Origin of the sequence: Streptomyces sp. NPDC058880 (assembly GCF_042742535.1) — a bacterium.
Lineage (GTDB): Bacteria > Actinomycetota > Actinomycetes > Streptomycetales > Streptomycetaceae > Streptomyces.
The window spans coordinates 1-44,776 of record NZ_JBHYMC010000061.1; the positions used below are offsets into that span (position 1 = coordinate 1).

General features: G+C 71.0%; 46 protein-coding genes. 39 read left to right on the top strand and 7 right to left on the bottom strand.

The window, feature by feature from the left end:
- Positions 1 to 60 precede the first annotated feature (60 nt).
- Positions 61 to 561 (bottom strand): transcriptional regulator BldD, encoded by a 501-nt coding sequence (gene bldD, locus ACFW2G_RS26790; RefSeq protein ID WP_030841550.1) that lies wholly within the window; start codon positions 559 to 561, stop codon positions 61 to 63.
- A gap of 287 nt (positions 562 to 848) precedes the next feature.
- Between bldD and pyrR the strand changes: the two genes are divergently transcribed.
- From pyrR to ACFW2G_RS26860, 14 genes are all read left to right on the top strand, one after another.
- Positions 849 to 1,424 (top strand): bifunctional pyr operon transcriptional regulator/uracil phosphoribosyltransferase PyrR, encoded by a 576-nt coding sequence (pyrR, locus tag ACFW2G_RS26795; protein WP_037926123.1) that lies wholly within the window; start codon positions 849 to 851, stop codon positions 1,422 to 1,424.
- A gap of 129 nt (positions 1,425 to 1,553) precedes the next feature.
- The gene (locus ACFW2G_RS26800) at positions 1,554 to 2,549 is read left to right on the top strand and encodes an aspartate carbamoyltransferase catalytic subunit (protein WP_037926124.1); all 996 of its coding nucleotides are present in this window, start codon (positions 1,554 to 1,556) and stop codon (positions 2,547 to 2,549) included.
- A 2-nt stretch (positions 2,550 to 2,551) separates the two neighbouring features.
- Positions 2,552 to 3,838, top strand: coding sequence for a dihydroorotase (locus ACFW2G_RS26805; protein WP_037926126.1), 1,287 nt, complete (start codon positions 2,552 to 2,554; stop codon positions 3,836 to 3,838).
- Entirely contained in the window at positions 3,835 to 4,416 is a 582-nt protein-coding gene (locus tag ACFW2G_RS26810) for a hypothetical protein (RefSeq protein WP_037926128.1), read from the top strand. The genes ACFW2G_RS26805 and ACFW2G_RS26810 overlap by 4 nt, the downstream gene beginning before the upstream one ends.
- Positions 4,413 to 5,561, top strand: coding sequence for a glutamine-hydrolyzing carbamoyl-phosphate synthase small subunit (gene carA / locus ACFW2G_RS26815; RefSeq protein ID WP_037926129.1), 1,149 nt, complete (start codon positions 4,413 to 4,415; stop codon positions 5,559 to 5,561). Before ACFW2G_RS26810 ends, carA begins: the two co-directional genes overlap by 4 nt.
- A complete protein-coding gene (carB, locus tag ACFW2G_RS26820) occupies positions 5,554 to 8,862 on the top strand; it encodes a carbamoyl-phosphate synthase large subunit (RefSeq protein ID WP_037926132.1) in 3,309 nt (1,102 codons plus the stop codon). The genes carA and carB overlap by 8 nt, the downstream gene beginning before the upstream one ends.
- Positions 8,863 to 8,951: 89 nt before the next feature.
- Positions 8,952 to 10,061, top strand: a complete 1,110-nt coding sequence (locus ACFW2G_RS26825; protein WP_037926135.1) for a quinone-dependent dihydroorotate dehydrogenase — start codon at positions 8,952 to 8,954, stop codon at positions 10,059 to 10,061.
- A complete protein-coding gene (pyrF, locus tag ACFW2G_RS26830) occupies positions 10,058 to 10,897 on the top strand; it encodes an orotidine-5'-phosphate decarboxylase (protein ID WP_037926138.1) in 840 nt (279 codons plus the stop codon). Before ACFW2G_RS26825 ends, pyrF begins: the two co-directional genes overlap by 4 nt.
- A 346-nt stretch (positions 10,898 to 11,243) precedes the next feature.
- A complete protein-coding gene (locus ACFW2G_RS26835) occupies positions 11,244 to 11,567 on the top strand; it encodes an integration host factor (RefSeq protein WP_037926146.1) in 324 nt (107 codons plus the stop codon).
- Between the two features lie 61 nt (positions 11,568 to 11,628).
- Positions 11,629 to 12,192, top strand: coding sequence for a guanylate kinase (gmk, locus tag ACFW2G_RS26840; RefSeq protein ID WP_078556873.1), 564 nt, complete (start codon positions 11,629 to 11,631; stop codon positions 12,190 to 12,192).
- Positions 12,193 to 12,266: 74 nt separating this feature from the next.
- The gene (gene rpoZ, locus ACFW2G_RS26845; RefSeq protein ID WP_004948662.1) at positions 12,267 to 12,539 is read left to right on the top strand and encodes a DNA-directed RNA polymerase subunit omega; all 273 of its coding nucleotides are present in this window, start codon (positions 12,267 to 12,269) and stop codon (positions 12,537 to 12,539) included.
- A gap of 130 nt (positions 12,540 to 12,669) precedes the next feature.
- On the top strand, positions 12,670 to 13,884 hold the full coding sequence (coaBC, locus tag ACFW2G_RS26850) for a bifunctional phosphopantothenoylcysteine decarboxylase/phosphopantothenate--cysteine ligase CoaBC (protein ID WP_384453652.1): 1,215 nt from the start codon (positions 12,670 to 12,672) through the stop codon (positions 13,882 to 13,884).
- Between the two features lie 197 nt (positions 13,885 to 14,081).
- Positions 14,082 to 15,290 (top strand): methionine adenosyltransferase, encoded by a 1,209-nt coding sequence (metK, locus tag ACFW2G_RS26855; RefSeq protein WP_037926156.1) that lies wholly within the window; start codon positions 14,082 to 14,084, stop codon positions 15,288 to 15,290.
- A gap of 164 nt (positions 15,291 to 15,454) precedes the next feature.
- Positions 15,455 to 17,554, top strand: coding sequence for a primosomal protein N' (locus tag ACFW2G_RS26860; protein ID WP_384453656.1), 2,100 nt, complete (start codon positions 15,455 to 15,457; stop codon positions 17,552 to 17,554).
- A gap of 180 nt (positions 17,555 to 17,734) precedes the next feature.
- Here ACFW2G_RS26860 and ACFW2G_RS26865 read toward each other — a convergent pair whose 3' ends face one another.
- The gene (locus ACFW2G_RS26865; protein ID WP_384584605.1) at positions 17,735 to 18,280 is read right to left on the bottom strand and encodes a hypothetical protein; all 546 of its coding nucleotides are present in this window, start codon (positions 18,278 to 18,280) and stop codon (positions 17,735 to 17,737) included.
- A gap of 251 nt (positions 18,281 to 18,531) precedes the next feature.
- On the opposite strand from ACFW2G_RS26865, the gene fmt reads away from it, so the two are divergent.
- The 7 genes from fmt (at position 18,532) to ACFW2G_RS26900 (ending at position 24,595) form a co-directional block, all read left to right on the top strand.
- On the top strand, positions 18,532 to 19,476 hold the full coding sequence (fmt, locus tag ACFW2G_RS26870) for a methionyl-tRNA formyltransferase (RefSeq protein ID WP_037926165.1): 945 nt from the start codon (positions 18,532 to 18,534) through the stop codon (positions 19,474 to 19,476).
- A gap of 109 nt (positions 19,477 to 19,585) precedes the next feature.
- Positions 19,586 to 21,061 (top strand): RsmB/NOP family class I SAM-dependent RNA methyltransferase, encoded by a 1,476-nt coding sequence (locus ACFW2G_RS26875; protein ID WP_037926167.1) that lies wholly within the window; start codon positions 19,586 to 19,588, stop codon positions 21,059 to 21,061.
- A gap of 408 nt (positions 21,062 to 21,469) precedes the next feature.
- Positions 21,470 to 22,156 (top strand): ribulose-phosphate 3-epimerase, encoded by a 687-nt coding sequence (gene rpe / locus ACFW2G_RS26880; protein WP_030036653.1) that lies wholly within the window; start codon positions 21,470 to 21,472, stop codon positions 22,154 to 22,156.
- A 91-nt stretch (positions 22,157 to 22,247) separates the two neighbouring features.
- Complete coding sequence (locus ACFW2G_RS26885; protein ID WP_172671380.1) at positions 22,248 to 23,297, top strand: sugar-binding transcriptional regulator; 1,050 nt, start codon at positions 22,248 to 22,250, stop codon at positions 23,295 to 23,297.
- Positions 23,298 to 23,413: 116 nt separating this feature from the next.
- Complete coding sequence (locus ACFW2G_RS26890; RefSeq protein ID WP_384453664.1) at positions 23,414 to 23,635, top strand: CarD family transcriptional regulator; 222 nt, start codon at positions 23,414 to 23,416, stop codon at positions 23,633 to 23,635.
- A gap of 49 nt (positions 23,636 to 23,684) precedes the next feature.
- On the top strand, positions 23,685 to 24,146 hold the full coding sequence (locus ACFW2G_RS26895; protein WP_384453667.1) for a ribonuclease domain-containing protein: 462 nt from the start codon (positions 23,685 to 23,687) through the stop codon (positions 24,144 to 24,146).
- Entirely contained in the window at positions 24,143 to 24,595 is a 453-nt protein-coding gene (locus ACFW2G_RS26900; protein WP_384453670.1) for a barstar family protein, read from the top strand. The genes ACFW2G_RS26895 and ACFW2G_RS26900 overlap by 4 nt, the downstream gene beginning before the upstream one ends.
- A gap of 63 nt (positions 24,596 to 24,658) precedes the next feature.
- Here the strand turns inward: ACFW2G_RS26900 and ACFW2G_RS26905 are convergent, their stop codons facing one another.
- The 5 genes from ACFW2G_RS26905 to ACFW2G_RS26925 form a co-directional block, all read right to left on the bottom strand.
- Positions 24,659 to 25,129 (bottom strand): group II truncated hemoglobin, encoded by a 471-nt coding sequence (locus ACFW2G_RS26905; RefSeq protein ID WP_037926178.1) that lies wholly within the window; start codon positions 25,127 to 25,129, stop codon positions 24,659 to 24,661.
- Entirely contained in the window at positions 25,126 to 25,455 is a 330-nt protein-coding gene (locus tag ACFW2G_RS26910; protein ID WP_037926179.1) for an antibiotic biosynthesis monooxygenase family protein, read from the bottom strand. Before ACFW2G_RS26910 ends, ACFW2G_RS26905 begins: the two co-directional genes overlap by 4 nt.
- 72 nt (positions 25,456 to 25,527) lie before the next feature.
- A complete protein-coding gene (locus ACFW2G_RS26915; RefSeq protein ID WP_384453677.1) occupies positions 25,528 to 26,037 on the bottom strand; it encodes a hypothetical protein in 510 nt (169 codons plus the stop codon).
- Between the two features lie 73 nt (positions 26,038 to 26,110).
- Positions 26,111 to 27,847, bottom strand: coding sequence for an FAD-dependent oxidoreductase (locus ACFW2G_RS26920; RefSeq protein WP_384584602.1), 1,737 nt, complete (start codon positions 27,845 to 27,847; stop codon positions 26,111 to 26,113).
- The gene (locus ACFW2G_RS26925; protein ID WP_370466598.1) at positions 27,844 to 28,143 is read right to left on the bottom strand and encodes a UBP-type zinc finger domain-containing protein; all 300 of its coding nucleotides are present in this window, start codon (positions 28,141 to 28,143) and stop codon (positions 27,844 to 27,846) included. Before ACFW2G_RS26925 ends, ACFW2G_RS26920 begins: the two co-directional genes overlap by 4 nt.
- A 262-nt stretch (positions 28,144 to 28,405) precedes the next feature.
- Here ACFW2G_RS26925 and ACFW2G_RS26930 point away from each other — a divergent pair, with 262 nt between their 5' ends.
- The 18 genes from ACFW2G_RS26930 to ACFW2G_RS27015 form a co-directional block, all read left to right on the top strand.
- Positions 28,406 to 29,230, top strand: a complete 825-nt coding sequence (locus ACFW2G_RS26930) for a type 1 glutamine amidotransferase domain-containing protein (RefSeq protein ID WP_037926515.1) — start codon at positions 28,406 to 28,408, stop codon at positions 29,228 to 29,230.
- A 42-nt stretch (positions 29,231 to 29,272) separates the two neighbouring features.
- On the top strand, positions 29,273 to 30,913 hold the full coding sequence (locus ACFW2G_RS26935; RefSeq protein ID WP_384453683.1) for a thiamine pyrophosphate-binding protein: 1,641 nt from the start codon (positions 29,273 to 29,275) through the stop codon (positions 30,911 to 30,913).
- A gap of 72 nt (positions 30,914 to 30,985) precedes the next feature.
- Positions 30,986 to 31,420: a nuclear transport factor 2 family protein gene (locus ACFW2G_RS26940; RefSeq protein ID WP_037926183.1), complete on the top strand. Its 435-nt coding sequence runs from the start codon at positions 30,986 to 30,988 to the stop codon at positions 31,418 to 31,420.
- A gap of 22 nt (positions 31,421 to 31,442) precedes the next feature.
- Positions 31,443 to 31,898: a nuclear transport factor 2 family protein gene (locus tag ACFW2G_RS26945; protein WP_037926185.1), complete on the top strand. Its 456-nt coding sequence runs from the start codon at positions 31,443 to 31,445 to the stop codon at positions 31,896 to 31,898.
- Between the two features lie 13 nt (positions 31,899 to 31,911).
- Complete coding sequence (locus ACFW2G_RS26950; protein ID WP_384453688.1) at positions 31,912 to 32,283, top strand: nuclear transport factor 2 family protein; 372 nt, start codon at positions 31,912 to 31,914, stop codon at positions 32,281 to 32,283.
- Between the two features lie 10 nt (positions 32,284 to 32,293).
- Positions 32,294 to 33,898 carry a GMC family oxidoreductase gene (locus ACFW2G_RS26955; RefSeq protein WP_037926189.1) on the top strand — a complete coding sequence of 535 codons (1,605 nt, stop codon included), beginning with the start codon at positions 32,294 to 32,296 and terminating at the stop codon, positions 33,896 to 33,898.
- A complete protein-coding gene (locus ACFW2G_RS26960; protein WP_384453691.1) occupies positions 33,891 to 34,529 on the top strand; it encodes a DJ-1/PfpI family protein in 639 nt (212 codons plus the stop codon). The genes ACFW2G_RS26955 and ACFW2G_RS26960 overlap by 8 nt, the downstream gene beginning before the upstream one ends.
- Positions 34,529 to 34,999 carry a VOC family protein gene (locus ACFW2G_RS26965; RefSeq protein WP_384453694.1) on the top strand — a complete coding sequence of 157 codons (471 nt, stop codon included), beginning with the start codon at positions 34,529 to 34,531 and terminating at the stop codon, positions 34,997 to 34,999. Before ACFW2G_RS26960 ends, ACFW2G_RS26965 begins: the two co-directional genes overlap by 1 nt.
- Position 35,000: 1 nt before the next feature.
- Positions 35,001 to 36,824 carry an AGE family epimerase/isomerase gene (locus tag ACFW2G_RS26970; protein ID WP_037926192.1) on the top strand — a complete coding sequence of 608 codons (1,824 nt, stop codon included), beginning with the start codon at positions 35,001 to 35,003 and terminating at the stop codon, positions 36,822 to 36,824.
- Between the two features lie 37 nt (positions 36,825 to 36,861).
- Positions 36,862 to 37,206, top strand: a complete 345-nt coding sequence (locus ACFW2G_RS26975; RefSeq protein ID WP_037926195.1) for an STAS domain-containing protein — start codon at positions 36,862 to 36,864, stop codon at positions 37,204 to 37,206.
- Complete coding sequence (gene glgX / locus ACFW2G_RS26980; protein WP_384584599.1) at positions 37,203 to 39,350, top strand: glycogen debranching protein GlgX; 2,148 nt, start codon at positions 37,203 to 37,205, stop codon at positions 39,348 to 39,350. Before ACFW2G_RS26975 ends, glgX begins: the two co-directional genes overlap by 4 nt.
- A 16-nt stretch (positions 39,351 to 39,366) precedes the next feature.
- The gene (locus tag ACFW2G_RS26985; RefSeq protein WP_030964503.1) at positions 39,367 to 39,678 is read left to right on the top strand and encodes an STAS domain-containing protein; all 312 of its coding nucleotides are present in this window, start codon (positions 39,367 to 39,369) and stop codon (positions 39,676 to 39,678) included.
- Between the two features lie 14 nt (positions 39,679 to 39,692).
- Positions 39,693 to 40,148 (top strand): anti-sigma regulatory factor, encoded by a 456-nt coding sequence (locus tag ACFW2G_RS26990; RefSeq protein WP_037926199.1) that lies wholly within the window; start codon positions 39,693 to 39,695, stop codon positions 40,146 to 40,148.
- Positions 40,130 to 41,389: a PP2C family protein-serine/threonine phosphatase gene (locus ACFW2G_RS26995; RefSeq protein ID WP_052031160.1), complete on the top strand. Its 1,260-nt coding sequence runs from the start codon at positions 40,130 to 40,132 to the stop codon at positions 41,387 to 41,389. The genes ACFW2G_RS26990 and ACFW2G_RS26995 overlap by 19 nt, the downstream gene beginning before the upstream one ends.
- A 2-nt stretch (positions 41,390 to 41,391) precedes the next feature.
- On the top strand, positions 41,392 to 42,135 hold the full coding sequence (locus tag ACFW2G_RS27000) for a MinD/ParA family protein (protein WP_037926202.1): 744 nt from the start codon (positions 41,392 to 41,394) through the stop codon (positions 42,133 to 42,135).
- A 69-nt stretch (positions 42,136 to 42,204) separates the two neighbouring features.
- Positions 42,205 to 42,945, top strand: a complete 741-nt coding sequence (locus ACFW2G_RS27005; RefSeq protein WP_052031161.1) for a type 1 glutamine amidotransferase domain-containing protein — start codon at positions 42,205 to 42,207, stop codon at positions 42,943 to 42,945.
- An 82-nt stretch (positions 42,946 to 43,027) separates the two neighbouring features.
- The gene (locus ACFW2G_RS27010) at positions 43,028 to 44,512 is read left to right on the top strand and encodes an aldehyde dehydrogenase (RefSeq protein WP_037926205.1); all 1,485 of its coding nucleotides are present in this window, start codon (positions 43,028 to 43,030) and stop codon (positions 44,510 to 44,512) included.
- 46 nt (positions 44,513 to 44,558) lie between these two features.
- On the top strand, positions 44,559 to 44,776 hold a 218-nt coding region (locus ACFW2G_RS27015; protein WP_384681072.1), incomplete at its 3' end, for an NAD(P)-binding domain-containing protein.

Below are 44,776 nucleotides of genomic sequence, written 5' to 3' on the forward strand. Positions count from 1 at the left end.
GGACCCCTGTGGGGGTCCGGCGGCCACCGGTAACGTTTCTGCTGGTGGGGGGCTTGAGGATCAGGCGTCCTCGTGCGCCACCGCGCGACGGGCGTCCGCGTCCAGCACGCCCCAGCTGATCAGCTGCTCGGTCAGGACCGAGGGCGACTGGTCGTAGATGACGGCCAGGGTGCGCAGGTCGTCCTGGCGGATCGACAGCACCTTGCCGTTGTAGTCGCCGCGCTGGCTCTGGATCGTCGCCGCGTAACGCTGCAGCGGACCGGCCTTCTCGGCGGGGACGCCCGCCAGGCGCTCCAGGTCGAGGCGCAGCTTCGGCGGCGGCTCGGCCGCTCCGCCGGGAGTCGTGCCCGGCAGCAGTTCCTGCACCGGCACCCCGTAGAAGTCCGCCAGCTCGGCAAGGCGCTGGACGGTCACGGCGCGGTCCCCGCGCTCGTACGACCCGACCACCACGGCCTTCCACCGGCCCTGCGACTTCTCCTCGACACCGTGGAGGGAAAGGCCCTGCTGGGTGCGGATGGCGCGGAGCTTGGCCCCGAGCTGTTTGGCGTATTCGCTGGACATAACGCTCCCGGACGCTGTGACGCTGTGACTGCATGGACACTGCGACTACGTAACTACGTGCGGCTCCGCCGCGCGGCTGGTAACTCACTGTGAGGTTACGCAGCGTTACTTGGATGCGTCAAGCCGAATGGTCCCCGTCCCCCCGCCGGGGCGGCGCCGACAGCCCCGTGCGCGCCCCCGCGCCACCCCCGGGTGCCGACCCGCCACCGCCTCCCTGGTACCGTGTGAGACGTACATCAGACGTCCTTTAAGGTCCGTCCCGTGAGGCGGAGAAGGAGGTCCTTTTCATGGACGCCCAGCAGAACTCCGATTCCGCGCGCCCCGTACTGGAGGCGCAGGACATCGCCCGGGTCCTGACCCGCATCGCCCACGAGATCGTCGAACGCGCCAAGGGCGCCGACGACGTGGTGCTCCTCGGCATCCCCACCCGCGGCGTGCACCTGGCCCGCCGTCTGGCCGCCAAGCTCGAAGAGATCACCGGCACGAAGATCCCGGTCGGTTCCCTCGACATCACCATGTACCGCGACGACCTGCGGATGAAGCCCGCCCGTGCGATCGGTCGCACCGAGATCCCCGGCGACGACCTCGACGGCCGCCTCGTCGTCCTCGTCGACGACGTCCTCTTCTCCGGCCGCACCATCCGCGCCGCGCTCGACGCCCTCGGCGACCTCGGCCGCCCCCGCGCCGTGCAGCTCGCCGTCCTCGTCGACCGCGGCCACCGCGAACTGCCGATCCGTGCCGACTACGTCGGCAAGAACCTCCCCACGTCGCTGCGGGAGACCGTCAAGGTCCAGCTCCAGGAGGAGGACGGCCGTGACGCCGTGCTGCTCGGCCAGCGGACCGCCCGGGCGGCGGGACAGTAGCCCACCTCGACGACGGACCCCTGCGGGGTCCGCGCCGGGCCCCGCCCTGCCCGCTCGCACCCCTGCACGTCAGTCCGCTGCACGTCAGTCCGCCTGCACCACGCCCTCCCGACCTACGGAGCCATCCAGATGAAGCGCCACCTCATCTCGGCCGCCGATCTCACGCGCGACGACGCCGTCCTGATCCTCGACACCGCCGAGGAGATGGCCCGTGTCGCGGACCGGCCGATCAAGAAGCTGCCCACGCTGCGCGGCCTCACCGTCGTCAACCTCTTCTTCGAGGACTCCACCCGCACCCGGATCTCCTTCGAGGCGGCCGCCAAGCGGCTCTCCGCCGACGTCATCAACTTCTCCGCCAAGGGCTCCTCGGTTTCCAAGGGCGAATCCCTCAAGGACACCGCGCTCACCCTGGAGGCGATGGGCGCCGACGCCGTCGTCATCCGCCACCACGCCTCCGGCGCCCCCTACCGGCTCGCGACCTCCGGCTGGATCGACTCCGCCGTCGTCAACGCCGGCGACGGCACCCATGAACACCCCACCCAGGCCCTGCTGGACGCCTTCACCATGCGCAGGCGCCTCGTCGGCCGCGACGCCGGCCTCGGCAAGGACCTCTCCGGCCGCCGCATCACCATCGTCGGAGACGTCCTGCACAGCCGCGTGGCGCGCTCCAACGTCCACCTGCTGCACACCCTCGGCGCCGAGGTCACCCTGGTGGCCCCGCCCACGCTGGTCCCGATCGGTGTCGAGACCTGGCCGTGCGAGGTCTCGTACAGCCTCGACGACGTGCTGCCGAAGTCCGATGCGGTGATGATGCTGCGTGTGCAGCGCGAACGCATGAACGCCGCCTTCTTCCCGACCGAGCGCGAGTACTCCCGCCGGTACGGCCTGGACGGCGACCGCATGGCCAAGATGCCCGAGCACGCCATCGTGATGCACCCCGGCCCGATGAACCGCGGCATGGAGATCACCGCCCAGGTCGCCGACTCCGAGCGCTGCACGGCCGTCGAACAGGTCGCCAACGGCGTCTCCACCCGCATGGCCGTCCTCTACCTGCTGCTCGGCGGCTCCGAGCCGGCCGTCACGACCACCCCCGCCGCCCCCGCCCGTACCGAGGAGAGCAAGTAACCATGAGCAAGATCCTTATCCGTGGCGCGAAGGTACTCGGCGGCGAGGCGCAGGACGTCCTGATCGACGGCGAAACCATCGCCGAGGTCGGCCGGAACCTCTCCGCCGAGGGCGCGACCGTCATCGAGGCCGAGGGCCAGATCCTCCTCCCCGGTCTCGTCGACCTGCACACCCACCTGCGCGAGCCCGGCCGCGAGGACTCCGAGACCGTCCTGACCGGCACCCGTGCCGCCGCCTCCGGCGGCTACACCGCCGTCTTCGCCATGGCGAACACCTTCCCCGTCGCCGACACCGCCGGCGTCGTCGAGCAGGTCTGGCGCCTGGGCAAGGAGTCCGGCTACTGCGACGTGCAGCCCATCGGCGCCGTCACCGTCGGCCTGGAGGGCAAGCAGCTCTCCGAGCTGGGTGCCATGCACGAGTCCGCCGCCCGCGTGACCGTCTTCTCCGACGACGGCAAGTGCGTCGACGACGCCGTGATCATGCGGCGCGCGCTGGAGTACGTGAAGGCCTTCGGCGGCGTCGTCGCCCAGCACGCCCAGGAACCCCGCCTCACCGAGGGCGCCCAGATGAACGAGGGCGTCGTCTCCGCCGAGCTCGGCCTCGGCGGCTGGCCCGCCGTCGCCGAGGAGTCGATCATCGCCCGCGACGTGCTCCTCGCCGAGCACGTCGGCTCCCGCGTGCACATCTGCCACCTCTCCACCGCAGGCTCCGTCGAGATCGTCCGCTGGGCCAAGTCCCGCGGCATCGACGTCACCGCCGAGGTCACCCCGCACCATCTGCTCCTCACCGACGAGCTCGTCCGCTCCTACAACGCGGTCTACAAGGTCAACCCGCCGCTGCGCACCGAGCGCGACGTCATGGCTTTGCGCGAGGCCCTCGCCGACGGCACGATCGACATCGTCGCCACCGACCACGCCCCGCACCCGCACGAGGACAAGGACTGCGAGTGGGCCGCCGCCGCCATGGGCATGGTGGGCCTGGAGACCGCGCTGTCCGTCGTCCAGCAGACGATGGTGGAGACCGGTCTGATCGACTGGGCCGGCGTCGCCGAGCGCATGAGCTTCGCCCCGGCCCGCATCGGCGGCCTGGACCACCACGGCCGTCCCGTCTCGGCTGGTGAACCCGCGAACCTGACCTTGGTCGATACCTCGTACCGTGGTGTCGTGGACCCCGCACACTTCGCCTCCCGCAGCCGCAACACGCCCTACGAGGGCCGTGAGCTGCCGGGGCGCGTCACCTACACCTTCCTGCGGGGCCGGGCAACGGTCGTGGACGGGAAACTGGCGTGACACCTGCAGTGATCCAACTGGCCGCCGAGGCCGCCGAACGACAGTCGGCGGAGGTGACCGATCTGGGCGCCCGCATCGCATGGGTGATCGGCCTGGTCGTCTTCATCGCGTTCGTGTACTGGCTGATGCGCCAGGGCTGGAAATGGCGAGGAGCCCTGCAGAACGATCTGCCGGAGCTCCCCGCTGCCCCGGACGGCCTTCCCGAGCACCGGCTGGCGCTCACCGGCCGGTACCACGGCTCCACCACCGCCGGGCAGTGGCTCGACCGGATCGTCGCCCACGGCCTGGGCGTCCGCAGCCGGGTCGAGCTCACCCTCACCGACGCGGGCCTCGACGTGGTCCGACCGGGTGCAGGCGACTTCTTCGTACCGGCCGCGCAGCTGCGCGGCGCCCGCCTCGACAAGGGAATCGCGGGCAAGGTACTCACCGAGGGCGGTCTGCTCGTCGTCACCTGGGCGCACGGCGACAAGCTGATCGACTCCGGATTCCGCTCCGACCGCGCGGCCGAACACGCCGCATGGGTCGAAGCGATCAACCTCATGAACACATCCATCACGACGGAAGGCGCCGAACGATGACGACCTCCACCAGGGGAGCAGCCAAAGCTCCCGCCGTACTCGTCCTGGAGGACGGCCGCATCTTCCGCGGCCGTGCCTACGGCGCAGTGGGGGAGACCTTCGGCGAGGCCGTGTTCTCCACCGGCATGACCGGCTACCAGGAGACCCTCACCGACCCGTCGTACCACCGGCAGGTCGTCGTGATGACCGCCCCCCACGTGGGCAACACCGGCGTCAACGACGAGGACCCCGAGTCCTCCCGCATCTGGGTCTCCGGCTACGTCGTGCGCGACCCCGCCCGCATCCCCTCCAACTGGCGCTCCCGGCGAACCCTGGACGAGGAGCTCGTCCGGCAGGGGGTCGTCGGCATCTCCGGCGTCGACACCCGCGCCCTGACCCGTCACCTGCGCGAGCGCGGTGCGATGCGCGTCGGCATCTTCTCCGGTGAGGCCTGGGTCGGCATCCGTGACGAGGCCCTGCTGGCCAAGGTCCGCTCCCAGCCCGAGATGAAGGGCGCGAACCTCTCCGCCGAGGTCGCCACCAAGGAGACCTACGTCGTCCCCGCGATCGGGGAGAAGCGCTTCACCGTCGCGGCCGTCGACCTGGGCATCAAGGGCATGACCCCGCACCGCATGGCCGAGCGCGGCATCGAGGTGCACGTGCTGCCCGCCACCGCCACCGTCGAGGACGTCTACGCGGTCGCCCCCGACGGCGTGTTCTTCTCCAACGGCCCGGGCGACCCGGCCACCGCCGACGGCCCCGTCGCCGTCATGCGGGGCGTCCTGGAGCGCAAGACCCCGCTCTTCGGCATCTGCTTCGGCAACCAGATCCTCGGCCGTGCCCTCGGCTTCGGCACCTACAAGCTGAAGTACGGCCACCGGGGCATCAACCAGCCCGTCCAGGACCGCACCACGGGCAAGGTCGAGGTCACCGCCCACAACCACGGATTCGCCGTCGACGCGCCCCTGGACAAGGTCTCCGAGACCCCCTACGGCCGCGCCGAGGTCTCCCACGTCTGCCTGAACGACCAGGTCGTCGAAGGCCTCCAGCTGCTCGACCAGCCGGCCTTCTCCGTCCAGTACCACCCCGAAGCGGCCGCGGGCCCGCACGACGCCGCGTACCTCTTCGACCGCTTCGTATCCCTGATGGAGGCCGAGCGTGCCTAAGCGCACCGATATCCAGTCCGTCCTGGTCATCGGCTCCGGCCCGATCGTGATCGGTCAGGCCGCAGAGTTCGACTACTCCGGCACCCAGGCCTGCCGCGTCCTCAAGGCCGAGGGCCTGCGCGTCATCCTGGTCAACTCGAACCCCGCGACGATCATGACCGACCCGGAGATCGCCGACGCCACGTACGTCGAGCCGATCACCCCCGAGTTCGTCGAGAAGATCATCGCGAAGGAGCGCCCCGACGCGCTGCTTCCCACCCTCGGCGGCCAGACCGCACTGAACACCGCCATCTCCATGCACGAGCAGGGGGTGCTGGAGAAGTACGGCGTCGAGCTCATCGGCGCCAACGTCGAGGCCATCAACAAGGGCGAGGACCGCGACCTCTTCAAGGGCGTCGTCGAGGCCGTCAAGGCCAAGATCGGCTACGGCGAATCCGCCCGCTCGGTCATCTGCCACTCGATGGACGACGTCCTCAAGGGCGTCGAGACCCTCGGCGGCTACCCCGTCGTCGTCCGTCCCTCCTTCACCATGGGCGGCGCAGGCTCCGGCTTCGCCCACGACGAGGACGAACTGCGCCGCATCGCCGGCCAGGGCCTCACGCTCTCCCCGACCACCGAGGTGCTCCTGGAGGAGTCCATCCTCGGCTGGAAGGAGTACGAGCTGGAGCTGATGCGCGATCGCCACGACAACGTGGTCGTCGTCTGCTCCATCGAGAACTTCGACCCGATGGGCGTCCACACCGGTGACTCGATCACCGTCGCCCCGGCCATGACGCTCACCGACCGCGAGTACCAGCGGCTGCGCGACATCGGCATCGCGATCATCCGCGAGGTCGGCGTCGACACCGGCGGCTGCAACATCCAGTTCGCGATCGACCCGGTCGACGGCCGCGTCATCGTCATCGAGATGAACCCGCGCGTCTCGCGCTCCTCGGCGCTCGCGTCGAAGGCCACCGGCTTCCCGATCGCCAAGATCGCCGCCAAGCTGGCCATCGGCTACACGCTCGACGAGGTCCCCAACGACATCACCGAGAAGACCCCGGCCTCCTTCGAGCCGACCCTCGACTACGTCGTCGTCAAGGCCCCGCGCTTCGCCTTCGAGAAGTTCCCGCTCGCCGACGCCACCCTCACCACGACCATGAAGTCGGTCGGCGAGGCCATGGCCATCGGCCGCAACTTCACCGAGGCCCTCCAGAAGGCCCTGCGCTCGCTGGAGAAGAAGGGCTCGCAGTTCACCTTCGTCGGCGACCCCGGTGACAAGGACGAGCTCCTGGCCACCGCCGTCCGCCCCACCGACGGCCGCATCAACACCGTCATGCAGGCCATCCGCGCCGGCGCCACCCAGGAGGAGGTCTTCGATTCCACGAAGATCGACCCCTGGTTCGTGGACCAGCTCTTCCTGATCAAGGAGATCGCCGACGAGCTCGCCGGTGCCGAGAAGCTCGAACCCGGGCTGCTCGCCGAGGCCAAGCGTCACGGTTTCTCCGACGCCCAGATCGCCGAGATCCGCGGCCTGCGCGAGGACGTCGTCCGCGAGGTTCGCCACGCCCTCGGCGTCCGCCCGGTCTACAAGACGGTCGACACCTGCGCCGCCGAGTTCGCCGCGAAGACCCCGTACTTCTACTCCTCGTACGACGAGGAGTCCGAGGTCGCCCCGCGCACCAAGCCCGCGGTCATCATCCTGGGCTCCGGGCCCAACCGCATCGGCCAGGGCATCGAGTTCGACTACTCCTGCGTCCACGCCTCCTTCGCCCTCAGCGACGCCGGCTACGAGACCGTGATGGTCAACTGCAACCCGGAGACCGTCTCCACCGACTACGACACCTCCGACCGCCTGTACTTCGAGCCGCTGACGCTTGAGGACGTGCTGGAGATCGTCCACGCCGAGTCCCTGGCAGGCCCCATCGCCGGCGTCGTCGTCCAGCTCGGCGGCCAGACGCCGCTGGGCCTCGCCCAGGCCCTCAAGGACAACGGCGTCCCCGTGGTCGGCACCTCGCCGGAGGCCATCCACGCGGCCGAGGACCGCGGCGCCTTCGGCCAGGTCCTCGCGGAGGCGGGCCTGCCCGCTCCCAAGCACGGCACCGCCACCACCTTCGCCGGTGCGAAGGCGATCGCCGACGAGATCGGCTACCCGGTCCTCGTCCGGCCGTCGTACGTCCTCGGCGGCCGCGGCATGGAGATCGTCTACGACGAGGCGCGCCTGGAGTCGTACATCGCGGAGTCCACCGAGATCTCCCCGACCCGCCCGGTGCTGGTCGACCGCTTCCTCGACGACGCCATCGAGATCGACGTGGATGCCCTCTACGACGGTCAGGAGCTCTACCTCGGCGGCGTCATGGAGCACATCGAGGAAGCCGGCATCCACTCCGGCGACTCGGCCTGCGCCCTGCCCCCGATCACCCTCGGCGGCTACGACATCAAGCGGCTGCGCGCCTCCACCGAGGGCATCGCCAAGGGCGTCGGCGTCCGCGGCCTGATCAACATCCAGTTCGCGATGGCGGGCGACATCCTCTACGTCCTGGAGGCCAACCCGCGTGCCTCCCGGACCGTGCCCTTCACCTCGAAGGCCACCGCCGTCCCGCTGGCGAAGGCCGCCGCCCGCATCTCGCTCGGCGCCACCATCGCCGAGCTGCGCGAGGAGGGCCTGCTTCCGAAGACCGGTGACGGCGGCACCCTGCCGATCGACGCGCCGATCTCCGTCAAGGAAGCCGTCATGCCGTGGTCGCGCTTCCGCGACATCCACGGCCGCGGCGTGGACACCGTCCTCGGCCCGGAGATGCGCTCCACCGGCGAGGTCATGGGCATCGATGCCGTCTTCGGCACCGCCTACGCGAAGTCGCAGGCCGGCGCCTACGGCCCGCTGCCCACCAAGGGCCGCGCGTTCATCTCCGTCGCCAACCGCGACAAGCGCTCGATGATCTTCCCGGCCCGCGAGCTCGTCGCCCATGGCTTCGAGCTGATGGCCACCTCCGGCACCGCCGAGGTCCTGCGCCGCAACGGCATCAACGCCACCGTCGTGCGCAAGCTCAGCGAGGGCGAAGGCCCCGGCGGCGAGAAGACGATCGTCCAGCTCATCCACGACGGCCAGGTCGACCTGATCGTCAACACCCCGTACGGCACCGGCGGCCGCCTCGACGGCTACGAGATCCGCACGGCGGCCGTGGCCCGCGGCGTCCCGTGCCTGACCACGGTCCAGGCGCTCGCCGCGGCCGTGCAGGGCATCGACGCGCTCAACCGCGGCGACGTGGGCGTCCGCTCCCTCCAGGAGCACGCGGAGCACCTGACCGCGGCCCGCGACTGAACACCCGTACAGCCCGGAAAGGGGGAGGGGGACACCGGTTTCACGACGGGTGTCCCCCTCTTCACGAGCGCAGAGGGATCCTCTCGACGATGTACAAGATCTTCTTCAACCTGGTCTTCAAGCGCATGGACCCGGAAGCCGCCCACCACATGGCCTTCCGCTGGATCCGCCTCACAGCCCGCATCCCGGTGCTGCGCACCTTCGTGGCGGCCACCCTGGCCCCGCGGTACGCGGAACTGCGCACCGAGGCGCTCGGCCTGCGCATGCACGGCCCCTTCGGCCTCGCGGCCGGCTTCGACAAGAACGCCGTCGCCATCGACGGGATGTCGATGCTGGGCTTCGACCACATCGAGGTCGGCACGGTGACCGCCGAGCCGCAGCCCGGCAACCCCAGGAAGCGGCTTTTCCGGCTCGTGCCGGACCGTGCGCTGATCAACCGGATGGGCTTCAACAACGAGGGCTCGGCAGCCGTCGCCGACCGTCTGGCGGCCCGTGAGGCCGTCTTCAGGACGGTCGTGGGCGTCAACATCGGCAAGACCAAGGTCGTGCCCGAGGAGGAGGCCGTGGGCGACTACGTCACCTCCACCGAGCGCCTCGCCCGCCACGCCGACTACCTCGTCGTGAACGTCTCCTCGCCCAACACCCCCGGCCTGCGCAACCTCCAGGCCACCGAGTCGCTGCGCCCGCTGCTGACGGCCGTGCGCGAGGCCGCGGACCGCACCGTGACCGACCGCCGGGTCCCCCTGCTGGTCAAGATCGCACCCGACCTGGCGGACGAGGACGTCGACGCCGTCGCCGACCTGGCCCTGGAGCTCGGCCTCGACGGCATCATCGCCACGAACACCACCATCGCGCGGGAGGGCCTCGGCCTGAAGTCCGCCCCCTCCTTGGTCAAGGAGACCGGCGGGCTCTCCGGCGCACCCGTCAAGGAGCGCTCCCTGGAGGTGCTGCGCCGCCTGTACGCCCGCGTGGGCGACCGGCTGGTGCTGGTGGGGGTCGGCGGCATCGAGAACGCCGAGGACGCCTGGCAGCGCATCCTGGCCGGCGCCACGCTGATCCAGGGCTACAGCGCCTTCATCTACGAGGGCCCGCTCTACGCCCGTGCCATCCACAAGGGCCTGGCCGCCCGCCTGGCCGCCAGCCCGTACGCGACGCTCGCCGACGCGGTGGGCGCCGAGACCCGAAAGGCCGCACCGTGACCCTGCCCCCCTTCGGCACCCGCCTCCGCGCTGCGATGGACTCCCGCGGCCCGCTGTGCGTGGGCATCGACCCGCACGCCGCCCTGCTGGCCCAGTGGGGCCTCCAGGACGACATCGCGGGCCTGGAGCGCTTCTCCCGCACGGTGGTGGAGGCGCTCGCGGAGTCCGTGGCCGTCTTCAAGCCGCAGGCCGCCTTCTTCGAGCGGTTCGGCTCCCGGGGCGTCGCCGTCCTGGAGCGGACCGTCGCGGACGCCCGGGCGGCCGGGACCCTGGTCGTCATGGACGCCAAGCGCGGTGACATCGGCTCGACCATGGCCGCGTACGCCTCCGCCTTCCTGGACCCGGCCTCGCCGCTGTTCTCGGATGCCCTGACGGTGTCCCCGTACCTGGGCTACGGATCCCTGGCACCTGCGGTGGAGCTGGCGCGCGCGTCGGGGGCGGGCCTGTTCGTCCTGGCCTTGACGTCCAACCCGGAGGGCGCAGAGGTCCAGCGCGCGGTCCGCGAGGACGGCCGGAGCATCGGGGCCACGATGCTGGCGCACCTGGCGGCGGAGAACGCGGACGCCGCCCCGATGGGATCCTTCGGCGCGGTGGTCGGCGCCACCCTCGGCGACCTGTCCTCCTTCGACCTGGAGATCAACGGGCCGTTGCTGGCCCCCGGCATCGGTGCGCAGGGCGCGACCGCGGCGGACCTGCCGACCGTCTTCGGCAAGGCCGTGCGCAACGTGGTCCCGAACGTCTCGCGCGGCGTCCTGGGGCACGGACCGGACGCCGCGGCGCTGCGCGACGCGGCCCGCCGCTTCTCCGACGAGATCCGCGAGGCCGTTTCCGCGTGAGGTGTGCCGGAAGAACTCCTGCGTGACCCCTGTGGGCGCCGGTGGGCCCACCGAAGGACCCCGCTCCGCATCCGGCCGGAGCGGGGTCTCGCACTTTCTGACGAAATTCGAACGCCCTTCACCGGACAAAACGGGGGTATTTTGTCCGTGATGTACGGTTCAGTGGAGGCTGACCAGGACTTTTCGTTCGTTCTCGCTGACTGGAGCGGTGTTGCCCGCTAGTCTCCGAGCAGAGTGAACGCGCAGCGAACGAGTTCCATCGCTGTTCGGGAGCTCGTCAGGTGTGGTGCCCTCGGGTTCCCCACCGGTCCGTATCCGACAGTTCGACATCCGAGGTGACGTAGGCGTGGCTCTTCCGCCCCTTACCCCTGAACAGCGCGCAGCCGCGCTCGAAAAGGCCGCCGCGGCTCGCCGGGAGCGGGCCGAGGTGAAGAATCGACTCAAGCACTCCGGCGCCTCGCTCCAAGAGGTCATCAAGACGGGCCAGGAGAACGACGTCATCGGCAAGATGAAGGTCTCCGCCCTGCTGGAGTCCCTGCCTGGCGTGGGCAAGGTGCGCGCCAAGCAGATCATGGAGCGTCTCGGCATCTCCGAATCCCGGCGTGTCCGGGGTCTCGGTTCCAACCAGATCGCCTCTCTGGAGCGCGAGTTCGGCAGCACCAGCGCCTGACGCGACGGCTGAAGTTCTCCCGGCGTTCTCAGGCAGTCCTGGGAACCTGGATAATCGCTCTATGGCAGCAGAGGTTCGTCCGCGGCTGACCGTGCTCTCCGGCCCTTCAGGGGTCGGCAAGAGCACGGTCGTCGCGCATATGCGCAAGGTTCACCCCGAGGTATGGCTCTCGGTGTCGGCCACCACCCGCAAGCCGCGGCCCGGTGAGCGACACGGAGTCCAGTACTTCTTCGTCAATGACGACGAGTTCGACAAGCTGATCGCCAACGGCGAGCTGCTGGAGTGGGCCGAGTTCGCGGGCAACCGCTACGGCACACCGCGCGGCGCGGTTCTGGAGCGCCTGGAGAACGGCGAGCCGGTACTGCTGGAGATCGACCTCCAGGGCGCACGGCTCGTCCGCGAGTCCATGCCCGAGGCTCAGCTGGTCTTCCTGGCTCCGCCGAGCTGGGAGGAGCTGGTCCGCCGGCTCACCGGCCGGGGCACCGAATCGGCCGAGGTGATCGAGCGCCGGCTCGCCGCGGCCAAGGTCGAACTCGCTGCCGAGTCGGAGTTCGACGTCACCCTGGTCAACACCTCCGTCGAGGACGTGGCCCGTGAGCTGCTAGCCTTGATGGAAGTTGTCTGAATCGCCGGTTGATCTCCACGACATCGACAGGCCGCAGGCGGCCCCATCTTTCATCCATCTTCGGAAGGTAGAGCGTGTCCTCTTCCATCACTGCGCCCGAGGGCATCATCAACCCGCCGATCGACGAGCTGCTCGAGGCCACTGACTCGAAGTACAGCCTCGTGATCTACGCGGCCAAGCGCGCGCGTCAGATCAACGCGTACTACTCGCAGCTCGGTGAGGGCCTGCTCGAGTACGTCGGCCCGCTGGTGGACACCCACGTCCACGAGAAGCCGCTTTCGATCGCGCTGCGCGAGATCAACGCGGGTCTGCTGACCTCCGAGGCCATCGAGGCCCCGGCCCAGTAAGGCACCGAGGGATTCCTTCACCACAGGCCCGGCAGAACATCTGCCGGGCCTGTGGTGTGTCATGGATGGGTACGACGATCAGAGCCGAACGCGGCGGACGAGTCGAAAGTGTCAAAAGGGGTGTGCGCAGATGGGTAAGCCGAAGGTCGTGCTGGGCGTGAGCGGCGGGATCGCCGCCTACAAGGCCTGCGAGCTGCTGCGCCGGCTGACCGAGTCCGGGCACGACGTGCGGGTGGTGCCCACGGCGGCCTCCCTGAACTTCGTCGGCGAGGCCACCTGGGCCGCCCTCTCCGGGAACCCCGCCTCCACCGAAGTGTGGGAGACCGTCCACGAGGTGCCGCACGTGCGCATCGGCCAGGGCGCCGACCTCGTCGTCGTCGCCCCGGCCACCGCCGACACGCTGGCCAGGGCCGCCCACGGGCTCGCCGACGACCTGCTCACGAACACGCTGCTCACCGCCCGCTGTCCGGTCGTCTTCGCCCCCGCGATGCACACCGAGATGTGGGAGCACCCGGCCACCCGGGAGAACGTGGCCACTCTGCGCCGCCGCGGCGCCCTTGTCATCGAGCCCGCCGTGGGCCGGCTCACCGGCAAGGACACCGGCAAGGGGCGGCTGCCCGACCCCGAAGAGATCTTCGAGGTGTGCCGACAGGTCCTGCGCCGCGGCGCGGCCGAGCCGGATCTGGTCGGCCGCCACGTCGTGATCAGCGCGGGCGGCACCCGGGAACCGCTGGACCCGGTGCGCTTCCTCGGGAACCGCTCCTCCGGCAAGCAGGGCTACGCGCTCGCCCGCACGGCCGTCGCCCGCGGGGCGCGGGTCACCCTGGTCGCGGCCAACACCGCGCTGGCCGACCCCGCCGGGGTGGACGTCGTACGCGTGGGGACGGCCGTACAGCTGCGGGAAGCCGTGCTCAAGGCGGCGCCGGACGCCGATGCCGTGGTCATGGCCGCGGCCGTGGCCGACTTCCGGCCCGCCGAGTACGCCGACGGCAAGATCAAGAAGAAGGACGGGGAGGACCCCGCCCCGGTCGCGCTCGTGCGCAACCCGGACGTCCTCGCCGAGATCTCGGCCGACCGGGCCCGTGAGGGCCAGGTGGTGGTGGGCTTCGCCGCCGAGACCGACGACGTCCTCGACAACGGCCGGGCCAAGCTGCGCCGCAAGGGATGTGATCTTCTCGTCGTGAACGAGGTCGGCGCGACCCGAACCTTTGGATCCGAGGAGAACGAGGCGGTCATCCTGGACTCCAGCGGGTCGGAATATCCTGTGCCCTATGGTCCGAAGGAGGCGCTGGCTGAGGCGATTTGGGACCGGGTTACGCAGCGGTTCGCGTCGCGACGCGCCTGAGTCGATTCCCCTTCACTCGGTCACCTCCGTACGCAAGAATGGGAGTGCCGCAGGTCACACGGCTCCCACAAGGCGAGACGGATGGTCCGGGCAACGGTGGCGACCGATAAACTGCATCCGGAACGTGATCGGGCGCAGCCCCCGATGTGGTTCCGCCAAATGATCAGCCAGCAGCCGCTGCAACCCCAGGGAGCGTTGTGTCCCGTCGTCTGTTCACCTCGGAGTCCGTGACCGAGGGCCACCCCGACAAGATCGCTGACCAGATCAGCGACACGATCCTCGACGCACTCCTCACCGAGGATCCGACCTCGCGCGTCGCCGTGGAGACCCTCATCACCACCGGCCTCGTCCACATCGCGGGTGAGGTGACGACGAAGGCCTACGCGCCGATCGCGCAGCTCGTCCGGGACAAGATCCTCGAAATCGGCTACGACTCCTCGAAGAAGGGCTTCGACGGCGCCTCGTGCGGCGTGTCGGTCTCCATCGGCGCGCAGTCCCCGGACATCGCGCAGGGCGTCGACACCGCCTACGAGAAGCGTGTCGAGGGCGATGAGGACGAGCTCGACAAGCAGGGCGCCGGTGACCAGGGCCTGATGTTCGGCTACGCCTGCGACGAGACCCCCGAGCTCATGCCGCTGCCGATCCACATCGCGCACCGGCTCTCGCGCCGCCTGTCCGAGGTCCGCAAGAACGGGACCATCCCGTACCTGCGCCCCGACGGCAAGACCCAGGTCACCATCGAGTACGACGGCGACAAGGCCGTCCGCCTCGACACCGTCGTGGTCTCCTCACAGCACGCCTCCGACATCGACCTCGACTCGCTCCTCGCGCCCGACATCCGCGAGTTCGTCGTCGAGCACGTCCTGGCCCAGCTCGTCGAGGACGGCATCAAGCTGGACACCGAGGGTTACCGCCTGCTCGTGAACCCGACCGGCCGCTTCGAGATCGGCGGCCCGATGGGCGACGCCGGCCTGACCGGCCGCAAGATCATCATCGACACCTACGGCGGCATGGCCCGCCACGGTGGCGGCGCCTTCTCCGGCAAGGACCCGTCCAAGGTCGACCGCTCCGCGGCCTACGCCATGCGCTGGGTCGCCAAGAACGTGGTCGCCGCCGGCCTCGCCTCGCGCTGCGAGGTCCAGGTCGCGTACGCCATCGGCAAGGCCGAGCCCGTCGGTCTCTTCGTCGAGACCTTCGGCACCGCCAAGGTCGAGGTCCAGAAGATCGAGGAGGCGATCGGCGAGGTCTTCGACCTGCGCCCGGCCGCGATCATCCGCGATCTGGACCTGCTGCGCCCGATCTACGCCCAGACCGCCGCCTACGGCCACTTCGGCCGCGAGCTGCCGGACTTCACCTGGGAGCGCACCGACCGCGTCGACGCCCTGCGCGCCGCCGCCGGTCTGTAGGCACCACCGGAAGTACCACGCGCGGGCGGCCCCGGACCCCACGGTCCGGGGCCCTTCCCATGGGCCCGCGGGTCCCACCGGGCCGGCCTGCCCGGCCGGGCCTGCGGCCGTGCGCCCCCGCGGCCGTGTGCCCGGTGTCAGCGCGGTTTGGTAAGAATGCTGATGTGAGCAGCGCGAACGATTCCCCACCGGAGCAGCTCGCGCTGATCCGGGAGATGGTCGCCGAGGCCAAGGCCAAGGCGCCCAAGGCGAAGCCGCGCACCTGGCGGGGGGCCGCCCTGGCCGCAGAACTCCCCGTCGCCCGGGTCCTCGTGAACAAGGGCGTGCTCCACCTCGACCGCACCTTCGACTACGCCGTGCCCGCCGAGCTCTCCGACGCCGCCCAGCCCGGCGTCCGCGTCCGAGTCCGCTTCGGCGCGGGCTCCCACCAGGTGCACGGAGGCCGCCGTGAGGGCGGCGGCCTCATCGACGGTTTCATCGTCGAGCGCCTTGCCGAGTCCGATTACAACGGTGCGCTCGCCGCCCTCGCCCAAGTGGTCTCGCCCGAGGTCGTGCTCGGCCCGCGCATGCTCGCCCTCACCCGGGCCGTCGCCGACCGCTACGCCGGCAGCCTCGCCGACGTCCTCCAGCTCGCCCTGCCCCCACGCAACGCCCGCGCCGAGGCCAAGCCCTCCCCGGAGCCGCTGCCGCCGCCCGCGGCCCCCGGCCCCGGCGGCTGGGAGCGCTACGGTGCCGGTCCCGGCTTCCTGCGCGCCCTCGCCGGCGGCGCCGCACCGCGCGCCGTGTGGACCGCCCTGCCCGGCCCGGGCTGGGCCGACGAACTCGCCCGGGCGATGGCCGCCACCCTCGCCTCCGGCCGTGGTGCCCTCGCCGTGCTCCCCGACGGCCGGACCACCGGCCGGGTCGACGCCGCCCTGACCTCCCTGCTCGGCGAAGGACGGCACGCCCTGCTGACCGCCGAGTCCGGTCCCGAGAAGCGTTACCGCCAGTGGCTCGCCGTCCACCGGGGCTCGGTCCGCGCCGTCATCGGCACCCGGGCCGCCATGTTCGCTCCCGTCCGCGACCTCGGCCTGGTCGCGATCTGGGACGACGGCGACTCCAGCCACAGCGAGGACCGGGCGCCGTTCCCGCACGTGCGCGAGGTCCTCGAACTGCGCGCGGTCAGCGACGGCTGCGCGTTCCTCGCCGGCGGCACCAGTTGCACCGTGGAGGCCGCCCAACTCGTCGAGTCGGGCTGGGCCCGCCCACTCGTGGCGGCCCGCGAGACCGTCCGGGCCGCAGCGCCCCGGATCCGCACCGTCGGCGACGAACTGCTGGCCCGGGACGAGGCGGCCCGCGCGGCGCGGCTCCCCAGCCTGGCGTGGGAGACCGTACGGGAGGGGCTGACGTCCGGTCCCGTCCTCGTCCAGGTGCCCCGCCGGGGGTACGTTCCCCGCCTGGCGTGCGAGCGGTGCCGGACACCCGCCCGGTGCACCGTCTGCGCCGGCCCCCTGGAGGCCCCCGACGCACGGGACCTGACGTGCGGCTGGTGCGGCCGGGGCGAGCCGTCCTGGCACTGCGGGGAATGCGGGTCCTTCCGCCTGCGTGCGCAGGTCGTCGGCGCCCGCCGCACCGCCGAGGAACTGGGGCGGGCCTTCCCGGCCGTGCCCGTGCGCACCTCCGGCCGCGATCACGTCCTGGACGAGGTGCCGGACCGGCCGGCGCTCGTGGTGAGCACCCCCGGCGCCGAGCCGGTCGCGGCGGGCGCCGGATACGCCGCGGCGCTGCTGCTCGACGGCTGGGCCATGCTCACCCGCCCCGACCTGCGGGCCGGGGAGGACGCCCTGCGGCGCTGGATCGCCGCCGCCTCCCTCGTCCGCGCGGACGGCCAGGTCGTGGTGGTCGCCGAGCCGACGCTGCGGCCCGTGCAGGCCCTCGTCCGGTGGGACCCGGTGGGGCACGCCGTACGGGAACTCGCGGAGCGGGCCCAGCTCGGCTTCCCGCCCGTGTCCCGGATGGCCGCGGTCGCAGGTCGGGGCGAAGCGGTGGAGGCATTCCTGGCGGGAGCAGGGCTGCCGCCCGATGCCGAGATCCTCGGCCCGGTGCCGCTGCCCGGACGGCGCGGGGAGCCGTCCCCGGGGGAGCGGGCCCTGGTCAGGGTCCCGCCCGGCAGCGGAGCGGCCCTCGCGGCCGCCCTGAAGTCCGCCCAGGCGGCGCGCCTGGCCCGCGGTGTCCCGGCGGCGGACGCGGTGCGGGTGCGAATCGACCCGTCGGACATCGGCTGACGGCCGCCGCCCGCGGCCGGGGCGGCTTCGCAGGCCGCACGCGGGGCCGAGGGGAGGCATGGCATCCGGGAAGGTCGAGGCCCCGGCGGGGAGCCGCAGGGGCGTCCCCACCGGGGCGGACTCGTGCGCGGCGGCCCGGGGCCGGCCGTCGGGGGTCGGCGTCCCGGCGGCAGGACGGCGTCAGCCGTTGCGCGGACCGGGCAGGGCGGGGGAGCGCGGAGCGTCCCCGAGACCGCGCCCGGCGGAGCCGGCGGTGGCCTGCGCCTCCTCGCGCACCGGCTGCGGCGGCACCGAACGGGCGGCCGGAACGGTCGGCAGCGGCCCCATGGTGCGGGTGGCCGTCCCTTCGGCCAGTGGCTCCGCCGCCTCCGCCGACTGCGCGCGGCGGGCGCCGTAGCGGCGGTGCACGGCCTGCTTGGTGACACCGAGCGCCGAACCGACCGCGTCCCAGGAGAAGCCGAGCGAGCGGTCGAAGTCCACCGCGGCGGTGACCAGCGTCTCCACGCTGTCCCGCAGCTCCTGGGCGAGGCGGACGGTGGGCGCGGGCGCCCGGCCGTAGACGACGAAGCCCGTGGAGGGGCCCGAGCGACGCGGGCGGTACACGTTGCCGAGCTGGGCGGTGAGCGTACGCAGGGCGTCCACCTGCCGGCGAACCCGCTCGATGTCCCGTACCAGGAGGTGCAGGCTGGCCCGGGCTTGGGCGTCGTGGGTGGCGTGGTCGGCCATGAAGAAGCCTCTCGAACCGGTGCTGAAGGGCGGACCGGGCCGCAGACATCGTTCACACGCGGCCCGTTTCGGTCAATCTCTCTTGACCAACGCGCCACCCGTCGTGCAGGTCACGCTGTGGGGGCGTGTCGGCATATGCGAGTGGCGCGCGCTTGTACGCACGCCCCCTCGGCACCACAGGTGGGGCGTCCGGCTGACGCCCCATAGACTGGTGCGCTGCTGACAGCCGACATAGCGAGGTAGGACCCCCAGTGAAGCTCGTCTTCGCAGGCACCCCCGAGGTCGCCGTACCCGCCCTGGACGCCCTGATCGCCTCCGGGCGGCACGAGGTCGCGGCCGTCGTCACCCGGCCCGACGCACCGGCCGGCCGCGGCCGCCGGCTGGTCGCCAGCCCGGTCGCCGAACGCGCGGAGGAAGCCGGCATCGAGGTCCTCAAGCCCACCCGGCCGCGCGACCCCGAGTTCCAGGCCAGGCTGCGCGAGATCGACCCCGACTGCTGCCCCGTCGTGGCCTACGGGGCCATCCTCCCCAAGAGCGCCCTCGACATCCCGCGCCACGGCTGGGTCAACCTGCACTTCTCGCTCCTGCCCTCCTGGCGCGGAGCGGCACCCGTCCAGCACTCGATCATGGCGGGCGACCAGCTCACCGGCGCCTCCACCTTCCAGATCGAGGAGGGCCTGGACTCGGGCCCGGTCTACGGCGTCCTCACCGAGGAGATCCGGCCCACCGACAACAGCGGCGACCTGCTCACCCGCCTCGCCTTCGCCGGCGCAGGCCTCCTCGCCGCCACCATGGACGGCATCGAGGACGGCACCCTGCGCGCCGTCGCCCAGCCCCTCGACGGGATCTCCCTCGCACCCAAGATCACGGTGGAGGACGCACGGATCGACTGGACGGCCCCCGCGATGCGCGCCGACCGCGTCGTGCGCGGCTGCACGCCGGCCCCGGGCGCGTGGACCGTCTTCCGCGGGGAGCGGCTCAAGCTGATCTCCCTCGGGATGGTGGCCGACCGTACGGACCTGCGGCCCGGCGTGCTGTCCGCCGCCAAGAACAACGTGTACGCGGGCACCGGTTCCCACGCCGTCGAGCTGCTCTGGGTCCAGCCGCAGGGGAAGAAGCCGATGCGCGCCGCCGACTGGGCGCGCGGGGTGCGGATCGCCCCCGGTGAGCGGCTCGGCGGGGCCGACGTAGGCTGAACAGTGCGGCCGTGCCGCAGACACACGGCGTCCTCCCCGCACGGTCCACCCGCAGTAGTCGTAGCACCTGTAGCACCCGTAGCACTCGTATATCCGGAGCACCTTTCACGTGAGCGAACAGCCCCGTCAGCCCCGCCGCAGGCCCGCCCCCGCAGGAGCGGGCGGCAAGCAGGCCAAGCCCTACCGCCGGCCCCAGAAGGACCCCGTCCGGATGCTGGCCTTCGAGGTCCTGCGGGCGGTGGACGAACGCGACGCCTACGCGAACCTCGTGCTGCCGCCGCTCCTCAGGAAGGCCCGCCAGGACGAGGCGTTCCAGGCGCGCGACGCGGCGCTGGCCACCGAGCTGGTGTACGGGACGCTGCGCCGCCAGGGCACCTACGACGCGGTCATCAGGGCCTGCATCGACCGCCCGCTGCGCGAGGTCGACCCGCCGGTGCTGGACGTCCTCTCCCTCGGCGCGCACCAGCTGCTCGGCACCCGGATCCCCACCCACGCCGCCGTCTCGGCCAGCGTGGAGCTGGCCCGGGTGGTGCTCGGGGACGGACGCGCCAAGTTCGTCAACGCCGTGCTGCGGAAGATCGCCGCGCACGACCTGGACGGCTGGCTGGAGCGGGTCGCGCCGCCGTACGAGGACGACGCCGAGGAGCACCTCGCCATCTACCACTCGCACCCCAGGTGGGTCGTCAGCGCCCTGTGGGACGCGCTGGGGGGCGGGCGCGCCGGGATCGAGGACCTGCTGGAGGCCGACAACGAGCGGCCCGAGGTCACGCTGGTGGCCCGGCCCGGCCGGTCCACGCCCCAGGAGCTGCTGGCGGCGGTCGGCGAGGAGTCGGCGCTCCCCGGGCGCTGGTCGCCGTACGCCGTGCGGATGGCCGAGGGAGGTGAGCCGGGCGCGCTGGAGGCGGTGCGCGAGGGCCGCGCCGGCGTCCAGGACGAGGGCAGCCAGTTGGTGGCGATGGCCCTGGCGGCCGTGCCCGTCGAGGGCCGTGACGAGCGCTGGCTGGACGGCTGCGCCGGGCCGGGCGGCAAGGCGGCCCTGCTCGGCGCGCTCGCGGCCGAGCGCGGGGCATTCCTGCTGGCTTCCGAGAAGCAGCCGCACCGGGCCCGTCTGGTGGAGCGGGCTCTCTCCGGCAACCCGGGCCCGTACCAGGTCATCACGGCGGACGGCACCCGTCCGGCGTGGCTGCCGGGCTCCTTCGACCGCGTCCTGATGGACGTGCCGTGCTCCGGCCTGGGTGCGCTGCGCCGCCGCCCGGAGGCCCGCTGGCGGCGACGCCCGGAGGACCTGGAGGGCTTCGCCCCGCTGCAGCGCGGGCTGCTGCGGCAGGCGCTGTCGGCGGTGCGGGTCGGCGGGGTCGTCGGTTACGCGACGTGCTCGCCGCATTTGGCGGAGACTCGGGTCGTGGTGGACGACGTCCTCAAGGGCCGCGGCGCCGGCAACGCCCCGGTGTCCGCCGAACTCGTCGACGCCAGGCCCTTCATGGCCGGTGTCCCCGGCCTCGGTGACGGCCCGGACGTCCAGCTGTGGCCGCACCTGCACGGGACGGACGCGATGTACCTGGCCCTGCTGAGGCGTACGGCGTAGTTCTCCCGCGGATCAGCGCCGACCCGGGTCGAACCGGACGGCCGCATCCACTGCGGGCCGGGGCGTCCTTCCCGCTGAGCGGGTCCGACCGGGCCGAGGAGATCGTCCACCGGGCGGTGGACGGCATGGCGCCCCGGCCGATGCCGACGCGTGAGGGTCTCCCGTTTTTCGTGGCCCGCCACCCCGAAGAGCGCACGGTCGCACAGGTTGCGGCATCGGCTACCGGGGCCGTGCGGTTCGCGGTGACCACGCGGGCCGGTCCTCCGGCATCCGCGGAGGCGGGGCCGGGCCGAAGTTGATCCATAAGCAGAATTCACATATTCTTGATCATTGCTTTAGCGTTGCTACGGAAATCCTGACGTGCGGGGCCATGGCCGGAACCGGCCGCAGGCATGGCAGGCTTGGGGCATGGCCGCTCAGATTTATCCCAGCATCCTGTCCGCCGACTTCGCCCGTCTCGCCGAGGAGGCGAAGGCCGTCGAGGGGGCCGACTGGCTGCACGTCGACGTCATGGACAACCACTTCGTCCCCAACCTCACCCTCGGCATGCCGGTCGTGGAGTCCTTGAGCCGTGCCACGGACATCCCGCTGGACCTGCACCTGATGATCGAGAACCCGGACCGCTGGGCCCCGCAGTACGTGGAGGCGGGCGCGGGGTCGGTCACCTTCCACGCCGAGGCCGCGGCGGCGCCCGTACGCCTCGCGCGGGAGATCCGGGCCAAGGGGGCGCGGGCCTCCATGGCCCTCAAGCCCGCGACGCCGATCGAGCAGTACGAGGACATCCTCCCCGAGCTCGACATGCTGCTGATCATGACGGTCGAGCCGGGCTTCGGCGGCCAGCCCTTTCTCGACATCATGCTGCCCAAGATCCGCCGTACCCGGGAGCTGATCGCCAAGCACGGTCTGGAGCTGTGGCTCCAGGTCGACGGCGGGGTGTCGGCCTCGACCATCGAGCGCTGTGCCGAAGCCGGCGCGGACGTCTTCGTCGCGGGCAGCGCGGTCTACGGAGCGGTGGATCCGGCGGCCGCCGTCCGTACGCTGCGTGACCAGGCGGGTGCGGCGATCGCCGCGGCGCCGTGGGCGTGCGACCACTGAACCAAGGGTTGATGAACAGCTCGGTGAACGGGAGCTGTCCAGGCTGATCAACGGCCGTCGGATCTGACAGGATGAACGGCGAGTCGAGAGTGTGAACAGCAGTGAGGAGAGCGCGGTGTCTGCAATGTCGGCGGGACGGTCAGCCCTGCGGATGGGACCCGCGGAGCTGGTGCAGGCGGCGGCCATGGCCCGCCGCTTCTACCTGGAGGGCAAATCCAAGATTCAGATCGCCGAGGAGTTCGGCGTGAGCCGCTTCAAGGTGGCCCGGGTCCTGGAGACCGCCCTCGAACGCGACCTCGTACGGATCGAGATTCGGGTACCGGCCGAGCTCGACGCGGAGCGGTCGGACGCGCTCCGGGCCCGGTACGGCCTCCGGCACGCCGTCGTGGTGGAGTCGCCCGCCGACGCCACCGAGGACGCCCCGGACCCCGAGAACCTGGGCGCCGTCGCCGCGGACCTGCTGGGCGAACTGGTCAGTGAGGGGGACGTGCTGGGCCTCGCGTGGGGCCGGTCGACCATCCACATGGCCGCCTCCCTGCACCGCCTGCCGCAGTGCACCGTGGTCCAGCTGACCGGTGTGTACGACGCCGGGACCGCGGAGCGCGGTTCGGTCGAGGCCGTGCGCCGGGCCGCGCAGGTCTCGGGCGGGGACGCGCACCCGATCTACGCGCCCATGCTGCTGCCCGACCCCGCGACGGCGGCGGCGCTGCGCAGCCAGACCGGGATCGCCCGCGCCTTCGACTACTTCGACAAGGTCACGGTCGCGGCCGTCTCCATCGGTTCGTGGGAGCCGGGCATCTCGACCGTCCACGACATGCTGACCGACGAGGAACGCGCCCACTACGCCTCGCTGGGTGTCGCCGCCGAAATGTCGGCCCACCTCTTCGACGCTGAGGGCCGGCGGGTCGGTCGGGACCTCGGCGAGCGGTGCATCACGGTCGAGGCGGACCGGCTGCGCCGGATCCCGGAGGTGGTGGCGATCGCGGGCGGCCTGCGCAAGGCCTCCGCGATCGGCGCGGTGCTGAGATCAGGGCTGGTGACCAGCCTGGTCACGGACACCGCCGTCGCCGACTACCTGCTGACCGAGTCGGCTCCGGGGCTGCGGCCGGCGCTGGACCGGGCCGACCCCGACGACCTGTAGGGCGGCTCGGGACACCGCGTACGGACACCGTGCCGGGGTGCCGGTGCACGGATGGTGCCCGGATCGAGATCCGAAGTGTCGCCGCGCGGTGGCCCGCCGGGCGCATACTGATTCCGATGACAAAATCAGCAGTTCCTCGCCGCCATTTGCCGTCCAGCCCGTTCAAAGCCCGTGTAGAACAGCCGATCCGGCAGTTCAGCGTCGGCGACCGGGTCACTCACGACGAGCACGGCCTCGGCCGTGTCGTCGGTATCGAGGAGGGGATCGCCGTTCTCGTCGACTTCGGTGCCGTCCAGAAGCGCATCCTGAGTCCCTACAGCAAGATGGCCGTGCTCTGACACGACCGGGCGATTCGCGGACGAATCGCATGTTTGACACGATCGCTGCATGATCTTCCGGAACGTGCCCCGATGGTTGCTGCGTTCGCTGGGGGCGGTGTTCCTCTGTGCCGCGCTCGTCGCGACGGTGGGCTGTGGCACCCAGAAGCCCGGCCCCGCCGTCGCGAACGGCAGCACCGACCCCAGCGCGGCATCCACCGCCGCGCCCGATGCGGTTCCGGGCTGGGCGCGGGGGATGGCCGTCGTGCGCGCCGACGCGCTGCCCCGGCAGGCGGTGGACGTCCTCGCGCTCATCGACCGGGGCGGTCCGTACCCGTACCGGCAGGACGGTACCGTCTTCGGGAACTTCGAGAAGGTGCTGCCGCGCCAGAAGCGCGGCTACTACCACGAGTTCACGGTGCGCACGCCGGGGGAGCGGGACCGGGGGGCCCGGCGGATCGTGACGGGTGAGGGCGGGGAGTTCTACTACACGGACGACCACTACCAGACCTTCAAGGCGGTTCTCCGATGACCCTGCACCCACAGCCGCTCGCCCCGGCCCTCGCCGCCGCCGAGGCCGCGGGCCGGCCGACGGTACGGCTGGACCTGGACGGCGTACGGGACAAGTCCGGGCTGATGGCGCGGTGCGAGGAGGCCTTGCGGCTGCCGCGGTGGTTCGGCGGGAACTGGGACGCGCTCGCGGATGCGCTGCGCGATCTGTCCTGGCTGCCGGAGGCTGGGGCCGCGGGGCGACTGGTCGCCGTGACGTCGTGGCGCGGGTACGCCGGCGCGAGGCCTTCGGAATGGGAGACGTTCGTGGACGTCCTGGAGGAAGCGGTGGACTTCTGGCGCGACCGGGGCTCGGGGGAGGGGAACTCCGGGCTCACCGTGGTGCTGGACGAGTCGGAGCCGGAGAGCGGGCACCGGCGGGCTGCCGGGGCTCCGCCCCGGACGCCGCGCCCCGGGCGCCGGCGGGGCTGACGGGGCGGGCCGGAGGGGAGCGCGGCGAACCGGGTGGCCCCGAGCCACCCGGTCGCGTCGTCGTCAGTCCGTCTTCGGGATCCAGGGCGGAGTCTGGCCCCAGGACCAGACCGGGATCTCGGCCGCGTCGACCGGCGGGGGGTTGGGGCCCGAGTAGATCAGGGCCATGCGGGTGCCCCACTCGATGTAGTAGGCGAACACCCCACGGAACTCGGGGTCCGCCGGGAGGCCCACCTCGTCGGCGGTGTCCATGAGCAGGTCCACCCACCGGCGGCGCTGCTCCTCGGTGATCGCCCGGCCGAGGTGCTTGGTGGCCATGTGCTGGTGGCCGCCGTGCCGGGCGGTGTAGTCGGCCGGCCCGCCGAAGACCTCCGACAGCCAGACCGCGACGTGCTGGGGGTGCTCCGAGTCCATACCGGCGAAGACCGGGGCAAGGATCTCGTCCTGGAGGGCGTGGGCGTAGAAGGCGTCCGTGAGGCGGTTCATCGCCTCCGCCCCGCCCATCCACTCGTAGATGGTAGGTGTGGTGCTCATCGCTGTCCGGCGCCCTTCCCGGTGCCCACGACGCCCGTCACGAGGTAGTGCTGCATCTCCTCGATGGCCGCCACGTACGGACGGATCGCGGCGAAGAAGGCCGGGAAGTGCTCTCCCTTGCGGAACCCGCCCAGGTGGTCCTCGATGGAGGTCCAGCGGATCCGGAGGATGTAGCGCTCCTTCTCCTCCTCGCATCGGGCCAGTTCGTAGTCGAGGCACTCGGGCGAGGCGGCCAGGGACTCGGCCGCCCGGGCGTACGCGTCCTCGAAGGCCTGCTGGTCGTCCAATGCGATCCGGTAGCGGATGTATTCGACGGTGGTCGTCATGGTGCGTACCTCTCCCTGGGTGTAGGTCTCGGCCAGCCTTACGCGATCACACGGCGCCGTGGGGCGGATTCGTCATTCGGACCCGGACTTCATGGAGTCGGTCGTCCCGGTGACGTCGGGCCCCTGCGCGCGGACCCGGCCGACCTGATCGAGGGAGTCGCGCAGCTCCGTCAGCCAGCTGTCGGTGTTGCGCCCGACGAGGCGGACGCACCAGGCCAGCGCGTCGGCCCGGCTGCGGGCCACGCCGCCGGCGACCAGGGTGTCGAGGACCTGGCGCTCGGACTGGCGCAGCCGGGTCATGACGGGCACGGCGAGGTGGGTGAAGAGGGTCGTCTCGTCACCCACCCGGACGCCCCAGGCGACCTTGCGGCGGTAGAGCTCCTCGGCCTCGCGGGCCACTTCCATGCGCTGTTCGCGGGTGCGTTCGCGGAACTCCCGGACCGACTCGGCCGCCGGTATGACGCCGACGACCGTGATCTCCTCACGGTCGGCGGTGACCGGGTCGAGGGACTCGTAGACGTCCACCGGCAGGCGCTCGGCGAACCACGCGCGGAGCTGTTCGCTCTGTTCGGCAGTAATCATGTAATCAACGTTGCATCCGCTGTGCCCTTGATCACAAGGGCACAGCGTTCGCTCTCAGCCCACCCGGCCCGTCTCAGCCCATCGAGCGGTAGCGGTGGATCAGAGAGACCGCCATGGCCCCCTCGCCCACACCCGAAGCCACCCGCTTGACCGAATGGGCGCGGACGTCGCCCGCAGCGAAGACCCCGGGCACGCTCGTCTCCAGCGGGTAGGGGGCACGTTCCAGGCTCCATTCGGCCGGGAGCTCGCCGCCGTTCGCGATCAGGTCCGAACCGGTCAGGACGAAGCCGTACTCGTCCCGCTCGAGCACGCCCGCGAGCCAGTCGGTGTGCGGGCGGGCCCCGATGAAGGTGAACATGAAGCGCGCCGGGACCTCGGTGTCCCGGCCGGTCTCCGCGTCGTGGAGGGTCAGCCGCTCCAGGTGCTCCTCGCCGTCCAGCCGGACGACCGTGGTGCGCACCCTGACCTCGATGTTCGGGGTGCGTTCGATCTCGTCGACCAGGTAGCGGGACATGCTCGCGTCCAAGGAGGACGCGCGGACCAGGATCGTCACCCGGGCGGCGTACTTGGCGAAGTGCACGGCGGCCTGCCCCGCCGAGTTGGCCCCGCCGACGATGAACACGTGCTGCGAGATGCAGGCCGAGCTCTCCGTGGTCGCCGCGCCGTAGTAGAGGCCGGCCCCTTCGAAGCGCTCGGCTCCGGGGGCGTCGAGGCGGTTGTACGAGACCCCGGTCGCGAGCAGGACCGTCTCGGCGGAGATCTCCGTGCCGTCGGCGAGGGTGAGGATCTTCGCCGGGTCGTCGCGGGTCAGCGAGACCACCTCCACCGGGTGCAGGATCTCGGCGCCGAACCGGGAGGCCTGGATGGTCGCCCGGCGGGTCAGGTCGCCGCCCGAGAGGCCCGAGGGGAAGCCCAGGTAGTTCTCGATCAGGCTGGAGGTGCCGGCCTGGCCGCCCGGGGCACGGGAGTCCAGCATCAGCGTGGACAGGCCCTCGGAGGCCGCGTAGACACCGGCCGCCAGGCCCGCCGGGCCCGCGCCGACGATGACGCACTCGTAGTGCGGGCGCGAGGCGGTGGTGGCCAGGCCCAGGTGCCGGGCGAGCTGCGTGTCGGTCGGCGCCGAGAGCACCGCCCCGTCCGGGAAGCGGACCAGCGGCAGGGCGCCGTCGGGCTGGGCGGCGATCAGGGTCAGCGCCTCGGGGTCCCGTTCGACGTTGAGGAAGCGGAACGGCTGGCCGTTGCGGGTGAAGAAGTCCCGTACGGCGTGGGTGCCCGGGGAGACCAGGTGACCGGCGACGATGATCCCGTCGTAGGCCGGGCGGTAGGTCGCCAGCCAGTCCGAGAGCAGGTCGTCCAGGACGGGGAAGAGTCGCTCGTGCGGCGGGTCCCACGGCTTGAGCAGGTAGTAGTCCAGCCGGACCCGGTTGATCGCGGTGATCGCCGCGTCGGTCTCGGCGTACGCGGTCAGCAGCACCCGGCGGGCGTCGGGGAAGCGGCTGACCGCCTCCAGCAGGAACTCGACGCCGGTCACGTCCGGCATGCGCTGGTCCACGAGGAACAGTGCCGGGTCATGGCCCCGCTCGTCGAGGGAGTCGAGGATCTTCAGGGCGTCGGCGGCCGAGGAGGCGCCGAGCACCCGGTAGCGGTCGCCGTAGGCGCTGCGCAGGTCGCGGCGTACGGCGCGCAGCACCTGCGGGTCGTCGTCGACCGCCAGTATCACCGGCTTACGGCTCTCCGCGCGCTCGGCGGTGGCGGCCGGCGACGGGGCGGGCGCGGCGGGCGCGGGGGAGCTCTCCCGGGCCGCACTCATGCCGGGTCCAGCATCAGCTGGTCGGCGTAGCACCAGGCCCAGTCCTCGTTCGGCTCGTGGGAGGCCGCGATCGGGTGCTCGGTGGTCCGGTAGTGCCGGGTGGCGTGACGGTTCTTCGACGAGTCGCAGCACCCGACGTGTCCGCAGCTCAGGCACAGCCTCAGGTGCACCCACGTGTCGCCGGCGAGGAGGCACTCCTCACAGCCCACCGCGGTGGGCTTCACCGGACGTATCTGATCGATGTGTGTGCACAACAGGTCCATGGTCATCGTCGCCGTCCCTCTCCTGGTGCTCATGCTCGTTACAGCAACACGGCCCGCGCGCCCGCCATTCACGGCGCGTCCAGACCTTAGGGCGGGCCCGGCGGAATGGTTCACCGATTCGGCCGAAGTCACGTAGTCCTGCGGCTACTTCATGACGTCGGCGAACGACTTCCTGAGGTGCCCCGGCCGGCTGTACCGCTACCTCACGAAGTCGCATGCCAGCGCTTTGACGAAGGCTCGGGGCCCGGCCAGTGTGGGGGACGCCAACGACAACAGGCGGCGCCTGGAGGAATACGTGAGCAGAAAGATTCTGGTCATTGTCTCCGAACACGGTTACTGGGCCGAAGAACTGATAGGACCCATCTCGAAGTTCGATGAGCGGGGCTACGAGGTCATATTCGCCACGCCGACCGGGAAGCGTGCGCACGCTCTTCCGCCGAGCCTCGACGCGAACTACGTCGACCCCCCGCTCGGACGCTCGGTGACCACCGAGGAGAACGCCCGGCTGGGGCGGGAGTTCGAGCGGTCGAGCCGACTGGACTCCCCCCTCGACATCGAGGCCTGGGTGCCCGAGCGCCCGTACACGAGTGATACGGCCTACCTGCCCAAGCTGGAGCAGTACCACCGTGACCTCGACAAACTCGACGCCGACATCGCCGGATACGACGCGATCCTCATCGTCGGGGGCAGCGGACCGATCGCCGACCTCGCCAACAACGAGCGCGTGCACGCCCTGATCCTGGCCTTCCGGAAGGCCGGCAAGGTCGTGGCCGCCGAGTGCTACGGAGTCGCCTGCCTGGCCTTCGCCCGGGACTGGGACGACCGCAAGAGCATCATCTGGGGCAAGCACGTGACCGGCCACTGCAAGGAGTACGACTACAAGGACGGCACCGGGTTCCTCGGTACCGACTTCAACATGGGGCCGCCGCCGTACCCGCTGGAGTACATCCTGCGCGACGCGACGGGACCGCGCGGCGCGTACCACGGGAACTTCGGCAAGCCTGTCTCGGTGATTGTGGACTTCCCCTTCGTCACCGGACGTTCCACCCCCGATTCCTATCTGACGGGGCAGAAGATCGTGGAGGTCCTGGAGGACGGGCTCACCCGATACGGCTGGTAATCCCGGCAACCGCAGGGAATTCGGATGGTCGAGGGGGAATTCATGGAAGCCACTCCCGGACGGGAAAGGCTGATCGAGCAGTTCAAGGCCGACGGCCTGAAGGTGATGTTCGGAAATCCGGGGACGGTGGAACAGGGATTCCTCGACGCGGTGGACGCGGCGGACGACTTCCGCTACGTCCTCGCCCTCCAGGAGACCGTGGCCGCCGGCATCGCCGACGGGTACGCCCGCGCGACCGGCGGCGCGGCCCTGCTCCAGCTGCACTCCGGGGTGGGCCTCGGCAACGGCATCGGGATGCTCTACCAGTCGCTGCGCGGCCACACCCCGCTCGTCGTCGTCGCCGGCGACGCCGGGGTGCGCTACGACGCCATGGACGCGCAGATGGCGTCCGACCTGGTGGCGATGGCCAGGCCGGTGACCAAGTACGCGACCCGCGTCACCGATCCGCGCTCGGTGCTGCGCACCGTCCGGAGGGCCGTGAAGATCGCGCTCACCCCGCCCCGCGGGCCCGTGTTCGTGGCGCTGCCGATGGACGTGCTGGACGAGCTCAACTCCGAGCCCGTCCTGCCGGCCACGGTCCCGCTCACGGACGTGGCGCCCTCGCCGGCGTCGGTCGGCCGGGCGGCCGAGCTGCTCGCCTCCGCCGAGCGGCCGGTCGTGCTGGTCGGGGACGGGGTGGCGCTCTCCGGGGCGCAGCGCGAGCTCGCCGCCGTCGCCGAGCTGCTGGGCGCCGACGTGTACGAGGTCGACTCCTCCGAGGTGAACATCGCGGCCTCGCACCCGCTGCGGCGCGGCCAGACCGGGCACATGTTCGGTCCGCACAGCAAGGAGCTGGTCGCGGACGCCGACGGGGTGCTGATCGTCGGCACCTATGTCTTCCCGGAGGTGTTCCCCGAGCTGGAGAGCCCCTTCCGGGCCGGCGCGAAGGTCGTCCACATCGACCTCAACGCCTATGAGATCGCCAAGAATCACCCGGTCGACCTGGGCCTCGCCGCGGACCCCCGGCAGGCGCTGCGGGCGCTGGCCGGCGTACTGGAGCGGCAGCTGACGCCCCAGCGGCGGGCCGCCGCGGCCGCCCGGCTCGATGTACGGACCCGGGAACAGTCCCGGGGGGCGGACGCGGCCACCCAGGACGACGGCACGCCGATGGCCGTCTTCCTGCGGACCCTGGCCGAGCGCACCGGCGGGGACCTGATCGTCTTCGACGAGGCGCTGACGACCTCGCCGCTCGTCACCCGCTACCTGCCGGCGGAACGCCCCGGTGACTACCACCTCACCCGGGGCGGATCGCTGGGCGTGGGCTTCCCGGGGGCCGTCGGCGCCAAGCTGGCCCGCCCGGACCGGCTCGTCGTGGGTTTCGCCGGCGACGGCGGTTCCATGTACACCTACCAGGCGCTGTGGACCGCGGCCCGGCACGGCATCGACGCCAAGTTCGTCGTCTGCAACAACCGCAAGTACCGGCTGCTGGACGACAACATCGCCCAGTACTGGCGGGAGCGGGACATCCCGGAGCACGGCTTCCCGAACTCCTTCGACCTCTCGCACCCCGAGATCGACTTCGCGGGGCTGGCGCGCTCGCTGGGCGCCGGCGGGATGCGGGTGGAGAAGCCGGACGAGGCGGTCGCCGCGGTGGGCCGGATGCTGTCCCACCCCGGACCGTTCCTCGTCGACGTGCAGATCTGACCGCGGAGCCCACTGCAGTCCGACCGACCCGACCAGTCATCCAGCACGGAAACGGAAGCAGGAGGAGACCGCATGCCCGCCGAGCGGCAGCTGACCGAGGACGCGATCCGCAGTTTCGCCGAGCACTGGTACGTGGCGCTGGACCAGCACGCGGCTCCGGCCGACGTGCTCGCCCTGATCACCGAGGACCTGGAGTTCAAGGTCCCCGAGGACACCTTCCTCGGACACGAGGGATTCGGCCGCTGGTACGAGGCCGTCACCCACCGCTTCTTCGACGAGGTGCACACGGTCACGAAGGTGGAACCGGTCATCGAGGGCGACCGGGCGGTGGTCCGGGTCCTCGTCAACTGGCAGGCCAAGATCTGGGACCCGCCGGCCGCCCGCAGCCAGTGGCTGGGCTTCGACGCCGACCAGACCTGGACCGTGGTCGCCGGCCCCGATGGACCGCTGATCAAGCAGTACACCGTCAACGACCTGGCTCCGATGCCCGGCTCCGGCTCCCTGTGACCGCGGTGAAGGAGGACCGACGATGACCGAAGTGACACCCGAGCGGGTCCGGGAGGCCTACGCCGCCCTCGGCTCCGGCGACCGGGAGCGGATCCTGCAGTACTACTCCGAGGACCTGCGCTGGCTGGTGCCGGGCAACCACCCCCTGGCCGGCTGGTACGAGAGCCTGGACGCCTTCCTGGAGCTGATGGGGCAGACCCACAAGCTCACGGGGGGCACCTTCCGGATGGACCTGGAGGCGGTGCTGGTCGGCCCGGACTGCTCGGCCGACGTGTGCCGCAACGTCGCCCTGCGGGCCGGCGCGGCCGAGGCGAGCGGGTCCCCGTACGAGCGGATGGACTACCCGGTCTTCCATTTCATGCGGTGGGCCGACGGCCGGATCGTCGAGGGCCGCGACGGGCTCTTCGGGGACTCGGCGACCGCCTTCAGCCAGTTCTGGGCGCCGTTCGCGCCGGACGGAACCCGCAGAGACCGATAGGGGGATGAGCGCGATGGACGCACGACAGATCCTGCAGAAGTACTACGAGTACGCCAATGCCGGGGACTGGGAGCGCTGGTGCGACCTGTTCGCCGATGACCAGGTCATGGACGAGCAGCTCGCCGGCCACATCGAGGGCCTGGAGGTGCTCCGCTCGATGATGAAGGGCATGGGGACGATGTACCGGGTGTTCCGCAACGAGCCCGTGCACTTCCTCGTCGACGGCGAGAAGGCCGCGGCCGTCTCCCACCTGACCGCGGTCAGCGCCTCCGGAGAGCCCATCGAGGCCGAGGTCATGAATTTCTTCCGGATCGTGGACGGAAAGATCGCCTACATGGCGAACTACCACGACACGGTTCCCTTCCAGGCCCTGAGCCAGGACTGAGGAGGGAGGCGTGAGCGTGGAAGAGTACGACTACGTCGTCGTGGGATCGGGCACCGCGGGCAGCGTGCTGGCCAACCGGCTCTCCGAGGACCCGGACGTCTCCGTCCTCGTCCTGGAGGCGGGCGGCTCCCGGATCCCGCCCGAGGTCGACGACCCGTCCTCCTGGTACAAGCTCCTCGGCGGGCCCGTGGACTGGGGCTACACCAGCACGCCGCAGCCCGGGCTCGACGGCCGCCGTACCTACGAGCCGCGCGGCAAGGCCCCCGGCGGCAGCAGCAACCTCTACATCATGATGCACATCCGCGGCCACGCCTCGGACTTCGACAACTGGGCCTACCAGGGTGCGGCCGGCTGGGCCCACGAGGACGTGCTGCCGTACTTCGCCCTGCTGGAGGGCCAGGAGGACGCCACCGCCGCGACCACCGGGACCCGCGGTCCGCAGCGGATCACCAACGCCGGGCTGCACGGCCCCAACCCGGTCTCCCGCGCCTTCATCGACGCGGCCGTCGAGCTCGGCCACGAGGAGATCGCCGACTTCAACACCGACGGGCCCCGGCGCGGGCTCTTCGGCACCGGCTGGCACCACATCGACGTGGCCGACGGGCGCCGCCAGGGCACCCTGGCGGCCTATCTGGAGCCCGCCCTCGACCGGCCGAACCTGACCCTGCGCACCAACGCGCAGAGCACCCGGCTCCTCGTCGACGGCGACACCTGCACGGGCGTCGAGTACGTGCAGCTCCAGGCGCCCGCGGAGTTCCCCGGTCGGACCGTCCGGGACGGCCACAGCAGTCCCGCCGCGCCCGGGCCGCACACCGTACGGGCCCGGCGCGAGGTGGTCGTGGCCGCCGGGGCGATCGAGTCGCCGAAGCTGCTGCTGCTCTCCGGCATCGGCCACCCCGAGCAGCTGCGCGAGCACGGCATCGAGGTCACCGCGGCCCTGCCCGGGGTCGGCGAGAACTTCCACAACCACGTCCTGACCGGTCTGATGGCCGAGGTCACCCAGGAACTCCCGCCGCCGGCACAGAACCTGTCGGAGAGCGCTCTGTTCCTGTCCTCGCAGCCGGGACTGCCCGCCCCCGACCTGCAGATCGCCTTCGTCCACGTGCCGTTCGACGTGATCGTCGGCAGGGACCACCCGAACACGGTGAGCATCCTGCCCGGGGTGGTGCGCCCGGTCTCGCGCGGCTGGATCAGGCTGGCGAGCGCCGACCCACTGGCCCACCCGCTGATCAACCCGAACTACCTGGGCGACCGGTGGGACCTGGAGCGCATGGTGCAGGGCGTCAAGATCGCCCGGGAGATCTTCGCGACCTCGGCCTTCTCGCCCTGGTACAAGCAGGAGCTGCAGCCCGGCCCCGGCCACGTCAGCGACGACGACCTGCGGACCTTCGTGAAGCAGAAGTCGGAGAGCTACCACCACCAGTCCGGCTCCTGCCGCATGGGCATCGACGACCTCGCCGTCGTCGATCCGCAGCTGCGGGTGCACGGCGTGCGCAACCTGCGCGTCGTGGACGCCAGCGTGATGCCCGCCGTCCCGTCGGGCAACTGCCACGCCGCCATCGCGATGATCGCCGAGCGCGCGGCGGACTTCCTGAGGGGGACCTCCCGTGCCTGATGCCGTCCTGCGCGAGGGTGCCCTGTCCGGGACCCGGATCGCGGTCCTGGTCGAGAGCGACTACTACGAGCCCGAGATCTTCTACTACCAGCACCGGTTCGCCGAGGAGGGCGCCGAGGTCGACTTCCTGACCCGGCTGTGGGGCAACGACTCCATCACCTTCACCGGGCACGAGTACCGGGCCCCGTTCACCGTCGACCGGTCCCTGGAGGGACTGAGCGACGAGGAGCTGCGCCGGTACGCGGCGGTCATCGTGCCCTCGGGCATGGTGGCCGACCGGCTGCGCTACACCGAGGACGTCGACGTCCTCGCCCCGGCGACCGAGCTGCTGCGCCGGGCGTTCGAGGAGCCGACGATCCTCAAGGGGATCATCTGCCACGGCATGTGGCTGGCTTCCTCCATCCCCGGGAAGATCCGCGGCCGCAAGGTGGTCTGCCACAACAACCTGATCGGCGACGTCCGCAACATGGGCGGGGAGTACGTCGACGAGGACGTCGTGGTCGACGGCGACCTGGTCACCGGCCGCACCGGGGCCCACCACCACCTGTTCGCCCGCCGGCTCATCGAGCTGATCGCGGCCGGCCGGGGCCGGGGGGCCGTCCCCCGGCCACCGCTGGGGGGTGCCTCCTGATGCCGGGGGCCGCGGACCGGCCGATGGTGTGGTCGCACGTGGGCCTGAACTGCGTGGACCAGAAGACCACCGAGGACTTCTACACCCGGTACTTCGGCTTCTCCCGGGCCCGGGTGGTCGACCTCGGGGAGTCGCAGATCGTGTTCCTGCGCAAGGGCGACGCGTACCTGGAGCTCTTCGCAGCGGATGCCGGGCCGGACCGCACGGCCCCGGGGCTCCCCCCGGCCGCAGCCGGCGGAGACGGGCCGCAGGCCCCGGGCCGGATGCGCCACCTGGCGTTCCAGACCGACAGCGTGGACGCGTTCCTGGCCGATCTGGGCGACGCGGCGGAAGTGACCCTGGGCCCGCTGGACTTCGACGACTTCATCTGCGGCTGGCGGACCGTGTGGGTCCGCGACCCCGACGGGGTGATCGTCGAAGTGAGCCAGGGATACGAGGACGACAGCACTCACGACAAGGACGGTGCATGACATGGCGGACGCCGTGAGCTTCTCCTTCTCCGACACCATCGCGGGCTACGTCGTCCGCTTCGACTCCGGTACGCGCGTGCTGCGGCTGAAGACCTCGGACGGCCGCGAGTGCGACGTCTCGCTGGCCGGCGGCCCCAGCGCCGAGCTGGTCCGCAACCTGGACGAGCCCTACATCGACGCCTCCGGGCACATCGACGAGATGCTCTCGCCGGGCCGGTTCCTCTTCGTCTACGGCGTCCACTACCCCGAGCACGGCGGCCGCTTCGACGCCAAGCGCCTGGTGTTCCTGGGCCGCAGCGCCGAGGACTACCGGTTCGAGGAGGGCAGCTGGTGGATCAAGCAGATCGAGTCGCTGGCCGACTTCTACCGACGGGCGCAGTTCGGCGACGGACCGGTGGACTTCACCGACTACCGCACCGAGATCCGGCTCGGCGGTGACAAGACCGCCAGCCACGTCCAGGAGACCGACACGATCTCCCGGCTGGTGTACGGCATGGCCTCGGCCTACCTGCTGACCGGCAAGGACGAGTACCTGGAGGTCGCCGAGCGCGGCACCGAGTACCTGCGCAAGCACATGCGGGTCGTGGACAGCGAGGAGGACGTGGTCTTCTGGTACCACGGCATCAGCGTCGACGGGGACAGCGAGCGCAAGCTGTTCACCTCGGAGTTCTCCGACGACTACGACGCGATCCCGATGTACGAGCAGATCTACGCGTTGGCCGGCCCCATCCAGACCTACCGGGTCACCGGCGACGTCCGGATCAAGAACGACGCGGACGCCACGATCCGGCTGTTCGACAAGTTCTTCTTCGACCCGGAGCAGGGCGGCTACTACTCCCACATCGACCCGATCCTCTTCAGCGCGGACCACGAGTCCCTGGGCGAGAACGCCGAGCGCAAGAACTGGAACTCGGTCGGAGACCACGCCCCGGCCTACCTGATCAACCTGTACCTGGCGACGGGCGAGCAGAAGTACGCCGACTTCCTCGAGTACACCTTCGACACGATCGCGGACAAGTTCCCCGACTACAAGAACAGCCCCTTCGTCCAGGAGCGCTTCTTCCGTGACTGGTCCCACGACAAGGCGCACAGCTGGCAGCAGGACCGCGCGGTCGTCGGCCACAACCTGAAGATCGCCTGGAACCTGATGCGGATGAACTCGCTGAAGGCCAAGCCGGCCTACGAGGAGCTCGCCAGGAAGATCGGCGAGATCATGCCGGCCGTCGGCAGCGACGTGCAGCGCGGCGGCTGGTACGACGTCGTGGAGCGGGTGAAGGAGGGTGACCAGGAGACGTATCGTTTCGCCTGGCACGACCGCAAGGCCTGGTGGCAGCAGGAGCAGGCGATCCTCGCCTACCTCATCCTGAACGGCACGGTCGGTGGCGAGGCGAACCTGCGCGAGGCCCGGCAGGCCCAGGCCTTCTACAACACCTTCTTCCTCGACCACGACGAGGGCGCCGTCTATTTCAACGTGCTCGCCAGCGGCACGCCGTACCTGCTCGGCACCGAGCGGCTCAAGGGCAGCCACTCGATGTCCATGTACCACTCGGCGGAGCTCTGCTACCTCGCCGCCGTCTACAACAACCTGCTCGTCAACGGCCGGGAGATGGACTTCCACTTCCAGCCCGACCCGACCGGCCTGCCCGGCCGCGTCCTGCGCGTCTCGCCCGACCTGCTGCCCGCCGGCTCGGTGCGGATCGCGTCCGTGGAGATCGACGAGAAGCCCTACACCGACTTCGACGCGGAGGCGCTCACCGTGCGCCTCCCCGACGTCCAGAGCCGGGTCAAGGTCAAGGTCCGGCTGCGGCCGACGGCCGCGAAGTAGCGCTCAACGGGGGGCGCCCCAACCAGAGGGGAAGGCAATGACTCTCAACGTCAAGGAACGCCGGAACAAGACGGGCACCGTGCTCGTCGCCACCGGCGAGATCAACAGCGAGACCTCCGGCACGCTGCTGGAGTCCCTGCTGCCGCTGGTCCGCGAGGGCAAGCCGCTGCGGATCGACCTCACGGCGGTGACCTACGTCTCCAGCGCCGGCCTGCGCACTCTGCTCGTCGTCTACCGCGAGGCCCAGCACGCCGGCGTGGCCGTCACCCTCTACGGGGTGAGCGAGGAAGTCCGGTTCGTCATGTCGGCCACCGGCTTCCTCGACTTCTTCGAGACCGGCGAGGCCGCCGCGGCGGCCGCCAAGGCCAAGGCCGCGCGATGAGCGAGACCCGCTCCGAGCAGGTGCTGCGCGTCGACGCGTACCCGACCCATGAGGTGGGCGGGTACCGCGTCCGCGCGGGCAAACCGTTCCCCTTCGGGGCCAACGTGGTCCCCGGCGGGGTGAGCTTCTCCGTCTTCTCCGACCAGGCCACCTCCATGACCCTGGTCGTCTACAAGCGCGGAGAGCCCGAGCCGATGGCCGAACTGGAGTTCCCCGAGGAGTTCCGCACCGGCAGCGTGTTCGCCATGACCGTCTTCGGCCTCGACCACGAGAACATCGAGTACGGGTACCGGGCCGACGGCCCCTACGACCCGGTCACCGGCCACCGTTTCGACGCCCGCCAGGTCCTCTCCGACCCCTACGCCCGGCTGATCGCGGGCCGTGACGTGTGGGGCGTGGAGCCGGACCGCAGCCGTGGCTACCAGTACCGCTCCCGCGTCTGCCTCCAGGACTTCGACTGGGGCGACGACACCCCGCTGGGCATCCCCGCCGAGGACCTGGTCGTCTACGAGGCCCACGTCCGCGGCTTCACCCGGCACCCCAACTCGGGGGTCACCGCGCCGGGTACGTTCGCGGGGCTGCGCGAGAAGATCCCGTACCTGAAGGAACTCGGGGTCAACTGCATCGAGCTGTTGCCGGTGTTCGAGTTCGACGAGAGCGACAATCCGCGCTCCAACCCGGAGACGGGCGAGAAGCTCTTCGACTACTGGGGCTACAACACCGTCTCCTTCTTCGCGCCCAAGGCCGGATACGCGGCCACCGGACGCTACGGGATGCAGGGCGACGAGTTCCGCACGCTGATCAAGGACCTGCACGCGGCCGGTATCGAGGTCATCCTCGACGTCGTCTTCAACCACACCGCCGAGGGCAACGAGCAAGGGCCGACGATCTCCTTCAAGGGGCTCGACAACGCCACCTACTACATGCTCACGCCCGAGGGGTACTACTTCAACTTCAGCGGCACCGGCAACACGGTCAACTGCAACCACCCCGTCGTGCGCAACTTCGTCCTCGACTGCCTGCGCCACTGGGTAGCCGACTACCACATCGACGGATTCCGCTTCGACCTCGCCGCCATCCTGGGCCGGTCCCTGGACGGCACCCCGCTGCCCAACCCGCCGCTCCTGGAGCTGCTCGCCTACGACCCGGTGCTCCGGCACACCAAGCTCATCGCCGAGGCCTGGGACGCCGGCGGCCTCTACGAGGTCGGCAACTTCCCGGCGTACGGCCGCTGGGCGGAGTGGAACGGCAAGTACCGCGACACCGTGCGCCGCTTCCTCAAGGGCGACCCCGGGGTCACCGGCGAACTGGCCACCCGCATCGCCGGCTCACCCGACCTCTACTCCAGCCGCGGCACCGCCGCCTCCGTCAACTTCCTGACCGCACACGACGGCTTCTCCCTCGCCGACCTGGTCTCCTACAACGACAAGCACAACGAGGCCAACGGCGAGGGCAACAACGACGGCGCCAACGACAACAACAGCTGGAACTGCGGCGCCGAGGGCCCCACCGACGACCCGCAGATCAACGCCCTGCGCACCCGGCAGATGAAGAACGCCCTCGCCATCCTCCTCACCAGCCAGGGCATCCCGATGCTGCTCTCCGGCGACGAGGTCGGCAGGACCCAGCAGGGCAACAACAACACCTACTGCCAGGACAACGAACTGTCCTGGTTCGACTGGGACCAGGTCGACGACAACGCCGAACTGCTCCGCTTCACCCGCGAGATGATCGCCTTCCGCAAGCGCCACCGCGAGCTCCGCTCCACCTGCCACCCCACCGGACGGGTCCGGGACACCCTTGGCCTGCCGGACATCAGCTGGCACGGCGAGCGGGCCTGGCAGCCCGACTGGTCGGCGGACAGTCGGCTGGTGGCGGTCGCCCGCTGCGGCGCCGGCGACGACGACGTGGTCTACGTGGCCATGAACTCACACTGGGAGCCGCACGACCTGGAGCTGCCCGCCCTGCCCGGCGGACGCAGCTGGCACCTGTTCGCCGACACCGGGGCCGAGGCACCGCACGACATCCGCACCCCCGGGACCGAGCCGGAGCTGGGCAACGCCGGCAAGTACCTGATCGGCCCGCGGTCGGTGGTGATCCTGGTGGGCCGTACGAACGACCCCGACGAATCCGACACGCCCTGACCGAAGGAGACCAGACATGCCGCTTTCCGTGTCCCTGAGCATCGAGGGCGACACCACCGTGATCGAACTGTCGGGCGAGCTGGACGCCAAGACCGCGCCGGACTTCCACCGGACGATCGAGAAGGCTGCCGGACACGGCACCACCACGGTCGAGATCAGGATGGCCGGCGTCGGCTACATGGCCAGCGCCGGACTGCGCTCCCTGGTCTTCGCCCAGCAGAAGGTCGCCGACGACGTCACCATCAAGGTAGTCGGTGCCATCGAGCCCGTCTCCCGGACCATCCGGACGGCAGGCCTCGACCGCAGCATCGTCCTCTCCGATGAGTGACGACCGTGAGTGACATGGTCGAGCTGGCGAGGACGCCCGCGGTCCTGGAAGTGCCCGCGACGGTGGGGGCACTGGGCGACGTCGCCGCGTTCGTCCTGCGGCTGGCCGGCCGGGCCGGGCTCGGCAAACGAGCCTCCTACCGGCTCCGGCTGGCCGTCGACGAACTGGCCACGAACATCGTGATGCACGGGTACCGGGGCGGCGACGGACGGATCACCGTCCGCGGCCGCTCCGGTCCGGGCGGGGTGCAGATCACCCTTGAGGACTGCGCCCCGGCCTTCGATCCCGTCGAAGGCCGTCTGCCGCCGTGCCCCGGGGTACCCCCGCAGGACCGGCGGATCGGCGGCCTCGGCATCCACCTCGCCCTGACCAGCGTGGACGAGTTCGCCTACACCTACCGGGACGGCCGCAACATCAGCACGCTGACTGTGAAGGCTGAGGGGACGCATCCATGCCCTCCACGACCGTGATCATCCTCGACGCGCACCCGGCACCGCCGCCCGAACTGCTCGACGCCCTGCGGACGATGGACGCCCGCCTCGTCACCCGCACGCTGACGGAGCTGCGCGAAGGCCCGCTGGAGCTGCTGCCCGTCGCGGACGTGCTGCTCGCCCCGGCGGAGTCCGACGGGGACGCCGTACGGATGGCCGTACGCCGGCTGCGCCGCTGGGCCGGGGCTCCCATCGTGGTCGTCTGGACCGTGACGGAGTTCGCCGCCCTGGAGGAGCACGTCCGGATCGGGCACGACTACCTCGTACCACCCTTCCTGCCCGCCCTCGTCGGGGCCCGGCTGCACAGCTGCTCGGAGCGCGCCGGACTCGGCCGCACCCTGCGCGAGGCCGACGCCCGCGCCGAACTCATGGGCTACGAGAAGGAACTGGAGATCGGCCGGGAGATCCAGGCAGGATTCCTGCCCGAATCCCTGCCCGTCCCCGACGGCTGGGAGATCGACGTCCGCTTCCGGCCCGCCCGGCAGGTCGCCGGGGACTTCTACGACGTCTTCGAGATCTCCCGCGGCCGCCGGCTGGCCTTCGTCGTCGCCGACGTCTGCGACAAGGGGGTCGGAGCCGCGCTCTTCATGGCGCTCATCCGCTCCCTGCTCCGCCACACCGCGCAGAACAGCGGACTCCAGCACCTGGTCGCCGCGGGCCGGGCCGGCGGCAGCCGGCGGATCCCGGTCGTCGGCGCCACACCACTGCTCAACGCGGTCACGGCCACCAACGGCTACCTCACCAGCAACCACCTGAGGCAGGGCTACTTCGCGACCCTGTTCTTCGGAGTGCTGGACCCGCTCACCGGAAGCCTCGTCTACATCAACGGCGGCCACAACCCGCCCCTGCTGCGGCCCGCGGACGGCAGCCCGCCCGCCGCCCTGGACATCACCGGGCCGGCCGTCGGGGTCCTGCCCGACTGCGTCTACACGCTCGGCTACGCCCAGTTGGATCCGGGCGACACCCTGTTCGTGTTCACCGACGGAGTGCCCGAGGCCCGCTGCCCGAACGGCAGCTTCCTCGGCGACGAACGCATGCTGCAACTGCTCGCCGGGCCACTGGCGAGCGGCAAGGACCTCGTCGACCGGATGGACCTGGCGGTGCGCGAGCACACCGGCACCGCCGAGCAGCACGACGATGTCACCATGCTCGCCCTGCACCGGCCGCGTACGGCGCGGGGGCCGTACGCGGACGGGCCCGGGCATCGGGTGGTGGCCTAGAGATGGCCCGCACGATCGTGGTGCACTCGCACCGCGGCGGCACCGGGAAGTCCTCGGTCCTGGCCAACCTCGCGCTGCTCCTCGCGGCCGGGGGACGCCGGGTGGGGGTGGTGGACACCGACATCCAGTCACCCACTCTGGACCTGCTGTTCCGGCTCGGCCCCGGACCCTCCCTGGCCGACTACCTCCTCGGCCGCTGCGAGATCGAGGCCGCCGCCCAACCGGCCGGCGTGCCAGGGTTGTACGTCGTACCGGCCCGGACCGGGACGGCGGCCCTGCGGGAACTCATGGCCGGCGGCTACGACGTGGGCCTGCTGCCGGAGGGCTTCGACCGGCTGGCCGAGCACTACGCGCTGGACGTGCTGCTGCTCGACACCCACGCCGGGCTCAACAACGAGTCGGTGACGGCGATGGCGAGCGCCGACGTGTTGATCATCATGGCGCGGGCCGACCGGATCGACCTCTCCGGGGTCGAGGAGACCATCGCCCTCGCCGGGCGCCTGGCCTGCCGCCGGGCCCTGGTACTGAGCATGGCACCCGCCGGCATCGACCGGGACTCCGCCCGGCGGCGCTCCGAGGAGGTCTACGGTGCGCCCGTGGCCGGGATTCTTCCCTATTCGCCGGAAATGGCCTCCCTGTACGGGGAGCGCATATTCGCAGAAGCCCACCCCGACCACCCCCTGGTCGGTGAATTCCGCACCATCATCTCGGCGTTGGACGCACGTGACGAAGTATCGCGGGCCTGACGTCGCCCCCTTACGCCCCCTGCGGGGGGCGTGTTGAATCGGCAGCGAATCCAGAACAAGGAGAGAATCATGAAGATTCTCGTCGTCATGACGGCCAAGGCGACCCTGCACCTGCTGGACGGCGAACAGCATCCCTCGGGATTCTGGGCAGAGGAATTTGTCGTTCCCTTTTCACTCTTCAAGGCGGCCGGCCACGACGTGGACGTGGCGACGATCGGGGGTCGCGCTCCTACGGTCGACCAGACGAGCATCGACCCGCAGTTCCTCCAGTGGGTCCGCCCCCAGGGTTCCCCCGACGAGGACGCGGCCAACGCCGCCGAGTACGTCCGCGTCATCGAGAACACCCCCCAGCTGCGAGCCCCGCTGGCGCTGGAGTCCCTCACCGAGAAGGACGTCGCCGACTACGACGGCGTCTACGTCAGCGGCGGCCACGGTGCGATCGGCGACCTGCCCAAGTCCGACGAACTCGCCCAGATCCTGCGCTGGGTCATCGCCCAGGACAAGCCCCTCGCGACCGTCTGCCACGGCCACACCTCGCTCCTCGCGCTGCGCGACGGCGAAGGCCGCTGGCCGTTCGAGGGCTACCGGATGACGGCCTTCTCGCACGACGAGGAACTCGTCACCAACATGGCCGGCCGGCTCCCGCTGATCCTGGAGGTCGAGCTGACCCGACTCGGCGCCCGCTACGAGAAGGCGGACGCGATCTGGGACTCGCACGTGGTCGTCGACCGCAAGCTGACGACCGGCCAGAACCCGTACTCCTCCAAGGCCCTCGCGGAGACGTTCTTAAGCCAGCTCGCGAAGGGCTAGGAGGTGTCCGGCGGATCAGGGCCGGGCCCGGATCCGCCGGACACACCCTCCCCCGCCCCGCATCCGACACCGGAAGGCAGCCATGACCAAGCGTGAGCTGAGCGGCCCGCCCCTCGCCAACCCCGGGAAGCTCTTCATCGGCGGCACGTGGGTACCGGCCCGGGACGGCCGGACCGAGCCGGACGTCAGCCCCGTCGACGGACAGGAGATCGTGCCCGTCGCGCAGGCCGCCGCGGCCGACGCCGACGCAGCCGTCGCCGCCGCCCGCACGGCGTACGAGGAAGGTCCGTGGAGCAGACTGTCCGCCCAGGAGCGGGCACTGCGGCTGAACCGGGTCGGTGAGCTCATCGAGCGCGACCTGGAGGAGATCGCCCTGCTGGAGACCATGGACATGGGCAAGCCGTTCGCCTTCTCCAGCACGGTCGACGCCCCCATGGCCGCCCAGCTCATGCACTACTACGCCGGGGCGGTGACCCGCGTCGACGGCTCCTCGCGCGCCCCGGCCGGCGGTCAGCTCGCCTACACCCTGCGCGAACCGCTCGGTGTGGTCTGCGCGATCACCCCGTTCAACTTTCCGCTGCTGCTGTCGATGACGAAGATCGCGCCGGCACTGGCGGCGGGCAACACGGTCGTCCACAAGCCCTCCCCGGCCACCCCCCTCACCGCGCTGAAGATCGCCGAGCTCTTCCAGGAAGCGGAGATCCCCGACGGGGTGTTGAACGTGGTCACCGGCCCCGGCGTGGAGCTGGGGGAGACGCTCACCGACCACCCCGGCATCGACAAGATCGCCTTCACCGGCTCGACCGTCGTCGGCCAGTCGATCATCCGCAGGGCGGCCGGCACCCTGAAGAAGGTCACGATGGAGCTCGGCGGCAAGTCCGCCAACATCGTCTTCGCCGACGCCGACCTCGACACCGCCGAGGAACTCGCCTTCTTCGGCATCTACTACAACAAGGGCGAGATCTGCACCGCCGGATCCCGGCTGCTGCTCCAGCGCCCCATCCACGACGAGCTGGTGGAACGCCTTGTGAGCCGGGCAGCCGCCCTCCGGCCCGGCGACCCCCGCGACCCGGCCACGCTCTTCGGCCCCCTCGCCCACCGCGGCCAGTTCGACAAGGTCAGCTCGTACATCGAGATCGGCGAGAAGGAGGGGGCGGTGCTGCGGACCGGCGGCACCGGGTGGACTCCCGAGGGCGCCTCCGCCGAGGGACTGTACTTCCTCCCGACCGTCTTCACCGGCGTCGACAACGGGATGCGCATCGCCCAGGAGGAGATCTTCGGCCCGGTCCTGTCGATCATCCCCTTCGACACGGAGGAGGACGCCGTGCGCATCGCCAACGACAGCGCGTACGGCCTGGCCGCCGGCGTCCACACCAAGGACCTGCGCCGCGCCCACCGTGTCGCCTCGCAGATCAAGGCCGGCACGGTCTGGGTCAACTGCTACAACCAGTACGACCCCGCGGTGCCCTACGGCGGCTACAAGGCCTCCGGATTCGGGCGCGAGTGCGGACCCGAATCCCTGGAGAGCTACACCCAGACCAAGTCGGTCTGGATCGGCATGGACTGAGAAGGCCCGACCGGACACGGACAGCACCCCTTCCCGAGGAGCGTCAATGCGGACAGGCATCATCGGCACCGGGCGGATCGGCACGGTCCTCGCGAGGATCCTCGTGGCGGCGGGCCACCACGTGGTCCTCGCCAACGCCCGTGGCCCGCAGACCCTCGGCCCGCTCGTGGCCGAGCTGGGACCGGGGGGCCCCGCGGCGCCCCCCCCCCCCGCCCCCCCCCCGCCCGCAAAACGGGTGGAGGTTGGGGCCCGACAGCCGGGGCG

What these genes read in the sequence shown, in the direction of transcription:
- bldD (WP_030841550.1), bottom strand. Translation starts at nt 561, where the DNA reads ATGTCCAGCGAATACGCCAAACAGCTCGGGGCCAAGCTCCGCGCCATC.
- pyrR (WP_037926123.1), top strand. Translation starts at nt 849, where the DNA reads ATGGACGCCCAGCAGAACTCCGATTCCGCGCGCCCCGTACTGGAGGCG.
- ACFW2G_RS26800 (WP_037926124.1), top strand. Translation starts at nt 1,554, where the DNA reads ATGAAGCGCCACCTCATCTCGGCCGCCGATCTCACGCGCGACGACGCC.
- ACFW2G_RS26805 (WP_037926126.1), top strand. Translation starts at nt 2,552, where the DNA reads ATGAGCAAGATCCTTATCCGTGGCGCGAAGGTACTCGGCGGCGAGGCG.
- carA (WP_037926129.1), top strand. Translation starts at nt 4,413, where the DNA reads ATGACGACCTCCACCAGGGGAGCAGCCAAAGCTCCCGCCGTACTCGTC.
- ACFW2G_RS26825 (WP_037926135.1), top strand. Translation starts at nt 8,952, where the DNA reads ATGTACAAGATCTTCTTCAACCTGGTCTTCAAGCGCATGGACCCGGAA.
- gmk (WP_078556873.1), top strand. Translation starts at nt 11,629, where the DNA reads ATGGCAGCAGAGGTTCGTCCGCGGCTGACCGTGCTCTCCGGCCCTTCA.
- coaBC (WP_384453652.1), top strand. Translation starts at nt 12,670, where the DNA reads ATGGGTAAGCCGAAGGTCGTGCTGGGCGTGAGCGGCGGGATCGCCGCC.
- ACFW2G_RS26865 (WP_384584605.1), bottom strand. Translation starts at nt 18,280, where the DNA reads ATGGCCGACCACGCCACCCACGACGCCCAAGCCCGGGCCAGCCTGCAC.
- rpe (WP_030036653.1), top strand. Translation starts at nt 21,470, where the DNA reads ATGGCCGCTCAGATTTATCCCAGCATCCTGTCCGCCGACTTCGCCCGT.
- ACFW2G_RS26890 (WP_384453664.1), top strand. Translation starts at nt 23,414, where the DNA reads ATGACAAAATCAGCAGTTCCTCGCCGCCATTTGCCGTCCAGCCCGTTC.
- ACFW2G_RS26895 (WP_384453667.1), top strand. Translation starts at nt 23,685, where the DNA reads ATGATCTTCCGGAACGTGCCCCGATGGTTGCTGCGTTCGCTGGGGGCG.
- ACFW2G_RS26900 (WP_384453670.1), top strand. Translation starts at nt 24,143, where the DNA reads ATGACCCTGCACCCACAGCCGCTCGCCCCGGCCCTCGCCGCCGCCGAG.
- ACFW2G_RS26905 (WP_037926178.1), bottom strand. Translation starts at nt 25,129, where the DNA reads ATGAGCACCACACCTACCATCTACGAGTGGATGGGCGGGGCGGAGGCG.
- ACFW2G_RS26910 (WP_037926179.1), bottom strand. Translation starts at nt 25,455, where the DNA reads ATGACGACCACCGTCGAATACATCCGCTACCGGATCGCATTGGACGAC.
- ACFW2G_RS26915 (WP_384453677.1), bottom strand. Translation starts at nt 26,037, where the DNA reads ATGATTACTGCCGAACAGAGCGAACAGCTCCGCGCGTGGTTCGCCGAG.
- ACFW2G_RS26920 (WP_384584602.1), bottom strand. Translation starts at nt 27,847, where the DNA reads ATGAGTGCGGCCCGGGAGAGCTCCCCCGCGCCCGCCGCGCCCGCCCCG.
- ACFW2G_RS26925 (WP_370466598.1), bottom strand. Translation starts at nt 28,143, where the DNA reads ATGAGCACCAGGAGAGGGACGGCGACGATGACCATGGACCTGTTGTGC.
- ACFW2G_RS26935 (WP_384453683.1), top strand. Translation starts at nt 29,273, where the DNA reads ATGGAAGCCACTCCCGGACGGGAAAGGCTGATCGAGCAGTTCAAGGCC.
- ACFW2G_RS26940 (WP_037926183.1), top strand. Translation starts at nt 30,986, where the DNA reads ATGCCCGCCGAGCGGCAGCTGACCGAGGACGCGATCCGCAGTTTCGCC.
- ACFW2G_RS26945 (WP_037926185.1), top strand. Translation starts at nt 31,443, where the DNA reads ATGACCGAAGTGACACCCGAGCGGGTCCGGGAGGCCTACGCCGCCCTC.
- ACFW2G_RS26950 (WP_384453688.1), top strand. Translation starts at nt 31,912, where the DNA reads ATGGACGCACGACAGATCCTGCAGAAGTACTACGAGTACGCCAATGCC.
- ACFW2G_RS26965 (WP_384453694.1), top strand. Translation starts at nt 34,529, where the DNA reads ATGCCGGGGGCCGCGGACCGGCCGATGGTGTGGTCGCACGTGGGCCTG.
- ACFW2G_RS26970 (WP_037926192.1), top strand. Translation starts at nt 35,001, where the DNA reads ATGGCGGACGCCGTGAGCTTCTCCTTCTCCGACACCATCGCGGGCTAC.
- ACFW2G_RS26975 (WP_037926195.1), top strand. Translation starts at nt 36,862, where the DNA reads ATGACTCTCAACGTCAAGGAACGCCGGAACAAGACGGGCACCGTGCTC.
- glgX (WP_384584599.1), top strand. Translation starts at nt 37,203, where the DNA reads ATGAGCGAGACCCGCTCCGAGCAGGTGCTGCGCGTCGACGCGTACCCG.
- ACFW2G_RS26985 (WP_030964503.1), top strand. Translation starts at nt 39,367, where the DNA reads ATGCCGCTTTCCGTGTCCCTGAGCATCGAGGGCGACACCACCGTGATC.
- ACFW2G_RS26990 (WP_037926199.1), top strand. Translation starts at nt 39,693, where the DNA reads ATGGTCGAGCTGGCGAGGACGCCCGCGGTCCTGGAAGTGCCCGCGACG.
- ACFW2G_RS26995 (WP_052031160.1), top strand. Translation starts at nt 40,130, where the DNA reads ATGCCCTCCACGACCGTGATCATCCTCGACGCGCACCCGGCACCGCCG.
- ACFW2G_RS27000 (WP_037926202.1), top strand. Translation starts at nt 41,392, where the DNA reads ATGGCCCGCACGATCGTGGTGCACTCGCACCGCGGCGGCACCGGGAAG.
- ACFW2G_RS27005 (WP_052031161.1), top strand. Translation starts at nt 42,205, where the DNA reads ATGAAGATTCTCGTCGTCATGACGGCCAAGGCGACCCTGCACCTGCTG.
- ACFW2G_RS27010 (WP_037926205.1), top strand. Translation starts at nt 43,028, where the DNA reads ATGACCAAGCGTGAGCTGAGCGGCCCGCCCCTCGCCAACCCCGGGAAG.